This window comes from Streptomyces sp. NPDC048584 (assembly GCF_043199595.1).
Classification (GTDB): Bacteria; Actinomycetota; Actinomycetes; order Streptomycetales; family Streptomycetaceae; genus Streptomyces; species Streptomyces edwardsiae.
Window position 1 is genome coordinate 114455 of sequence record NZ_JBICWF010000004.1, and the last position, 56803, is coordinate 171257.

Here is a 56803-nt window from a genome sequence, read left to right on the forward strand (position 1 = left end):
GTCGGCATGCTGGGTCGCTTCGGTACCTCCGTCGCAGCCGCGGGAACGTCCGCACGCACGCTCGGCACCACTATGCGCGGAAGCGTGGGCCCCGGTGTCATGGGCCCTCAGATCACCACATGGCAGCGCATGGGCCTCGCCTACCAGGGCGCGGCAACACAGGGAAACCGCCTGTCCGGCGCCATGCGCGGAATCGGCGCGGCCAACCGCGTCGCCTCCCGAGCCATCGGCGGCATCACCTCTGCGCTCGGCGGGCCGCTCGGTATCGCGCTCATCGGCGTCACCATCGGTCTCGGCCTGCTTGCCTCACGGCAGGAAGAGGCCGCCCGCGCCACCCAGGCGCACCAGGAGCGGGTGAAGTCGCTGACGGACGCACTAGTCGCGTCCGGCGGTGCGATCGACGCCAACGTCCGCGCCCAGGCCGCGCAGCTCCTCCAAGACACGGAGCTCGCCGACGGCAAGGGCAAGCTGGTCGACAGTGTCCGCGAGGCAGGCATCAGCCTCGGCGATCTGACGAACGCGTACCTCGGGCAGGGTACGTCCCTCGGTGATCTGCAGAAGAAGCTCCAGGAGACAGCCGACGCGCACAAGGTGTGGGTCACCACCGCGACCGGCGCCGCACAAGCATGGGACGACGAGGGCCTCGCCGCGATCCGGGCCCGCGACGCCATCGGCACCGTGAAGGGCGAACTCGAGGACAGCCAGAAGAAGCACAAGGAACTCGCCAACGCCATCAACAATTCCGGCACCACCGGCACCGATGCGTACGGCTGGCTCCAGTCCGCCGTGACGACATTCAGCGACAAGACGAAATCCGCGGACGAACGTGTCGATGCCCTCAAACGGGCTCTGGACGCACTGAACGGCAACACCCAGAGCTTCCATGACGCTGAGGCACAGCTCAACGCCGTGATGCTGCAGATCGACGACACGATGAAGTCGAACATCGAGAAGGCCGACGGCTGGGGCAAGGCGTTGGTCGCCAACGACGGTCTGGTCAACACCACGACCAGGAACGGCCAGAACCTGAACGGTCAGCTCACGGAGCTGCGCGACGGCATGCTCGGAGTGGCGACCCGGGCGCAGGAAGCTGCGGAACAGGGCCTGATGCCCATGTCCACCGCGATGGACAAGAGCCAAGAGGCGATGGAGCGAGCCCGCGCGAAGGCCATCCAACTCGCCACGGACATGGGCATCCCGAAGGCTCAGGCCAAGGCACTCGCCGATCAGATGGGGTTCGTCCCGGACACCATCACCACCCTGGTCACCGCAACGGGCATCCCGGCGGCGACCGCCGAAATCCTCGCCCTGCGCGGCAAGCTGGAGAGCATTCCGCCGGGCAAGGGCATCCAGATCAAGGCACCCACCATCGAGGCCCGCACACAGCTCGAGGCCCTCGGCTTCACCGTGCAGCGAATCCCCGGCAGCAAGAACGTCTCAGTCACCGCCCCGACCGGCGGCGCGCGCGTGAACATCTCCGCCCTGGCCCAGGACATCGCCAACGCGCCGGACAAGAAGAAGGTCACCGTCCAGGCGATCATCAAGCAGGCCGCCGGCGACCTGAAGAACGTCCAGGAGAAGGTGGCGGGCCTGCCCAAGGGCAAGAGCATCGACGTCAAGGCGCCCACGAAGACCGCGCAACAGGCGTTGAAGGATCTCGGCTACAAGATCAAGACGGTCGACGGCTCCAACGGCAAGACGGTCCGGATCACCGCCCCGACGAAGACTCCGCTCGCGAACGTGCAATCCATCCAGCGGGCGATCAACGGCCTTACCGGCAAGACCATCAACGTCACGGTGCAGTACAGCGAGTCGGGCAAGCCGTCTGTTGTCAGGACGCACGCGGACGGCGGGATCGTCCACTACGCCAACGGTGGCATCCGCGCGGCCACCAACCGAATCAAGGCGTTCGCGGCCGGCGCCGAGCGGCACATCGCACAGATCGGAAGACCGGGCGAAATACGCATATGGAATGAACCAGAGACTCAGGGGGAGGCTTACCTCCCTTTGGCCCCCAGCAAGCGCAAGCGCAGCAAGGCCATCCTCGAGCGCGTTGCGGAGATGTTCGGCGGCCAGGTCGTGTACTTCGCGCAGGGCGCCCTTCGCCAGTACGCGAACGGCGCGGTGCGCTCCACCGCGGCGAGCGCGCCCCGTTCCCGGGCGACCGCTTCACCGGCCGCCGCGGCGCTCGTCGGCGGCGACCTCAACCTGACCATGACCGGCGCACCCATGACCCCGGGCGCGGCCCTGAGCGACGCTCTGTTCGAGCTGCGCCGTATCCGCCGAGGAGGCGCACATGCCACTCCGTGAGGGCGAATGGAACCTCTCCTACAGCGCCAACGGGGTCCACCCGGCGGCGAACTTCACCTTCGGCACGATCGAGTCCGGCTACTACCTGCTGGAGCCGTACGAGATTACCTACGCCGACGTCGACACCGGGGACACCCCCATGCCGCGCGAGGACGGGGCCCGGTTCGGCGAGGACTACCGCGGCCAAGCCACCGTCACCTTCGAGGTGGGCGTGGACACCGTCGACGACGCCGCGAACATGATCGGCCGCCACGCTGCCAACCTGGACGCGGTCTCGGTGATGGGGCAGGCCTGGGACGGCAAGGCGGTCCGCAAGCGGATAGCAACCCCGGCGGTGCTGCGCACCACCCAGGGCGGCCGGCCGCGCCGCTTCTACGGCCGCCCCCGCAAGTTCGCTCCCGCCGGGTCCAGGCTCACCCGCCAGGGGTACACGCCGGTCGTGGCCACTTTCGTGTGCGTCGATGACACCGCGTACGACGACACCGAGCAGACGCTCCGCGTTGACCTCAATCCGCCGCCGCACCGCGGGCTCGTCGGCCCGCTCGCTGAACCGCTGTCGATGACCGGGCAGGGGGCGACCAAGGTGCCCGGCGAGGTCGTCATCGGGGGGAAGGGCCCCACCTGGCCCGTCATCCGGTTCTACGGGCCGATCAGCAACCCGACGTGTGAGGTCGTCGGCAGTTGGAAGCTGTCGTTCAGCGGCCTGACGCTGACCGCGGGCCAGAACGTCACCATCGACCCGCGACCGTGGGCCCGGACCGTCCTTCGGAACAGCGGTGCGTCCGTCGCCGGCGACATCACCCGCGGCTCCCCGCGGCTGCAGGACCTCTTCCTGCCCGTGGGACGACACCACTTCATCCTCCGCGGCACCGACGCCACCGGCACGGCGTACATGACGATCACCTGGCGCGACGCCTTCCCCTACCTGTAACCCGGGGCGCCCCCGGCAGGGCGCGACGTTAAGGCCCGCCGGGGGTGAGCCTCCGCTGTCCACGAACAGCAGCGGAGGGAAGACAGTCATGCCGTGGGATTCAGTGCCCTGGTTCACCGAGGGCGGCGCCGAGCACAGTTCCGAGGTGGCCCGACTCCTGGCCTACGCGGCGTTCGCCGGCGCCGAGGGCATCATCGGCAACTCGGATCTGCAGGTGAAGGCCCTCAGCTCGCCAGGGTCCTCGGTGCAGGTCATGACGGGGGCGTGCGCCATCCTCAACCGCGCGGCCGGAGCGAAGTACCAGGCGTACGCCGCACGGCTCCCCAGCGCGGACACCGTGAACATCGCAGCCACCGGCGCATCGGCGCGCAGTGACCTGATCATCGCGCGCATCGAGAACCCCTACAGCTACGGCGAGACGTGGAACCAGCCCGCCAATCCGGCCGTCGGCCCGTACATCTTCACCCGGGTCATCTCTGGTGTCCCGAGTACGACGACCCGGGTCAAGCAGGTCCGCGCCGGTGACTCGGCAATCACCCTGGCCCGCATCGACATCCCCGCGAACACCACCGCGATCACCCAGGGCATGATCAAGGACCTTCGGGAGATGGCGAACCCTCGCCGGCGCCGGGTCGTTCGCGCCCTGCGAGGGACGTGGACCACTCCCGATGAGGTCGGGAACACGAAGTACCCGAGCTGGGAGGAGTTCCCCAACGGCGCCCGCTGGGACATCGAGGTCCCGGAGTGGGCCACCAGGGCGACCATCATGGCGACCTGGGCAGGTCTCGACCAGCGCAACGCCAAGGACTCGTACGGCCACCTCCGGGCTGTCCTGGGGTCCCAAGCCACGGCCATCACGAACTTCAACTGCGACTGGGTCGGCAGCGCCCAGCGGTTCACGTTCATCGGCGGGGGCGACATCAGCATCCCGGCCTCCATGCGCGGCAACGTCTACGACCTGGTGCTCCAGGGCTGCGGCGCAGAGAGCGGATACACCGGAGTGCTCGAAGCGGACGGCGGCGCCTCCGTCTTCGCGGACATCGAGTTTGTCGAGGACCCGACCGAGGACGCGGTCTGATGCAGGGGTGGCGGTTCATCGCTCAGCGCGCCCTCGGCGATGAGGTCATCGACTGGGAGGTGCCGTTCGCCCTGTCCTCGAACCCCAAGCGGGATCTGTCCGGGCCGGGGGCGATGACGGGGACCATCACTCCCGAGTACGCGCGCATGATCGGCTCGGACGGCAAGCCGATCCTGCAGGAGTGGGGCACCAAGCTGTATCTGGAGATCGACGGCGACATCCGGTGGGGCGGCATCATCACGAAGACGTCGTTCGACGGGCCCCAGTTCACCGTTGCTTGCGAGGGGTTCAGCAGCTACCCGCACGGCATCCCGTACGAGGGTTACATCATCTCCGGGAAGAAGATCACTCCCAAAGACCCGTACGCCGGTAAGGACAAGAACCATGACGGCTGGGTCGACGGCCAGAAGGGCAAGAAGAAGGTCCCCCCGCCGCCGAAGCCGTACGGCGGCCCCCGCATCGACGTCTTCGAGGGCTTCCGTCACATCTGGTGGCACGTCCAGAGCAGGCCCGGCGGCAACATCGGCGTCAAGGTCGACACCCACGATCTCGGGGAGCTGCTGGGCACCTCCAATGGTGAGGACCCGTGGGAACTCGCCTGGTGGGACAACCCCGACTGTGGCCAGGCCCTCGACACCCTGACCACGCAGACCCCGTTCGACTGGCTCGAGACGCACGAGTGGGCGAACTCGACCAGCAACACCATCACCCACCGCATCCGGCTGGGGAAGCCCCGCCTCGGCCGCAAGCGCACCGACCTGCGGTTCATGGACGGCGAGAACATCGCCGCCATTGCCAAGCCCGAGGGCATGGGCGACGACTACGCCAACGAGGCCATCGTCCTGGGCAAGGGCGAGGGCAAGAAGATGAAGCGGGCACAGGTCTACCGCCCGAGGACTGACGGGCGCCTGCGCCGGGTCGCCACCGTCACCGACAAGACCCTGGCCTCCGACAAGTCGCTGCGCACCCGCGGGGAGAAGGAACTCGCCGGCCGGACCGCGAACCTGCAGATCCCCGCCATCCAGATATGGGACCACCCGAACGCCCGCTTCGGATCGTGGTCCCTCGGCGACGACATCCGCGTCCAGGTGCACGTCCCGTGGGTCGGCGACATCGACGTGTGGCACCGCATCATCGGCGACGAGATCAGCGCGGACGGCCGCTGCACCCTCACCTTGAGGCGTTCAGACTCCTTCCACTACTGAGCACGCGACGTTAGCCATGGCCGCCATCCAGCATCCGCGGCCATGGCGAACTTCCTCGACGATCAGACCGATGCGAAGCGCCTGGCGCAGTTGCTCGATGACTACGACCGGCGCCTCAAGGCGCTGGAGCGCACCACCCAGGCCAGTTACACCTCCATCGAGGGCGGCTCCCTCGACATCTACGACGACGAGGGCGTCCTCAAGGGCAGCGTCGGCGTACAGCCCGATGGCGGCGTCGCCCTGGTCCCGGTTAACACCACCCCGCCCCCGACGCCGACCGCCCCGACTGTCGAGGCCGTACTCGCCGGCCTCCTCGTCGGCTGGGACGGGCTATGGGATGACGCCTACACCACCCCCACGGACTTCTCCCTCGTCCAGGTCCACGTCAGCACGACCGCGGAGTTCACGCCGGACCTGACCACGCACGTAGCCACGATCACGGCCCCGCTCGGTGGCACGGTGACGATCGCCATCGAGGGCTACGACACCGTGTGGGTGCGCCTGGTCGGCCAGAACACCGGCTCCCTCACCGGGTCCCCTTCCGTGGCCGTACAGGGCCAGCCCCGGCAGGCCGTGGAGCAGGACCTCATCGACGGCATGGTCACGGAGAAGAAGCTCGCCGAGAGCGCCGTGACCGCCGCGAAAATCGCGCTGGGAGCTGTCGGCACCACCGCGCTCGCCGACGGGGCAGTCCTCGAGGACAAGCTGGCCAAGGCCGCGGTCACGCTCGGAAAGATCGCCAACGGGGCCGTCACCATCAACGCCCTCGGCGGCGCCCTCAGCGACAGTGCGGCTCAGCGCTACGTCGACACGATGAACGACCCGGCGGCCTGGACGGTCACTGACAAGGGCACCGGGGCCACCTGGGAGTTTCTTACCGGTGTCGCCGATGCCCCGACCAGCCAGCGGGTGGGCCAGTCCACGGGCTACAACCGGCTGCAGGGCACCACGACCATCCCGTACGAGCCGGGGGTGCTGTACCGGCTGAGCGCCCGGGTGCGCCTCAAGGCCGGAACCAGCGACACGTTCTATGTCGGCATCGCCGGCATCGGCGCGGACGGCAGGACCCTCGTCAACCGCATGGGTGTCGCCGGAAGCCCGAACTCGCACTACTACGTCGCCGCCTCCGGACGGGCCATCACGCAGGCAGACGGCTGGGTCGCGGTCGTTGGATTCGTGAAGGACCGGGCCGCGACCGGCTCGGCCGGCCCCAACAACGACCCGCGGTCCCCGGGCCTGATGCACAACGACGTCCGGTTCATCGCGCCGTACGTGTGGCTCAACTACACCGGGCAGGGCGCAACGTCGACGAACGTCATGCAAGTCGACTGCGTGACGCTCGAGGCGCTCAAGACGGGCATCGTCGACTCCGTCAACATCACGGCCGGGGCCGTGAACACCGCGGCGCTTGCCGCGGACGCCGTGACCGCGGGGAAGGTCGCCGCGGACGCGATCAGCGCCCGGGAGCTGCAGGCGAATTCCGTCACCGCGCTGGAACTGGCGGCCGGGTCCGTCACCGCGAATGCCGTAGCGGCCGGAGCCATCACGACGGACAAGCTCACCGTCACGGGCGGATCGAACATCCTGCCCGACCCCAGTTTCGAGGGCGCGGTCACCGCCTCACTGATCCTCGGCCTCTCCTACGCCACGCAGGACAAGACCACGGGCAACGGCTCGGCCGCGTCCTTGAAGATCGACGGCCGGTCGGCCACGGCCTTGTACCGGGACGTTCCGCTGACGTTGATTCCTGCGTTGCCGGGGGATCAGTTCTACCTCGCCACGGACTACTTCGTATCCGCGGACTGGGTGGGCACCTCCCTCAACCTTCACGCGCGCTGGGAAGACGCCGCAGGGGCAATCGTCGGGTACGGCGTCGTCGGCACGACCGGCACGCCGGTACGGGAAGCGTGGGCGCGGATATCCGGCACTGTTACGGCGCCGGCCGGAACGGTCCGCGCTGCCATCCGTGTGCAGACCGCACTGACGACTGCGGGTGACACCTGGTACGACAACGCGGCGGTCCGTCCGGTGATCCCGGGGGTTCAGATCGCAGACGGCGGCATCACCGCGCCGAAGATCCTTGCGGGGGCGGTCACCACCGACAAGCTCCTCGCCCTGGCCGTGACCGCCGAAAAGATCGCGTCCTTGGCGATCACCACGGACAAGCTCAACGCGCTCGCCGTGACGGCCGACAAACTCGCGGTGAACTCCGTGACCGCTACCAAGATCGCGGCCGGAGTCATCGACGCCACTCACGTTAAGGCCGGGTCGCTCACTGCGGACCGGCTCGCGATTGGCGCGGACGGTGGCAACCTGATCGCCGACCCCTCCTTCGAGGGCGCCGTGAGTGTCCAACGCGTCTCCGGGAGGGCGGCGTGGACGCTCGTCGCCGGCGGCAACGGCACCGCGCAGGCACTGCGCCAGGATGCCACCAACACCGATGAGCTTCCGCTCGTCGGCCCGATCCCCGCCACGCCTGGTCAAAAGATGTACCTCGCCATCGACTACAACGCCTCCAGCGACTACGTGGGCGAACAGGTCCTCATCTATGCCGAGTGGCAGGACGCTTCTGGCACCGCCATCGACTGGGCCAACGTCACCACCGGCGCGGGCCCTGTCGTCCGGGGCGCATGGGCGCGAATCGCCGGGATCGGATCAGTCGTCGCTCCGTCCGGTACCGCGCGGGTAGTCGTCCGCCTCAAGTCGTTCCACTCCACGGCGGGCAGCGTGCTGTGGGACAACGCCGTTGCGCGCTTCGTGACCGCATCCGGCTACGCCGGAGCGCGAGCCGAGCTGTCGCCGCTCGGGTTGCAGTTGTACGACGAGGAGGGGGAAGAGGCCGTCGCGCTTCTGACCGGTCGCCCCAACTACCTGACCCTCAGCGCGGACGGCGTGCCGGTCGCCACGATCGACCAGGAGGGTAAGGCGGGGTTCCAGTCCCTGGCCATCGCTGAGGGCTTGACCGTGGGCGGTGACGACATCGCCTCGATCCTCGATCAGCGACCGCGCGGCATCGTCGCGTACGGCGTGCCCGCAACCACGGTGACATCGACTGGCACGGAGATCGGGTTGTTCGAGCTGCCCGCCACAATCGTGGCGGGGCGGATGTACCGCATCAAGTTCCACGCCACGGCCGACTTCGACACCGCCAGCGACGGCGAGGCCCGCGTGTATCTCCGTGACGGTGGTGCCTCCACACCCTCGATCAACTCGACACTGCGCCAGCACGTCGTCCTGACCCCGTCACACACCGGCCGGTACTGGACGGCGGAGTTGGAGCACATCGTTCCGGCGAGCGCGCTGGGCGCAGGCCTGCACCGGTTCCTGATCTCCTTCGAGAACACCGGCGGCACCACGGGGCAGACCTTCGAACTTGGCTTGCCGACGACGGGGCGCAGTTGCTACTTCATCGTCGAGGACATCGGCCCGGAGATCCCGAAGACAGGCGGCAACAACACCGGCGGCGGCACGGCAGCACCGCCCGTTATCCAGTACACCAAAACGTACTCCGCGACCTGGTCCGGGTCGTACGCGAGCCGCGGCTCGTACAACTCGTACTTCGGCAACTCCTGCTACCAGGGCTACTACAGCTCCACCAACGGGATGCAGGCGAGCCTGATCGGTTTCGCCTCCTCTCTGGGCACGGACCTGTCCGGCGCCACCATCCAGAAGGCGGAGGTCTACCTCTACTTCGATCACTGGTACAGCAACAGCGGCGGGAAGGCCGTGATCAAGGCGCACAAGCACACCTCCCGTCCGTCGACCTTCTCCTGCGACGCCGAGTCCAAGACCGTGACCTGGGCGAAGAACGAGGGCAAGTGGGTCGACATCACCTCCGTCTTCGACAGCACGACGTGGCGGGGCATTGCCCTGGACCCAAACACCTCCGGCCTGACGTACTACGGCCGCGCGCGCGGCTACGGCCAGACCAATCCCCCGAAGCTGCGCGTCACCTACACCAAGTGAGGAGGGTCCCGCCTTGCCTGCCCTGCCCCTGTCCCTGAACGCCATCTGCGGTCTCGCCTGCGAGCCGACGTTACTTCCCCGCGTTCGCATGGCCATCGCGATGGTTGCGCAGGAAGTGTTTGCCGAGCCCCCGGAGACGGCGGGGTACCCCATGCGCTGGAACCTGTCGAAGACCGTACTCAGCCCCACCGAGTCGCAGGCCTCGCAGATGATGGTCGGCATCGTCGCCTCGCCGCCCATGCTCGCCGCGGCCGCCGCTGCTGCCGCGGGCGGAGCTACGGACTCGGCGGCCATGGCCGCAGCCATCACGGATGACCAGATCCTCGACGCGATCCGAAGGGGCTGGAACGCCGTCGCCGGCGTCGGCCCCACGTACGCGCAGACGAGGCATGCCGAGCAGCAGGAGACGTAAGCGCCCGTCGGGGTGCAGCGTTCTGGGCCGCGGGGAGCCGCGGGCCTTCGGGCCCCGGCTCCCGCGCACCCCATCCGACTGACGATCTAGGAGGCGCCATGGAATGGCTTATCTCCCTGGCGCCTGTCCTCGGCCCCCTCTTCGGTATGACGGGCGTGCTGGGCGGGGCCTGGATGGTTCACCGCCGGGAGAACCGTAAGAACAAGAAGGACGCCCATACGGCGGAGGCGAACACCTACGTCGCTTCCGTCCAGACAGTCACGGACGGCTTTACGCAGCTCCTCGAACAGCAGCGGGCGACGAACGCCCAGACCCTTGAGCGGGTCGCCACTTTGGAGACCAAGCAGACCGCACTTGAGCGGAAGGTCGAGGTCCTGGAGGAGGAGCAGCGACAGTGGCGGCGCTGGAAGGCGGCCGCGGTTGAGTACATCCACCAGCTTCGCGACCTGGTCGCCAAGCTCTACGAGCGGCCCGTACCAGCCCCGCCCAGGGAGATCGCGGAAGACCTCGGCGACAGCCCCACCTCCTGAGCCCGCGACACAAAGCCGGGCCGCCCTCCAGAGTCCGCCCGTCACACAACCTCGTGAAGGGCAGGACCTCATGTCGCAGACGCTCGAATCCCTCTCCAACGGCGCCCAGGTGGGCGCCGTGCTGCCGCTCCTCACCGCGGTGGTGCAGAAGCCCGCCTGGTCGGCGAAGTACAAGAAGGTCGTGGCGGTCGTGGCCGCGCTCGTCGCCGGCGTCTTCGCCGTGGCAGCAGACGGCGGATGGGACCAGTTCCAGCACGGACAGCTCACGGCCGCGACCCTCCTCGGCGTCCTGGCGGCCTCGCAGACGAGCTACGACCTCGTCTGGAAGCCGAGCAAGCTCGCCCCGATGATCGAGGCCCTGACCACCAGGAAGACGGCTCAGCAGGCCGAATAGCGCCCAGGGCACCTGCCCGGCCCTTCGCCGGCGGGTACCATCAACTCTCGAGGTGGCCGTACCGCTGCCGCGACAACAGCGTTGAGATAGCCGTCAGGCGTCATTGGATTCTCGGACACCGCGGTGACCCTTCTCCAGGGACGCGCCTGACACCAGGCGTCGAGACCACCGGGTGCGTGCAGAGCACTCGGGGCCGGGGAGCACTGCTCAGCGATGAGCCGGCACACGCTGTCGCAAAGCTCGGTACGGCCACCTCTTGCTGCCCCGGCAGCGCCGAGAGCAGCGGGCCCAACCCGAGGAGGAACAGACCGCATGGCCGAAGCACAGGAGATCGAGGCGGAGATCAAACGCCTGTCAGGCATGTCTCCCGATGGCCTGATGAACGCGGTCGTCCAGTACGTCACCGGCGGGTCCAAGACCGGCGCCCCACGCGACGTCCAAGGCGCGGCACTGCTCTCCCCTCAGATGGCTCCGCGGACCCTCGATGCGCTGGAGCTGGCCCTCAAGCGGGTGCGCAGCTTCATGCCCCGCCAGGAGGGCGAGAGCAAGAACCAGCAGGCGGCCCGCATCGCTCCGTTCCGGGCAGCTCTCCAGGCGGCCACGCGTCCGTATGAGGACGTCGTCGACGACCTCGCGCACGAGGAGGCCAAACAGCTCGCCGCGCTCGACGACGAGACGTTCGCCCGTCGGTGGACAGCGTTCGTCCGCGACCAGCCGTTCACAGGACCGGTGCCGCGACGGGTGCAGGCTCTCGCCTTCCGCTCACCGAGAGTAGCGAGCAGGGCTGAGGCGATCTGCCGTCTGATGATGGAGGAACCGGCCCGGTTCCTGCCGCCGGCCGCGGCTGGCGAAAGCCGCAAGGCGCGCGATACCCGGGTCAAGGAGTTCCGCGACCGGGTCCTGACGGAAGCGCGCTTCCTGCGGTACGGCATCCAGTTCGCCGAGGCGCGCCACGGCCGGATGCCGAGCGAGCCGAACGTTCGATTGCGCGCGCTCCGTCTCCTCGGCCAGCAGCACCCCGAGGAGCTGTCGAGTCTCCTGCGCCAGGTCCGCGAGGAGCTGATGGAAGGGAAGAAGCAGGCGCGCCGAGACGCACGAGCGGTCCGCCGTGCCGCCGGGCAGAGCGCGCTCTAAGAGGCCCTAACAGAAGTTGTTGATCATGTGACTGTCGGGGTGGTTCCTCGTTGGTTTTGTCGTGGGGAAGAGGGAGTCGCGGCCTTGGATCGTCTCGGACGAACTCTGGTCGCTCATCGAGCCGTTGTTGCCCAAGCCGGGTCCGAAACTGGTCGAGGGCAGACCGCGGGTCCCGGACCGGCAGGCGCTGTGCGGGATCCTGTTCGTGCTGCACACCGGTATCCAGTGGGAGTACCTGCCCCAGGAGCTGGGCTTCGGTTCCGGCATGACGTGCTGGCGGCGCCTGGCAGCGTGGAACGAGGCTGGCGTGTGGGACGAACTACACCTGGTGCTGCTGAAGAAGCTGCGGGCCGCGAAGAAGCTGGACTGGTCGCGGGCGGTGATCGACTCCTCCCACGTCAGGGCGGCCCGGCGTGGCCCAAAAGCGGGCCCAGCCCGGTCGACCGCGCACGGCCGGGCAGCAAGCACCACGTCCTCACCGACGGCCAGGGCATCCCACTCGCAGTGTCCCTGACCGGCGGAAACCGCAACGACGTCACCCAGCTCCTGCCCCTGCTCGACAAGGTCCCCGCCGTGTCCGGCGTGGTCGGCCGGCCCCGGCGCAGACCCGATGCGCTCCTCGCCGACCGCGGCTACGACCACGACAAGTACCGGCGCCTGCTCTGGGCCCGAGGCATCCGCCCGGTCATCGCCGAGCGAGGCCAGCCACACGGCTCCGGCCTGGGCATCTTCCGCTACGTGGTCGAGCGGACGATCGCCTGGCTGCACGGCTTCCGCCGACTGCGCATCCGCTGGGAACGACGCGACGACATCCACGAAGCCTTCCTCGGACTCGCCACCTGCCTGATCACCCACCGCCACGTCCAACGCCTTTGTTAGGACCTCTAAGGGCGCGACACCGGCCGGGTCGTGGAAAGAGGGCGCGCCTGGGGCGCGCCCTTCGTCGTCTCCGGGCGCGCGCGATCGGCCCGGCCAGGCGCGCCACTGGCGCGCGCTCGAGGGGAACCGGCGCGCGCGCTCGATCAGTACCCCGCCGAGCGGCGCGGCCGGACCGCGCGGTCGACGGCGCGCTCGAGGACCCGCGCCCTGCTCGCCGCGCGCCTCCTGCGCTGGCCCGTTCACCCCGCGCCAGGCAGGCGCGCGCCACGCAGCCCACGGGGCGCGCCTCAATGAATTCGCAGGTCACAGGGCGCGCGCCATCGACTCGGAGGGGCGCGCCGTCCTGAGCGCGCCATACCGCGCGGCTACGCAGGCGTGGGCGCGCCGGTCGAGATCAAGCGCGCCGCGCCGCGCGAATCGGTGGGCGCGCTGCGCGCCGATCGGGGGCGCGCCCTTCCCCGGCGCGCGCCATCGCGCGAGTTCGCAGGCGCGCCAAGATCAGCGCGCGGCGCGCCCCACGGAGGCGCGCCAGGGTCCCGGTGGCGCGCCTCGGATTGCGCGGGCGCGCGGCGCGGGCGCGCCCCGGGAGGCGATCATGGGCGCGCCGGCCACCGATCGGAGGCGCGCCTGCAGGCGGTGGCAGGGCGCGCCGCGTCCCGTGAGGTGAGGTGAGGTGACGCGGGGAGGGAGACGCGCGAGAGCGGTGGGCGCGCCCCAGAGGCCCCGGGCCGCCGTCACCTCACGTCACCTCACTGCCCTGCGGGCGCGCTGTCGAAGTAGGGGGCGAACTTCTTCGCGAGACCAAGATCCGGCATCGGCGCGCGCCGGTAGACGTCGGCGAGGACGGGCTGGTCGTTCTCCTCCAGGAGCGCGATCACCTCGGCGCGTTGCCCCTGCACGAAGTCCCGGAGCTGAGCCAAACCCGGCTCTCCGTTCGCGTAGATCGGCTGGAGTAGGTCACGCCGAGTAGTGAACTTCAAGCGGGCCTGTACCTCGGCTTCATCGAGCAGAGCCTGGCGCGCGATCTCCATCGGGTCGTTCGGCTTCTTCCTCGGGGCGCGTCTGGCCGCGGGCCGGGCCGGGATGTCCTGCGGCTCCTCGGCCGCGCTGGTGTCCTCGGGTGTCTCAGCAGACGGCGGCTCCTCGGCCTGCGGGTCCGGCGGCGGAGGGGTGGCGCCTTCGGCCGGAGGCTCCTGCTCGGGCGTGGGCGGGACCGGCGCCGAGGACTCCGGCGGCGTCTCGCGGTGCTCACGCGCCTGGTCCTGCTCGACCGCGGCCGGCGGAGTGCTGGTCGTCTCTCCCTGCCCGTCGTCGGTGCCGGTCGTCTTTTCCTGCCCGTCGTCGGTGCCGGTCGTCTCTCCCCGCTGCTGGTCCCCCGCGCCCTGCTGGCGCTTCTCGGCCTGTGCCTTGATGTACGCGAGGGAGCGGGCGATCAGGGCGTCCGCGCTCATCTTCCCGAGCCGGGACTCGGTGGGGATCTGCTGAAGGGTGCGGATGCCCCACTCCTCGCGGATGCCCTGCAGGGCCATCTCGGGGTTGGTCGGGTCTTCCAGCGCCTTCTTGATGAGCGCGGCCGCCTTCGGGCCGGTCAGCTCGTTGTCCGCGGGGCTCTGCTGAGCACGCTGGGGCTGGGTGGGCTGCTGCTCGTCGAGGTAGGCCTCCGGGCGCGACTCGGTGACCTGGCGGTGTGTGGCCGCTTCCTCGAACCCCATACGGCGCAAAAGGGCGTCGATGCTGAAGTCCTCGAACCGGACGGTATCGCCGGGCTTCACGTCCCAGTGCAAGGTGCGCACTCCCGTCAGGTACGCATCACCGATGCCGCGCATCTCCACGATCGCGTCGACGGCGGCCGGGAGATTCTTCTCCGCCTTGATCTTCCGGGTCGTATTGCGGGTGGGCTTGTCGTTCTCGAAGGCCGTGACAACCTCCTGACGGGCGATCATCACCACGGGCCCGGCGTGGCGGCGGAGCATCCAAAGGATCTCGCCCCACCTGTCCTTGGCCCGGTTCCACAAGTCAGGGTCGACGACGACCGGATCGTCCAGGCTGGGTGCGCGGCGACGGCTCTCCTGCGCCTTGTTCACGGCTCGTCGCCGGGCGAACAGGGCCTGCTCGTCGCTGATCATGTCCCACAGGTTGGAGCCATTGTCGATGACGATCATGTTCGGCTTGCCCGCGACGCGTTGCGGCTGGTGCACGGCCCATCGGATGGCGTCGAGGATGTCCTGGTAACTGCCGTCATGCGGAACGATCTCGTAGTTGGCGCCGGGGACTCGACCGTAGTAGTCGGCTGTTCCCTCAGACCCGCCGATCTCGATCCAGAACGCGATGCCGATCAGGTCGGAGCCGGTACCACGGGCGGCCTCGTGGCTCTTGCCGCATTTCTCCGGACCGCACAGCACGATCATGGGCGGGTTGGGGAGACCGGTCGGCCGGCGGGACTTGCGTTCACGCAAGGGCGTGGTGATACCAGGCATCGGTGATCCTTCGTTCGGGACGCGCGGGTTGCTCTGCCCGCGCAGAATGAGACAGCGGAACCGCTAAGCTCTCACAGTCTCATTGCTGCACTATTCTACCCGTACGAAGGCCTGACTCAATGCCTGTTCAGCAGATCAGCGACAGGTTTTTCGAGGTCAGGGTCGTGATCCTCCCGATGCCGGGCGTACCAGGCGTCTAGGTCCTCTGCGCCTTCGCCCTCGGCATCGGCCTCGCCCTCGCCCTCGTGCGCGCTCCACTCGGCGACGGCGTCCGCGTATTCCCCCTCGACCGTCTTCGGGTCGCGACGGTTCAGCGCTTTGCTGATCTCCTGCCAGTCGGCGCCAGCCAGGGCTTCGCCGAGTACGACTCGGTCCACGTACTCGTTGACCATCTGTCGCAGTTCGCGTGCGCGCTGGATGCGCTCGGTGGAATTGACTGGCTCGGCTGTCGCGCCGACCGCCTGACGGGCCAGGTCGGAAAGGTCGCGGGCGGCACGGGCGGCGGCGATCCGGGCCAGGATCTCCGGTCTCATGAAGGGTCCGATCATGCAGGCGGCGGGCACCCCCGTGGAGGGTGCCCGCCGCGTTGGTGCGGGTGGGTGCAGCATGCCTTACGGCAGTGCTGCGGTCATCACGTCCTCGACCGTGAAGTTGTCGGGCAGGGTCTGGTTCAGGAGGTTGGCCGCGTACGTGGAGAGCAGGCGGCGGCGGACCTTGCGGCCGTTCTGCGCGGTCTGGCCCATCGCCCGTCCGATGGCGGAGCCGGTCAGGTCTCCGCTGTTGAAGCGGTCTATGTCGCGGGCCTGGATCGCATCCTTGATCATGTCGTACACCTGCGCCTCGGTGAGCGGGGTCGACGTCGCCGCCGGCGTCGGGGCGGGCGGCTGAGCAGAGGGTGCGGGCGCGGGGGATGGGGCTGAGGGCGGGGCCGCTGTGGGTGTGGGAACGGTGGCGGTCACCCTGCGGGGCGTCGTCTGCGCAGCCGGGACGGGCGCGAGCGGCTTGGCGCCCCCTGCCGCGGGAGCAGGCAGAGCAGCGAAGGGCTCGGTGGTCTCGATGCCGGCCGCGGCGAGCCCGTCCGGCGCGGTCTCGGCGAGGGGGATGCCATTGCGCGCCAGGCGCAGCGGCAGCAGTGCCTCGACCGGCGCCTTCCGACGCCACTTCCGGCCGAACCGTCCGCGGAGCTTGGCCTGGTAGACCAGGCGCTCCTGCTCCAGTTTGAGGACGGTGTCATACGACTCCTGCTCCCACAGATTCATGCGGCGCCACAGCACGAACGTGGGCCCCGGGGAGAGGAGCCAGCGCTTCCAGCGGACCTTGTCGAGGCGGCGGCGACGGCCGGTCGCGGCGCCGATGCGGACGGCGTAGACGTGTGCGGCGATCTCGGAAACGCCTACCCACAGCAGGGAGATCGCGCCGTGTGCGACCTTCGCCCACAGGGAGTTGCCCGCGGCGACGTTCAGGGCGCAGGTGATCAGGCTCAGCGCCCACGGCACGAACCGCACCCACGCCAGAGCCATGTCCATACGGATCAGGTAGAGGTTGGCCGCGGTGAACACGGGAATCGCCGAGTCGATGGACACGGGCAGAACCCATGGGTCATCGAAGCCCCAGGACACCGCTTTGAGTGAGACCGCCTCGAAGGACGCGTAGAAGCCCAGGGCGCCGACGCCGACGGCGAGCAGCGAGGTGAGGACGGCGCCGAAGCGCTCCCAGCGGGTGAGCGGCGGCACTCCGGACTCGGTGAGCGGCCTCGGCTGCTTCGCCCTGCCCTTACGGGCACGCAAAAACGGCAGATTCGACAAGACACCATCCCTTCGTTCGGGTCGCCCCGGCCGACGTATGCTCATAGCCGTCCGGGTCGATCAAACGATATAGCGTCTTTCCTTCGCACGCTCTGACGTAATTCACACCTCGTCAGTTTCGTCCCGTAAGGGGGCATTTCTCGGCGCGGTCACCAGTCGAGAGGCTTCGCCGGCTTCCGTCGGTCCGGTCCGTGGATCTTCACGAGGTGGGCGGAGGCTTCGAGCCGGGACAGAAGCCGCTCGCCGAGGATGTCCACCACACCCAAGCCGGGGTGCTCCTCCGACCGGCGGCTGCGCAGGTTTGTGGAGAACGCCGTGGCGCGGCCGGCCGCGAGCCGGGAGTCGATCAGGTCGATGGTCTCCTTGCGAGCGAACTCCGTGGCGGTCATGTCCATCTCGCCGCACAGCTCGTCGAGAATCAGCAGATCGCAGGTGACGAACCGCTCCCGCACCTGGTGCGCGGTCAGGTTGTGCGGAGCGGAGTCGGGACGGCGCCATGTCAGGTAGGTGGCGTGCTTCACGAACCGCACGACCAGGCCCTGCTCCGCGGCCTCGTTGCCGAGCGCGCACACTGCGGCCGTCTTTCCGCTGCCGATGTTCCCCGGCACGATCAGGTTCAGGACCTCCGGCCGCGCCTCGCGCTTCTTCGCCTCAACCAGTGAACTCATCCAGTTCCGCAAGGTGTTCGGCTTCTGGCCCGGGTCCAAGTGCTCGAAGCGGAAGTGCAGGTACTCGTCGTGCGCCGCGTCCGTCATGCTGTTCCTCCACAAGTTCCGCCGTGCGCGGGCCTGCGGAACGCTCACGTCTTCCCACAGTCCGTCTTCCGGCTCCGGCTGCGCAGGCACGCCGAGCTTGGACATGTCCGCCCCGCCGCGCTCCAGAACAGCCATCAGGTGCTCGCTGAGCGCGCCGAAGGAGTTCATCCCGCGGGCCGGTGCGGGGACCGCCGGGGCGTCCGTGGTGAGAGACATCAGGGTCACGCTCCTTACGGTCGTTCGACGATGCCGAACGTGGCGTCGTCATGGTCGTCATCAGCGGGTGTGCTGGGCGGCGGGCCGTTGGTGGCTCCCGGGATGATCGACGTGCTGTCGCCCGGACCGCCCCACGTCGCGGCGTCGTTGTACGGGACGCGGCCGCCAGCGTTCCGGGGCTGGATGTGGTTGGCGACGATGCCGAGGGCGTCCTGCCACTGCTGTGCGCTGGGCCAGTGCTTCGCGGCGCGGATAAGGGCCTTGCCGCACTGATTCTTGGTGTAGCCCTTCTCCAGGGCGTTGCGGACCTGCTTGCGCATGCCGAGGTATCCGCGCTTGTCCCCGACGTACGGGCCGTACCGCTTCTCCGCGTCCGCCCACCACCACTTGGCGACCTCCTCGGCGTCCGCGTCGAGGAGGGCTTTCTCCGCTGCCTTCTGGGCGGCCGCTTCCTTCGGCTCCTCGGCTGAAGCCTTGGGCGTCGCCTTCTTCGCCGGAGCCTTCTTGGCGGCCGCGGGCTTGGCAACCTGGGAGGGCTTCGGTGCCGGGGAGGCCGGCGTCTGCGGCTCCTCGGCGGGCGTCTCCTCCTCGAGCTCGTCGTCGAGGTCGGGCTCGGCGCCCGCGGCCTCGGTGGTGAACCCATCGGTGCCGAACGAGCCGTCGGGGTAGTGCACTTGGAAAGAGCCGTCCTCCTGCTCAACCACCGGGACGGTCAGGTTCTCACCGAAGGTGACGTAGTCCTTGGCCCATTGCTCGACGCGGAACTCGGAGATGGCGGTACCCATGGCGTTCTGGCCGTTGCGGAACCGGCGGCGCTCCAGGCGGTAATGGCCGCGGCGCGCCAACTCGTGCAGCGCTTTGCGGACGGCGTCCCGTCCTTCCCGGCCCTCTCCCTTAGAGAGCTGTTCGGACTTCACCTGCCAGTCCTCGCTCTGATCCAGGAGGTACGTCAGGATTCCCAGGGCGCGATAGCTCATGGCGGTGTCGCGAACCGTCTGGGAGTCGACGTGGACGTAGGGGCGTCGGTTGATCCGGACGCCGTTACGACTGGTCAAGCGGCTCACGGAGTGGCCTCGGTGGCGTTGTCGTCGACGAGGCGGGCGTACGTGCGCCACGTCGGTCTGCCAGTGCCGCCCCTCTCGTAGCGCCGGTCGTGCTCAATGAGGCCGGCCGCGCGCAGTTCGCTGATAGGCAGGCGGATCTGGTGGGAAGTCATCTCGAGCTGTTCAGCGACGGAGGAGAGCGGGACCCACCCTCGTTCCATGTCTACCGCGAGCACGTAGAGGATGCGGAACGCGCGGTCAGATATGCCGCTGGCAAGTGCCGGTTTCATCACGTCAGTGGGCGTGGCCATCGTTGTTCCTCAGGAGGGAAGCGGGGCCCGACCGCCGGGGGCTGGGCCCGGGGCGGTCAGTGCTGGGCGTCCTCGGCGGTGGGCCGTGGTCCGGCCATCAGCTCTGGCTTCTCCTTGAGGAGGTCGTTCAAGGCCCCCTCCTGATAGAGGCGCATCAGCCGCTTCTTGCCGACCTCGCCCTGCTCCCACGTCCACGTCAGGTTCCCCGTGGGGTCCCCGCCCTTCTCGTACTTGAGGCCCCGCACCACTTCGCCGTTGCGGGTGTCGATGATCTGTCCCGTGTCCTCGTCGTACTTGGCGTACGTGAGCAGGGACGCTTCCCATGTGGGGTTCCGGCGGATGATGACCTCTATGCCGCCGTGGCTGTCGGCGTACTCGTTGAGTGCCGCTTCGTTGTCCTCGTCGACGACGACCTTCGGCTGCGCCAGGTTGACTTTGTAGCGGCCGATCACGTCGTCACCGACTCGGATGATGAGGTCCGACTGTCCGCCCTCGACGTACCCCTTGATCAACGGGACCTTCGGCGCGTCCACCACCGGCTTGACGACCTTCTTCTGATGGTCGTTCAACAGGCGGGCAAGGGCGCCGATCAGGCCGACGTCCGAAAGACGAGGCTCGGCTGGCTGGTCGGCCTGCGGGTCCTCCACGGCGTCGTTCACCATTGCGGTGTTCCTTCCTTCCCCGGACGCCAAGGCCCAGGGGTTTGGGACTGTCCCGGGCGGGGTGTTCCGGGGCGTCGTATGGAGGTACGACGACCGCCGATTTTTGTTACACCTAGGCCCAGGTAGCTGGGTCGCTCTCCCAGCCGCTTCGGATAGTACAGCAATGAGACTCGCGTGTGTAGACGCGACGTTAGAGGCGCGTCTTCTTACGTTTCCCCACGGCCCTACTGCTCCCGGCGACGTCACCGGAAGCGGTGGAGCCCCGGCGCCGCCCCATCCGGAACGAGGGCAGCACCGGCCCGGCGACGGGCGGGGACCGGCCATGACGGCATCGTCCTGCTTGCGAGGCAGGGCGCCACGGTAGAAGTCCGCGGGCTCGCAGCCCCCGCCCATCGCCGGCACCGACGCATGGGAGAGGACCAACCAGCCGTGACCGAGACGATCGCCAGGCCGCCGCGCTACATCGCCTACGTGCCGCTCACCGACTTGACGCCGGCACCGCGGAACCCCAAGCGGCACGAGCTGGAACTCCTCATCGACGCCATCCGCATGCACGGCCTGGTCGAAGTCCCCGTCGCCGACGAGCGCACCCAGTACGTCCTCCACGGCCACGGCCGCCGCGAGGCCCTGATCGAGATGCAGAGCCGTGGGATGCCCCTGCCCGGCGGCGTCGCCCTGGACGAGGACGGCGGATGGCTCGTCCCCCTGCTGCGCGGCTGGTCCTCCCGATCCGACGCGGAAGCTGAGGCCCTGGCTATCAAGCTCAACCGCCTCCCGGGCGAAGGTGGATGGGACCCCCGCGAGTTCGCCGCGGTCCTCGAGGACCTGGCGACCGGCGACGCGGAGCTGTTCGACTCCCTGGCCATCCCCCACGACGAGATCGACAAGCTCCTCGGCCAGGTCGACCCCGAGACCCTGCCCGGCGGCATCCGCGAGGACGAACCGCCCACACTCCACCTGCCCGACGACGGCGAGCGGGATGGTGGCCTCAGTCCCGACGACGACGGCCGCGCCGCGCACACGGCCTGCCCCGCCTGCGGCCACCTGTTCAACAGCGGCCGCTGAACCCGCCGCGAGGTCCCCCATGTCCACCCGACGCAAGGCCCGCCGGCCACAGAGCCGCGGCGGCCGCCCGCGCCTGCTCTCCGACGAGGTCGAGGCGCGCCTCGTCAATGCCTCTCGAACGGGCATCGCCGTCGAGCTGGCCGCCGAGATGGCCGGGATCTCCCGTACCAGCTTCCTGCGCTGGATGGCGCTCGGCCGTGCCGAGATCGAGGCCCGCGAGTCAGGGGAGGAACCCGACGAGGAGGCGGAGGAGTACGCCGCCCTGTACGAGAAGGTCCGCACTGCACGCGCCCACGCGGCCGCGCGTGCCATGGCGAACATCCGCAGGGTCGCGGACGGCGGGATTGTCACCAAGACCACCACCCGACAGTTCCGGGACTCCGTCACTGGCGAGATCGTCACAGAGACCGTCGAGGACCGCACCGCGCCGGACTGGCGCGCGGACGCCTGGTACCTCGAGCGCCAGCACCGTGAGCACTACGGCAAGGACGCGATCGTCGCGGTCGAGATCACCGGCCTGGGCGACATCCCGTCCGGCGCGGACGACCAGGCCGTCGACATGGCCGCGCTCGCCGAGCGCCTGAACCACAGCCTGTTCTCTGTCCAGTACCCGCCTGAACTCGAGGACGGATCCGTCGTCGACGCCGAGGTCCTGGACGAGTAGACGGACGCCTGTCAGCGGTCACCTGTTGAATGCCGGACATGGACATCGTTGAGGGCAGCATCGCGGCAGTCGCCGCAGCGTTCAGTGGCTGGGCGGCGTGGAGCGCGATGAAAGCTGCGAAGTCGTCGGACCGGAACTCGCAGACGGCCAACCGGACAGCCGAGCTGGCCTACCAAACGGCCGAATCGGTCGCCCAGATCGAACGGAACCGCTGGCACCAGGACCTGACGCCGCAAATCTCCTTCCGGATCGATGACGAGAGGGGGTGGCCTGACCTGATGGTGCGGTACACGGCGCCGTCAGGAATCAGCCGACTGGACTCGGTGGAGCTGCGCGTACGCGACGACCGCAACCGCGAGGAGGACCCGGTCCTCGCGGGCAGCCTGACCCCGGAGGAACGGCGGGCAACGATCTGGGGCCCCTACCGCTTCCGAATCTACGACCGCAGCACCGAGGCCGAAGGCATTGGCCGAATTCCTGAGCCCTTCTCGCTTGCTCGAGGCGATGTTCAGCGCCTGACCCTGGAAGCGACTTTCCCGCACTCGCACTACGGCGGAGGCTCCACCGAGTGGGAGCACCACTACGCGGGCGAACCCCTCCGGTTGTGGATCGTCTGCCGCGCGGAGGGCCACAAACCGTGGGAGCTGACCGTCGACGTGCCGGAGCAGACCGCCGAGTACGGGGCGTGGACCCTGGCCCAATAGCCAGCACGCGACGCTAACCAGGCGCGCCATGCACGGTGCCCTCCACCTGATCACCCAGTGGAGGGCACTACCCCATGACCGTCAGCATCATCTCCCGTACAACCTGGGGCGCGAAGCCCTGGAACGGCACCCCGGCCACCGTTTCCCTGACGAAGCGAAGCGAGTTCTTCGTCCACTACGACGGCGGCGCCCATATCACCCGCACCGGCTACGCGATCATGCGCGCCATCGAGGCCGAGCACCTCGGCAACGGGTGGAGCGGTGTGGGCTACAACTTCGTCGTTGACCAGGCCGGGAACATCTTCGAGGGCCGCGGCTGGACGCTCCAGGGCGCCCACTGCCCCAACCACAACACCACCGGCATCGGCGTCCAGATCGCCATCGGCGGCGACCAGGAGCCCAGCATCAAGGCCCTGGCTGCGTGCCGTGCGCTGTACGAGGAGGCGTGCAAGAAGACCGGCCGCGCGCTGGTCAAGAAGGGCCACCGGGACGGGTTCGCTACCGCCTGCCCCGGCACCAAGTTGTACGCGTGGGTGAAGGCGGGCATGCCGGCCGGGGACTACGCGCCCGCCCCGAACCCGGGCGGCTCCCTCCCCAGCGGCGGCACCGAGGTCTCCCGCGCCCAGGTCACCATCAACGGCCTGGTCTACGGCTACGGCGCCAAGGGCGACCACGTCACCAAGGTCGGCCAGGCCCTGGAGAAGCGAGGGTTCGGCAAGCACTACACGTCGGGCCCCGGCCCCACCTGGACGGACGCGGACACCAAGAACTACCAGGAGTTCCAGAAGTCGTTGGGCTACAGCGGCGCGGCCGCGGACGGTGTCCCCGGCGAGGCCTCCCTCAAGGAGCTGCTGGGCATCCTGCCCGGCAAGGTCACCGCGAAGCCCGCGCCGCCGTTCCCCGGCGTCGACAAGTTCGGCCCCGGCAAGAGCAATGCGTCCGTCACCCTGCTCGGGCAGCAGCTCGTTCGAAAGGGCTACGGCAAGCACTACACCTCCGGCCCCGGACCGAAGTGGGGCGAGGCGGACCGACTGAACGTCCGCGACTTCCAGCTCGCCCACAAGGAGCTGGCGGGCGACGCCGACGGGATTCCCGGGCCGAAGACCTGGAAGCTCCTGTTCTCCTGACCGTTCCGTCCCGGCCGGGCCGCACCAGCGGGCCGGCCCCGTCCCTGAAAGGCCCTGTGAGTGGCAGGCGAAACCGTCATCACAGTCATCGGCAATCTGGTCGACGACCCCGAACTTCGCTTCACTCCCTCCGGCGCCGCCGTCGCGAAGTTCCGCGTCGCCTCAACTCCCCGCACCTTCGACCGGCAGACCAACGAGTGGAAGGATGGCGAGAGCCTCTTCCTGACCTGTGCTGTGTGGCGCCAGGCTGCCGAGAACGCCGCCGAATCCCTGCAGCGCGGTATGCGCGTCATCGTTCAGGGGCGCCTCAAGCAGCGGTCCTACGAGGACCGTGAGGGCGTCAAGCGCACTGTGTTCGAGCTGGACGTCGAGGAGGTCGGCGCGAGCCTGCGCAACGCCACGGCGAAGGTCACCAAGACCGGAGGCAGCGCGCAGCGTCCGGCGGCCGCGGCGCATGGGCGGCCCGCTGCCGATGACCCGTGGGCAGGCCCAGCGCCCGACGATCCGCCGTTCTGACCGACACGCACTCGAGGGGCCCAGGGCTGATATCCGGGGCCCCTCGGGCTTGTTCAGGCTGCGGCGACGGTCCAGGCGGAGTCCAGGATTAACAGGTCGCCGTCGTCGGCCTGGTCCGTGGTGTCCGCGGGCGGAGTTGCTGCCTGCCCGGGAGGCACGGCGCCTTCTGTAGGCGTTTCGACAGGGGCGGGCGTGTCCTCGACGGGAGCGGCCGGCGTCTCCGCGGGCGCCGGGGTTTCCTCGACCGGGATGGTCGGCGTCTCGTCGGCCGGAGCTGGGATCTCCTCGACGGGAGCGGTCGGCGTCTCCTCCACCGGGTCGGTGGCCGGTGGGTCCGACGACTCCGGGACCGTGGGGATCGTCTCTGCGGGAGGCTCGCTCGGCGTCGTGTCCCCGGTGGACGGCTCCGTCGGGTCCGTCGGGGTGCTCGGCTCCGTCGACGGGGTGGCGGTCGTGGGAGCTGGCGACGTCGTAGTCGGCTGTGTCCCTTCTGTGCTCTCAGTCGGTGTGGAATCCGGGCGGCCGTCCACCACAGGCCCAACCGGGGGCTCCATGTCCGGAGTGTGCACAGGCACGGACACCACCGGCGGCTGATCAAGACCCGCAGCGATCGCCGCGATATCGTCGCCGCCCGTGACCCACGGGGCAGTGGTTTGGACACCGAGCACTGACTGCGCGGCCAGGAGAACAGATTCATCGACCGGTGCGCTGTTCGGCGCGTACAGGATGGTCTCCACGTCCTGTCTGTCCAGCCCCAACGTGCCGAGGGTGAGAGCTGCCAGACGAGGCGGGAGCGGCGCCGCCAAGCCCGACGCGTTCGCTTTCGCCGACGGGTCGACTTCCGTGTCTTGGATCAAGTCCGTGTACTCCGACAACCGCCCCTTGTCTGTGCCCCAGAGCACGTACCGGCCGGATCGCGAGAGATTGGGGTACAGCTCGGTCGTACCGTCTTGCCGGACCCACGTCTCCGCATAGTCCTTGTCTGCGAAGATCCTCAGCCCTATGCGCTCTGAGCCGTACGAGAAGGTGAAGATCGTGCTGTCCGGTCCGATGGCCGCCTTGCTTGCCATCACCATGCCGTCAGCGTCCGTGCACTCTGCTTCGAGATTGGCGATCGGCTTGCAGTCGATCTGGCCAGCATTGGAGAAGTCCAGAAACTCCGGGCCGATGAACGGCTTCACCGAGGACTGCCCGGCCGAAGCACCAGAAGGACTCGGCGACGAGTCCGGTGAACTCGCTGAGGTTCCTGCTGGGCTACCGGCGGTGAGGTAGCCCAGCGCCCAACTGCCTGCGAGCGCAGGCACCAACGCTGCAGCAACAACCCACCGCCTCGCTCGGCCGCGCAGGCGTCCGGGCTGGAGGGGCTCGTCGGGCGTGGGGGTGATGTCGAGTGGTGGAGCTGACTTGACGGTTTCCAACAGTTCACCGAAGTCCTTGAACTCCGGGTGCTCACGGACCATGCGTTCGACCTGCTCCACTGGGAGATCAGGCAATGCAGAACGCACCTGCCGTACGGCTGAGTCGAAGCTCTGAGGCTTCAAGAAGAGGAGGCGTTCACCTCCCAGGTTGACAAGGCCCAGGTCGGTGAGATCTGCGTCGTCCTCGTCCTCGGGGGTCAGGATGTGGATTCGGACGGGAGGCTGTGACTCGGTCACGACTGACCCCAGGTGCCGCGGCCCCCCGAAATTGCGTTGCTCAACTCTGGCGGTCTCTTTCCTTGCTGTTCAAGATGCTGGCGATGCGGGCGCGCGTCTTCTCGGCACGCTCGGGCGTGATGTCTTCGATGTCGGTGAGGATGAGCTGACCGCCATCAGGCAGTTCAATCTCCTCACGATGGAGCTCCGGCTCGTCCAGGCCGTCTCCTGATCCGGCGTCCTCCCGTATCTCCTGCGGGTTCTGGACGCGTGCGAATTCTCGGAGCATCGCTTCCCTGGTGGCGCGCACCCTCGAAGGGCTACGTCGATTGCCGGGCCGCAACGCTCGCGCGGCGGCCAGCATCTGGCGGGTCTCCTCATCGTGAGGGGTGGGCCCGCCTTCCAGCGCCCGCTCCAAGCGCTCGCTCTGGTCAGCGCGTCGCGACATGCGCCCTCGCCTCTCGTGTCTCTACCCGTGTTCCGACAACTCTTTTTCTGCCCCCGGCTGCGGTCAGCAGCTCCTCCATCAGCTGGGAGGAAGACTCGCCCTCCGGCATCACCTCGGCAAGTTTGCGCAGGGCCCGCACCGTAAGGGTACGGACAGCGCCGTCCGTCTTCCCCATGATCTCCGCAGTCTGCCCAGGGGTAAGCCCGTCGAAGAAGCGCAGGATCAGGACCTCACGCTGCACGGGACGCAGTTTGTGCATGCGCGCGGCAACGGCCTGAGCCAGTGCACGCCGTTCGGCGTGTTCTTCCGGGCTCTGGTCGAAGCGCGGCCGGTCGAGTTCAAGGTGGTCGGCGTACAGCACCTCCGCGGGGCGCCGCTGCACCGAGCGTAGGTAGTCCAGCGCGGTATTCTTCGTGATTGTGCGCAGCCAGGCCAACAGGCTTGTACCCGAGCGGTACTTGCCAATGTTCTGCGCGACCTTCAGCCACACTTCCTGGCACAGGTCTTCCGCGACGTGCCCGTCCCGGATGTACCGCCGCACCCAGTGGTACACGGTGTCATTGAGTTCGTCGTACAACGCCGCCATGGCGTCGGCCCCGTCTTCTCCGCCTGCTGCGGCGCGTCCGACCAGAGCCTCCAGAATGTCGGTCACGGCGTGATATCCCCCCAAGCCGGTGCTGCGTTTATCAGCTACAGCGCCACACTCGGGCACACCCCCATGGTCTCCCCACCAACGGACGATCACGTTCCGAGGCGGCGCTGATGCAGCATAACCAATCTTTTGCGAACCGCATCGAACAGGCCTGCGATGAGTCGGGACGCTCAAGCACCCGGTGCGGGCGTGCACCGAGGGAGCAACTTGGCGGGCTGATCCGTCGACAAACCCTTGTCAGGGCACGCCCAAGACCGCTGCTGAGGTCGACAACATCCGAGAGGCTCAGCCGACGATCCAACCGACGCCATCCAAGGCGGACGCCACCCCGCAGCGACCTCACCGTGCGGCTGGCGCGTTGGGATTCCCACGGGTGTAACAGATTCCGCTGATCGACGTACTTACCGGTGCCGGGCCGAACGGAACCGGCTCCATCCGGCCGGAACGGTTTGCCGGGGGACACCCACGAGTGGACGAGGACGACTATGGCCCGCGGCGGTTCCAACGTATTGCTGAGCTTCGAGACGATTGCCGAGCGGATGGAACTCACAAAGCGCACGGTGCTCGACAACTACCGGAGTTGGGATATCCCCGTCGTGCGCATCAGTGATCGGATACTCCGCGTCCGGGAGCGCGATTTCGAGGCATGGCTCGACGCCCGTACGGAGTGAAATCCCCAGCGCCGCGCGGGCGCTATTGCCACGAATAGAAGGGGCACAACCAACCGTTCCGCCTCCCGCTCGACGGCTTGACCGGCCATGGCTACGCCTGCGTACAGTCCGACTCCCCTGGCCAGGGAGTCACCCGAGAACCAACCAAGATCGCGAGAGGCGTCCCGTGGCACGCAAGCCCACTGTGTATAAGCGGTGCGATTGCTCCGACCAGAACAGGCCCAAGAAAGGCGGATGCGGCCATAGCTGGTCTTACAACCGCACGACCGACGCGGGTAACCGCACACGGGCAACGATTCCCGACTCCGTCGGGCTGACCCAGGCCCAAGCGCAGGCCATTCTCGACGGAATGACTCCAGGCGTGGCGCCCGAGCCCGTCGAAACGAACCTCACCTTCAAACAGTGGTCGGCCGACTGGCTCAGTAGGCGCCGCGCCAAGGAGATCAGCGTCCAGGGCTACGAGTCAGCCGTCCGCGTGCACCTCAATCCCCGCTGGGGTAGGCAACGCCTACGGACCATCAAGAAGGCCCAGGTCGAAGCCTGGGTTCAGGAGATGGAGGCCAACAAGCGCATCGCCAACTCCACGGCGGATGGCCACTGGAAGGTCTTCAAGATGATCCTCAAGGATGCCCTCCAGAACGGAAAGATCGCCTCGAACCCCACTTACGAGGTCGATGGGCCCTACGTAGAAGCGTCGACCTCGTACGTCTTCAGCGCGGACGAGTGCTGGGCGATCTACGACGAGTTCCCCAAGCACTACCGCCCCATCCCCATGCTCGGTTTCGCCTGCGGCCTTCGGCAGGGGGAGGCGCTCGCTGTGTGCGACGACGTCATCGACACCGACGGAAAACTACTCACCGTTCGTCGACAGGTACTCAGGACCAAGGAGAGTGGCTACAGCCCCACCCTCGTGGACCGCCTCAAGACGAGCCCGCGCCTCAACACGAAGAATGTGCCGATCCCTCCGTACCTCCAGGACGTTTTGGACGAGTACATGGAGTGGCGCCCGCCGCGCCCAACAGCGAACGTCCTGTGGGAGCACAAGAAGACGATCACCGAATGTAAACGCGGCTCGGTACAGGCACTCTTCTGGACGCGGCGCGGGAACCTCGTCTGCCGGAACCACTTCAACGACGACGCGTGGAAGCCCACGCTGCTGAAGCTGGGCATCAAGGACGAGGAGGGAAACCTTCCGACCTTCCATGACCTCCGGCACACCTTCATCTCCACGTGCCTTCAGAACGGGATCCCCGAGCACACTGTGGCCGCGTGGGTGGGCGACACCGTCGAGGAGCTGCGCCGTACGTATAGCCACCTCCTGAGGGACCATGCCGATACCCACGGCGCGATAGCCGCCGGCCTGACCGCACGGCCGAAGCCGACCCTCGTACGCGCCGCGGCGTGACGATCTGACCGTTGTACTCGCTGCCCTCTCGCAGACGCAGCGGCGAACCCCAGCGGGGCTGAGGCCGACACCGGCCTCAGCCCCGCTGCCGCTTTCCCAGCCTCTGCACCTCCGCCTCCACGCTGCGCCGCCGGCATTGTCGTGCGCCCGGTAGTCGAGTGGTGCGGCCCGGCTCGCTGGCAGTCGGCGGGAAGCGCCCCCGTGAGCAGGGTTGTCAAAGAGGTACTGGCTGAGCGGGACTCCATACCCTGCTCAAGCATCGCGGCGGGACCGCCGGGTAGCCCAGGAGAAAGCTGTTTGCCGCAGGTCAGGCCCTGCCGTCGCCGGTCCGGGGTCCCGTGCCCCCGTGGCTACATTCATGGCTACGTACGTAGCCGCGCGACCCCGTTTGAACCGGTGCGGAACGGGGTTTGATCAAGCCCCCTGATTCGACAAAAAAGTGCCCCTGACCTGCAAGGCAGCCGGTCAGAGGCACTTAGCGGCAGACGAGTCGGGCTGTACGCCGGGTTCTGTTCCCGGGCTTCCTCGCGGAAGTCCCGGGCGACGGCCATCCATCTAGGGCCGGCGTTGCCGCCGGCCTCGTGCGGTCTACCCGCGGACTCGGGCGGGCAGCCCTCGAACATCCGCGCAGAGACGCCTTCTCCTACGAGGAGGCGTCTCCTCTTGACCTTGCTCCGGGTGGGGTTTACCTAGCTGCCCAGGTCGCCCTGGGCACTGGTGGTCTCTTACACCACCGTTTCACCCTTACCCGGCGCCGAAGCACCGGGCGGTCTGTTTTCTGTGGCACTGTCCCGCGGGTCACCCCGGGTGGCCGTTAGCCATCACCCTGCCCTGTGGAGCCCGGACGTTCCTCGGGAAGTCCCGTGAGGGACTCCACGCGGCCGCCCGCCCGGCTCGTCTGCCGTGCCGACCATGGTACCGGGCGCGAGCGGGGCTTCGGTGCGGCGGCCGTCGCCAGGACCGAGCCGGTGAGGATCAGGGCGAAGGCGGCCAGGACCGGGGCGGTCAGGGGTTCGTCCAGGAAGAGGGCGCCTGCCGCCACCGCGATCGCCGGGTTGACGTACGTGATGACGGAGGCGCGGATCGGGCCCGCCTCCCTGATCAGCTCCAGGAACGCCACGAACGCCACCGCCGTACAGACGACGCCCAGCGCGGCCAGGGCGGCGAGGGCCTCGGTGGAGGGCAGGGCGGCGGGGCGGGTCACGATCGCCGCGGGGGCGTAGACCAGGGCGGCGAGGGCGAGGCAGGGGGTGATGAGGTGCAGCGTCGGGACCTGCTTCAGATAGCGGTCGGCTATCAGGGGGGCCGTGGCGTAGCCGACGACCGTGACCAGGACCTCCGCCAGGGAGAACGCGTCGCCGCCGGTCAGGTGCGGGACCGTGAGGACGCCGACACCGCCGAGGCCGAGGGCGAGGCCGGTGATCCTGCGGGTGCTCAGCGAGTCGGCGGTGCCGAAGAAGCGGGAAAGCAGGACGCCGACGATCGGGACGCCCGCGATCAGCAGGCCCGCCGTGGAGCTGGACAGATGGCGTTCGGCGTCGGTGAGGGTGTACCAGGGGCCGATGATCTCGATCACCGCGAACGCCAGCATCGGCTTCCAGTGCGTGCGCAGGTTCCGGGCGAGGCCGGCCTGGCGCAGGGCGAAGGGGAGCAGGAGGGCGGCGCCGATCGCGCAGCGCGCGAACACCACCGCCGACGGGGACACCTCGTCCACCGCCACCTTGATCATCAGATAGGGGATGCCCCAGACCACTCCCATCAGGGAGAAGAGGAGCCAGCCGCGTGCAGTCATGCGGTGAGTGTGCGGCCGTTCAGCGGCGGGAGTCTTGAACGCTGTTGCGGTACGCCGCCGGGGTCACCCCGAGGACGCGGCGGAACCAGCGGGTCAGATGGGCCTGGTCGGCGAAGCCGACGAGCGCGGCCGCCTCGGCGGGGCGCAGGCCGGCTTCCAGGAGGGCGCGGGCCCTGGTGACCCGGTACTGGGCGAGCCAGGCGTACGGGGGCAACCCCATCGTCGTACGGAAGGCGCGGAGCAGTTGGTAGCGGGAGAGGCCGAGGTCGGCGGCGAGGGCGGCGAGGGAGGGCGGTTCGAGGAGCTGGTCGGCGAGACGGTCGCGTACGGCGAGGGCGACGGCGGTGGGCACGGCCTTGTCGTCCGCGCGGGCGGTGGAGTGGCGGCGGGCGAGCGTGGTGAGCAGCCAGGGGATACGGGACTCCGCCTCCAGGGGGTCCGGGAAGGAGCTGACGTCCGTGTGGGCGCGGCGCAGGGCGACGGCGAGTTCGGGGTCGTCTATGACGGGGTCGCGGAAGTGCGGGAGGGCGGCGCCGAGGGTGCCGTCGGCGAGGAGGGCGGGGGCGGCGTAGAGGGCACGGTAGGAGTAGCCCTCGGGAGCGGCGGGGCCGCCGGTGTGCATCTCGCCGGGTTCCAGGACAACGATCGAGCCCGGCCCGGAGATGATCCGGCCGCCCCGGTAGGCGATGGTCTCCAGCCCGCCGACGGTGACCCCGACCGTGAACTCGTCGTGCGCGTGCGGCGCGTACTCGTGCCGGTTGAACCGGGCGGTGAGCAGATCGAGCGCGGGCCCGCACCGCCCCAGCCGCGCCCTGGTCCAACGAGCCTGTTCCCGTACATCCGCCACCTCGCACCCCCGAGCAGTAGGGGATCAGAGGAAGTCGGCGGTGTCCAGGTCGAAGGCGAAGGGGGCGGGGAGGGCGATCGGTTTGCCGAAGGGGCGAGTGCACCGCTCGCGGTACTCGTCCTCCTCAGGGTCGCTGAACAGCGTGAGCGAAGAGACTTCGCGGTCGACGAGGAGGTAGAGGGGGATGCGTCCTCGGGCGTAGCAGCGGCGTTTGGTCTCGCGGTCGGCCTGAGGCTTGGTGGACGTCACCTCCACCACCATGGCGACACCGGCACACGGCATCCACGGATCGGCTCCCCGGAAGAGCTCCGAGTCCTGGGGCACAAGCGTGCCGTCCGGGATCACGTGGTCCGGTGGGCAGGAGGGCGCGCCCTTCAGCCGCAGACCCTTGTGGCCGGAGAAGGCCATGGCCGTTCGGGAACGGGTGTACATCTGGCGCGAGATCCAGCCGAGACAGTGCTCATGCGATCCATCGGGCGGCGGCGTGAGGAAGAGCTCTCCCTCGATGAGTTCCGCCCGGAACCCCTCGGGGGCGTCGAGGACGGCGAACCAGTCCAGCAGCAGGCTCTCGGTGATCGGATCGTAGGTGATCACGGTGCGGCTCCTCGCTTTCGGTCGCTCGCCAGACTTGCGTACGGGGGGCTCGCCCGGTGCGCAAGCCGGTGCTGTTCGCTCGACCGTGTTCGCTTGACCCTGTCGTAGCGGCAACGTTTCTACTGGGGGTATGCGGATCGGAGAGCTTGCCCGTGCTGTCGGGGTCACCACTCGGGCCGTGCGGCATTACCACCAGTCGGGGTTGCTGCCGGAGCCGGTGCGGCTGGGGAACGGGTATCGGGACTACGGGTTGCGGCATGCCGTCGTGCTGGCGCGGATCAGGCGGCTGACCGAGCTGGGGCTGGGGCTCACCGAGGTGCGGGACGTGCTCGCGGACGAGGCGGGGAAGGACCTCGTCGAGGTGCTGACCGAGCTGGACGAGGATCTGGCACGGCAGGAGGCCGCGATCCGGGAGCGGCGGGCGCGGCTGCGGGCCCTGCTGGAGACGGAGGGCGGGCTGACCGCCGAGGGGCCGGTGTCGCCGGAGCTGGCCGCGTTGTTCCGGGACACCGCCCAGCTGTCCGGCTCCCCCATGGCCGTCAGGGACCGCGAGATGCTCGCGCTGATCGAGACCGCCACGCCGCCCGGGGAACGGGAGCGGCTGATGGGGCTGCTCGGCGGGGTCGTGGACGCGCCCGGCGGCATGGAGCGGGTGCGGGACCTGTACGAGCGGCTCGACGCGCTCGCCGACGCCGAGCCGGACGATCCGCGGGTGGAGGAGACGGCGCGGGCGCTCGTCGCCTCCGTTCCCGAGGGGATGGTTCCGGAGGGAGCCGTGGCAGGGGAGGCCGCCGGTTTTCTGCGGGCCCTCTACGCCGACTTTCCGCCGGCCCAGGCCGAGGTGATCCGCCGCATGATGCGGATCATCACCGAGGAGGGGTCATGAGGGGCGTACGGATGGCGGGCGCGGTGGCGGGGCACGAGCTGCGGCTGATGATGAGCCTGTGGCTGTGGGTGGCCCGGCGGCGGCACGGTGTCGGCGGCGGGACGGCGTTCGGGTACGCGCGCGGCGAGGCGGCCATGATGTACGGGCTCGCGTTCGTGTGCGTGGTCGAGACGGTGGCGCTGTCCGTACTGCTGGCCGGCTGGCCGGCGGTGCACGCGGTGGTGCTCGTCCTGGACGTGTACACCGTGGTGTTCGTCGTCGCGCTGCACGCCGCGTCCGTCGTACGGCCGCATGTGGTCGGGGACGGTGTGCTGCGGGTGCGCCGGGCCGTGCACGTCGATCTGCGGATACCGGTGGAGCGGATCGCCTCCGTCCGGCGGGAGCTGCGGATGACGCACGACGCGGCGGAGGGGGAGCTCGATCTCGCCGTCGGGTCGCAGACGACCGTCACGGTCGAGCTCGACGGGTCCCTCACCCATGTCACCCTCCTCGGGCGTCCCCGCGAGATCCGCGTGGTCCGCTTCCACGCGGACGACGCCGACGGGCTCGTACGCGCGCTGGCCAGGGCGCCTTCCGCCGGTGGCCACGTCTGACGTGCCGGCCCACGCCGTACCCTGACTTCGAGCTCGACCGAAGGAGTACGTGTGCTTGTCCTGCTGCCGCCGTCCGAGGGCAAGGCCGCTTCCGGCCGCGGTGCCCCGCTGAAGCCCGAGTCGCTGTCGCTGCCGGGGCTGGCCGCGGCGCGCGAGGCGGCGCTCGCCGAGCTGGTGGACCTGTGCACCGGCGACGAGGACAAGGCGCGTGAGGTGCTCGGGCTGAGCGAGGGACTGCGGAGCGAGATCGCGAAGAACGCGGAGCTGGGGAGCGCCGGGGCGCGGCCCGCCGGGGAGATCTACACCGGGGTGCTGTACGACGCCCTGGACCTGGCCTCCCTCGACGCGGCGGCGAAGCGGCGGGCGGCGACGTCGCTGCTGGTGTTCTCCGGGCTGTGGGGCGCCGTGCGGGTCACCGACCGGATTCCGTCCTACCGGCTGTCGATGGGCGTGAGGCTGCCGGGGCTCGGCGCGCTGAGCGGGCACTGGCGTGCGCCGATGGCGGAGGTGCTGCCCGAGGCGGCGGGCAGCGGGCTGGTCCTCGACCTGCGGTCGGCGGCGTACGCGGCGGCCTGGAGGCCGAAGGGCGAGGTCGCGGGGCGGACGGCGACCGTACGGGTGCTGCACGCGCCGACGCGGAAGGTGGTCAGCCACTTCAACAAGGCGACCAAGGGGCGGATCGTACGGAGCCTGCTGACGGCCGGTGCCGTACCGAAGGACCCCGCCGGGCTGGTGGAGGCGCTGCGGGACCTCGGTTACGCGGTGGAGGCCACGGCACCGGGCCAGGCGGGCGCCGCCTGGGCGCTGGACGTGCTGGTCGACGAAGTCCACTGATCGCATTCTCTTGTTGCACCCTGTTGTTGCACCCTGCGCAATGGGCTTTGCGCGGTGCGCACCGGTGTGGGCAGGATGACGGCATGAGCTCTCCGCTGCCCTCCTCCGTGTTGGATCTCGCCCCCGTCGTGCCGGTCGTCGTCGTCGAGGACGCCGCCGACGCCGTACCGCTGGCGCGTGCGCTGGTGGCCGGGGGGCTGCCCGCGATCGAGGTGACGCTGCGGACGCCGGCCGCGCTCGACGCGATCTCGGCGATCGCCGCCGAGGTGCCGGACGCGGTGGTCGGGGCGGGGACGGTGATCACGCCGGAACAGGCGGACGAGGCGGTGGCGGCCGGGGCGCGGTTCCTGGTCAGCCCCGGGTGGACGGACGTACTGCTGGAGGCGCTGCGGGCGTCCGGGGTGCCGTTCCTGCCGGGGGTGTCGACCACCTCGGAGGTGGTGGCGCTGCTCGAGCGGGGGGTACGGGAGATGAAGTTCTTCCCGGCACAGGCGGCGGGCGGGACGGCGTATCTGAAGTCGCTCGCCGGGCCGCTTCCGCAGGCCCGCTTCTGTCCGACCGGGGGCATCGGGATCGACTCCGCGCCGGAGTATCTGGCGCTGCCCAACGTGGCGTGCGTCGGCGGGAGTTGGATGCTTCCGGCGGACGCGGTGGCCGCGCGGGACTGGGAGCGGATCGAGGGGCTGGCGCGTACGGCGGCGGGGCTCAGCGCAGGTGCGAGGTCTCGTTGAACAGGCGGACGCTGGCGTTGCCGTCGGCGTAGTACGCCACGGCGGAGAGCGAGGCCGCGGAGAGTTCCATCCGGAACAGGGACTCGGGCGGGGCGCCCAGGGCGAGGCGTATCAGGGTCTTGATCGGTGTCACGTGCGTGACGAGCAGGACCGTACGTCCCGCGTACGCGGCGGTCAGCCGGTCCCTGGTCGTGGCGATCCGGGTGGCGGTGGCCGCGAAACTCTCGCCGCCGCCGGTGGGTTCGGCGTCCGGGGAGGACAGCCAGGCACTCAGATCGTCGGGGTACCGCTCGCGGACCTCGCCGAAGGTGAGGCCCTCCCACACGCCGAAGTCCGTCTCGCGCAGCCCGTCGTCCACGGTCACGTCGAGCCCGAGCCGGGCGGCGACGATACGGGCGGTCTCGCGCGTACGGGCGAGCGGCGAGGCGACGACGGCCTCCACGGTCCCCCGCCGGGCGAGGAACTCCCCGGCCCGCTCGGCCTGTTCCCGCCCGATCCCGGAGAGGGAAGGATCACTGCCACCGCTTCCGGAGAACCGCTTCTGCGGGGTCAGGGGCGTCTCCCCGTGCCGCAACAGCACGAAGGTCGCGGGCGGCCCCATGTCGGGAGCCGCCCACCCGGCAACGGGGGTGGCGACGGCCTGCGCGGCCCGGAGATCGGCGTCGGCTTTGCCGCGGGTGCGGTCGGGTGGACGTACGTCACCGGCCCGCACGTCGGCCGCACGCGCCCCGCCGCCGGCCTCCGGAGCGACAGCGGCGGCAGGCCGCGAGGGTTCGGCCGCCGTCCCGGGGTCGACACCAGCACCCGCCGCAACCGTGACGTCCCCGGCGGCGCGTCCCGTGCCAGCGCCCGGCGCGGGAGCCGCGTCAGCCGCCGTGCGCTCCCCGGCGGCACGCGGCGAGGGTTCGGCCACCGTCCCGGGGTCGGTACCAGCACCCGCCGCGCGCGCGTCCGCGGCAAGGCTGACGTCATCGGCCGCGCGTCCCGTGCCAGCGCCCGGTGCCACAGCCGCGTCAGCCGCCGTGCGCTGCCCGGTGGCAGGCCGCGAGGGGTTCGTTGTCGTGGGGGGCTCGTCAGCGGCGGGGGGCGGGGGCGAGGCCAAGGCGGCGCGGGCCCTGGCCGCGCCCGCCTTCGCGTCGCCGGGCGGGCCCGACGGTTCGGGTGTCAGCGGGCGGGCCGCCGGGGTGTCCAGGGAGGCACGGGACGCCGACGGCGTCCACCGTTCGCCGCGCTTGCCCGCGTCCATCGCCTCGTTGGCCAGGCGGTCGGCGTGTTTGTTCTCCGCCCGGGGGATCCACTCGTACGTGACCTGGCCCCGGGGGAAGACCCCCGACGCCTCCGCCGCCAGCGGCTTCATCGCCGGGTGCTTGATCTTCCAGCGGCCCGACATCTGCTCGATGACCAGCTTGGAGTCCATCCGGACGTGGACCCTGGCCCCCGGGTCCAGTGCGTGCGCGGCACGCAGGCCGGCCAGCAGGCCCCGGTACTCCGCGACGTTGTTCGTGGCGACGCCGAGGTACTCGGCCGCCTCCGCCAGGGTCTCCCCCGTCGCCCCGTCGCTCACCACGGCGCCGTAGCCCGCGGGTCCCGGGTTGCCCCGCGACCCGCCGTCCGCCTCGACGATGAACTCCCGCACCGCCCGGACTCCCTACAGGCCGGACTCGGACGTCCGCACCAGGATGCGGCGGCAGTTCTCACAGCGCACCACCGTGTCGGGGGCCGCCTTGCGGATCTCGCTCAGCTCGGTGATGGCGAGCTCCTGGCGGCAGCCCTGGCAGGTACGGGCGTACAGCTTCGCCGCGCCGATGCCGCCCTGCTGCTCGCGCAGCTTCTCGTACAGGCTCAGCAGCGGCGCGGGCACGGAACCGGAGACGACCCCGCGCTCCTTCGTCACCGAGGCCGTCTCGCCGTCGATCTTCTCGAGGGCGGCATCGCGGCGCGCGGTCGCGTCATCGATCTTCCCCTGGACGGAGCCGACCCGCTCGGTCAGTTCGGCCACCCGCTCCTGCGCGGACTCGCGGCGCTCCATGACCTCGAGGACGACGTCCTCCAGGTCGCCCTGCCGCTTGGCGAGGGAGGCGATCTCGCGCTGGAGGTTCTCCAGGTCCTTCGGCGAGGAGACCGCGCCGGAGTCGAGGCGCTTCTGGTCGCGGACGGCACGCTGGCGCACCTGGTCCACGTCCTGCTCCGCCTTGGTCTGCTCGCGGGCGCAGTCGCTCTCCTCGGTCTGCGCGGCGACCAGCAGGTCCCGCAGCTGGGTGAGGTCCCGGGTCAGCGACTCGATCTCGGCGTGCTCGGGCAGCGACCTCCGCTTGTGGGCGAGCTGCTGCAGGCGGACATCGAGGTCCTGGACGTCCAGGAGGCGGATCTGGTCGGCGGGCGCGGCGTTCAGTTGGGGGCTCCAGATGTGTCGGTGGTGGCGGGAGACGCCGCGTGGGCGGTCCAGGGGTCGGTGACCGTCTTCGAGACGTGGACCCGCAGGTCCCAGCCGTGACGGTCGGAGATCTCGTCGAGCTGGGCCGCGGCCAGTTCGCACCAGGGCCACTCGGTGGCCCAGTGCGCCGCGTCGAGCAGCGCGAGGGGACTGTGGGCGCGGGCCTCCAAGGCCGGGTGGTGGCGCAGGTCCGCGGTGAGGAAGGCGTCGGCCGAGGCCGCCCGTACATGGTCGAACAGGCTGTCGCCGGAACCGCCGCTGACGGCGACCGTCCGTACGAGCGCGTCGGGGTCGCCGGCCACGCGGATGCCCTGCGCGGTCGCGGGGAGGCGCTCGGCGGCGCGGGCGGCGAGTTCGCGGACGGTCAGCGGATGGTCCAGCTCGCACACGCGGCCGAGCCCCCGACGCCCGTCCGGGTCGGTGGGGTCCGGCACGAGGGGCCGTACGACCCGGAGGCCCAGCGCGCCGGCGAGGGCGTCGGAGACTCCCGGGTCCGCGGAGTCGGCGTTGGTGTGGGCGACGTGCAGCGCGATGTCGTTCTTGATGAGCGTGTGCACCACGCGGCCCTTGAAGGTGGACGCCGCGACCGTGGTCGTACCGCGCAGATAGAGCGGATGGTGGGTGACCAGCAGGTCCGCGCCCAGGGTCACCGCCTCGTCGACGATCTCCCGCACCGGGTCCACGGCGAACAGGACCCGCGTGACCTCCTGGCCGGGATCGCCCACGACGGTGCCGACCGCGTCCCAGGACTCGGCCCGCTCGGCGGGCCACAGATTCTCCAGCGCGGCGATGACTTCAGACAGACGGGGCACGCCTGCAAGGCTACCTGGCCGTCTCGTACGGCAGTACCGGCGCCGGGGAGCACACGCGCCTCCCCTCCCTCAGCAGAATCGTTCCTGGAGTACCCGTACGTGTGAAGTGCGGGCCCACCGCTCCGCCGCCTGCGCGTGCGCGACCTACGTTCATCACCGGAGGTGACCGAACGATGACGGTCTGTGCCATCGAACCTGTGACGGGACACGAGGACGGAGCCGGACGGGCGGGCGGCGGGGCGGCCTGCGCCATTACCGCCGACGGCGCCTACGCCGCACGCCTCACCCGCGCCGGCGACTCCCTCTTCCCGGAGCGCTGGACGCTCGACGGCCCCGAGCCCTACGCGGTGCCGCTGCCCGGCAACCAGCCCGAGGAACCCGGCACCGAGGTGCAGCCCCTGAGCGACGGGCGGGTCCTCATCCACCGGCCGATGGCCGCACGGCACGCGTTCTCCCTGCTGTACCCGACCGGCCCCGGCACCGGTGAGCTGCCGCTGGGCACGGTCGAGTGCCCGGACGAGGACACCCGGCTGCGGCTGCTGCCGCCCTCGCCGGGCGGCCGGCGGGCGTACGCGCTCGCGGTGGGCCGGCGGTCGACCGCGGTGTGGCTGGTCGCGGGCGGCCCGCCCGGGCCGCAGCAGGTCGCGGAGGTGCCGGGGCACTGCTCGGGCGGGGCATGGCTGGACCGGGACGGGCGGATGCTCGCCCTGGACCGGGAGGCGGGCGGGCGCACCAAGGCGGTCGTGGTGGACCTGGAGCGCGGCGGCGAGATGTCCCCGCTGCTGCAGATCGCCCCCGACAGCGACGACCGGGTGCTGCTCGCCGACCCCGACAGCGGACTGCTGCTGGTGGGCTCGGACGCGCCGTCGCCCGGGCGGGAGCGGCTGGGCTGGGGGGTGCTGGGCAGCACGCTGCCGGTGCGGTTCCCGGAGTGCCTGCGGCCCACGGACCGCGTGGTCACGCCGTTCGCGATCCAGCCGGGTCAGATGCTGACACCGGAGCAGTGCGCGGTGGCACTGCGGGTCGACGGCCCGGCCGGGAGCTGGGTCGGGGTGTGGCGGCCCGCGGAGCGGAAGGTGCACCACTTCCCGGCACCGGCGGGGTGGCTGGCCGGTACGGGGCTGTGGACGGCGGACGGGGTGCTGCGGCTGCCGTACGCCACGGGAGCCGTGCCGTGCGGGGTGGCCGGGCTGCGGGCGCCGGGGCAGGAGCGGCGGCGGGCGGGGCTGGACGTGCGGGCGGCTTCGGGGGCGGGTGAGCCCGAGGGGGGCGGGGCGTCCGGTGCGCTGCCCTCGGCCGAGGGGCCGCTCTCCCTGCACTTCGGGCACGGCGGTTTCCCTCGTCCCGTGCCCTTGCAGCAGGCGCCTCTGGGGCGGCTTGTAACGAAGTAGTGGCGGTCGGCGTGGTCGCCTGGATGCGGGCGGTGGGGGGCCGGTTAGACTCACCCGGCTGTAGGAAAGATCATGTTTACGGGGTGAATTCCTTCCGATGAACGACGTCATCACGAACGAGCCGCAGTCCGCCGAGAGCGGGCAGGCCACTGCCGGACACGGCAAGCACCGGGGGTCGGTCTCCACGCGGGACGCGGAAGCGTCTCCGCGCGGGCGGCACCGCAGGCCGGAACAGGCGGGCGAGTACAGGGAGTCGGCTGCCTGACGTCACGTCAGGCGCGGTTCCTCTTCATGAGCCGGGCTCCGGTCGTCCTCTGCGACGACCGGGGTCCGGCTCAGTCGTGTTCGACCGTGGTGGCGGAGAGGACGGGGGCGTCGTCACGGTCCGCGGCGCCCACCGTCACGTGGACGGTGCGGGGGTCGTGGCGCCACATCCTGATGCGGAGCGTCTCGCCCGGGTGGGCGATTCCGGCGAACCGGGTGGTGTAGGAGCGGACCCGGGTGACGTCGCCGTCGAGGAGGGTGTCCACGACCGCTTCGAGGGTCATGCCGTAGGTGCACAGGCCGTGCAGGACGGGGCGGTCGAAACCGGCGCGGACGGCGAAGTCGTGGTCGGTGTGGAGGGGGTTGTCGTCGCCGGAGAGGCGGTAGAGGAGGGCCTGGTCCTCGCGGGTGGGGCGGTCGAGGGTGTGGTCGGGGGGTGTGGTGGGGGGCTCTTGCCGTGCGGACGGGCCCCGGTCTCCGCCCCAGCCGCCCTCGCCGCGTACGTAGATGTGTGCCTCGTCCGTCCACAGGGGGCCGTGGGTGTCGGCGGCCTCGGTGCGCATGACGAGGACGGCGGCTTTGGCCTTGTCGTGTACGGCGGTGATGCGGGCGGTGGTGGTGGCGGTGCCGGCGGGCGGGAGCGGGCGGCGGTGCAGGGTGAGGGACTGGGCGCCGTGCAGGACGTGGGCGAGGTCGACGTCGATGCCGGGGAGGGTGAGGGCGCGGGTGACGCCGGGGGCGTGGGGGCCGGCGGTGGTGGCGAAGGTGGGGACGGGGTGGGGGTGGTCGGGGCGGGCGCCGATGCCGCGGTGATAGACCCGGACGTCTTCGTCCGTCCAGGCGATGTCACCGACCAGCGGGGCTGCGGTGAGTGCTGTGCGGGGGTCGATGGGCATGGGGCTCCTGTCATCGGGGCGGGTGCCTCTCCGGCAGTCTGCCGGGCACCAACGCTCACGACTCCGCGTCGCCGCCACCCGTCCGCGCGCAGGCGTGTCGCACTCCGCCGATCCGCGGACAGGCGCGCCGCATTCCGCCGATCCGCGCGCAGGCATGTCGCGTCGCCGCCGCCCGTCCGCGCGCAGGCATGCCGCGTTCCGCCGATCCGCGCGCAGGCGCGCCGCATTCCGCCGATCCGCGCGCAGGCATGCCACACTCCGCCGATCCGCGGGCAGGCGTGCCGCAGGGCGGCACGGGTGGGCGCGACGGCACCCCGTGAGCGCCGGGCCGCGCGACTCCCCCCGCTCAGCCGTCACCCCGGGCAACTGCTGGACGGGGGTGGGAGTGCGCTCGCCCCGCTGGAAGGGGGTGCCGCTGCGCCCACCCTCCCCCATCGCCCCAGGGGCACGACTGCCCGCCGCTGCGCGGGTTGCGCGGGTGCGGGTACGGCCAAGGGATGGTCAAGGAATTGTTAGGGGGGCGAAGCATTGGAATAGTTGCCTTGGTTTACGGGGTTCGAGATGCACGTATCCCGAAACAGCCCGCCCCCGGAGGCAGCCTTCATGACGCAGACGACACCCGACCGCCCCCACGGCAGACCGGGCGGGACCGCCGTGGTCCCCGTGCTCGCCTTCGCGGGCATCGTCGTCGCGGTGATGCAGACCCTGCTGGTGCCGGTCATCAAGGACCTGCCGCGACTCCTCGACACCGCCCCCTCCGACGCCACCTGGGTCCTCACCTCCACCCTCCTGTCCGGCGCGGTCGCCACCCCGATCATGGGCCGCCTCGGCGACCTCCACGGCAAGCGCCGCATGCTGGTCCTCAGCCTCGCGATCATGGTCGTCGGCGCGCTGATCAGCGCGTTCACCAACGACCTGCTCCTGATGATCACCGGCCGCACCCTCCAGGGCGTGGCGATGGGCGCCATCCCCCTCGGCATCGGCCTGATGCGCGACATGCTGCCCCGCGAGCGCCTCGGCTCGGCGATGGCCCTGATGAGCTCCTCCATAGGCGTCGGCGGCGGCCTCGCCCTGCCCGCCGCCGCCCTGGTCGCCCAGCACTCCGACTGGCACTCCCTCTACTACGGCGCCGCCGGCCTCGGCGTCATAGCCATCGCGCTCACCCTGACCGTCGTACCGGAGTCCCCCGTACGCGCCAAGGGCACCTTCGACCTGCCGGGCGCGATCGGCCTGTCCGCCGGGCTGGTGCTGTTCCTGCTCCCCGTCTCCAAGGGCAGCGACTGGGGCTGGACCTCCGGCACCACGCTCGGCCTGCTCGGCGCGGCGGTCGTCGTCCTGCTCCTGTGGGGCCTGATGGAGCTGCGCGTGGCCGCGCCCCTGGTCGACCTGCGCACCACCGCCCGCCGCGAGGTCCTGCTCACCAACCTCGCGTCGATCATGATCGGTGTCTCCTTCTTCGTCGTCTCCCTGGTCCTCCCCCAGCTGCTCCAGCTGCCGCCGGGGCACGGGCTCGGCCAGTCGATGGTCGTCGCGGGCCTGTGCGTGGCCCCGCTGGGCCTGACGATGATGTTCACCGCCCCCGTCTACGCCCGTCTCTCCGCCCGGTACGGCCCGAAGACCACCCTCATCCTCGGCATGCTGATCATCGCGGCCGGTTACGGCGGCGGCCTCGGCCTGATGGACGCCGTCTGGCAGACCGTCGTCACCTCGGTGATCCTCGGCGCGGGCATCGGCCTCGCCTACTCCTCCCTCCCCGCGCTGATCATCGGAGCGGTGCCCGCCTCGGAGACGGGCGCGGCGAACGGCCTCAACACGCTGATGCGTTCCATCGGTACGTCGGTGTCGAGCGCCGTCATCGGCATGGTGCTGGCGAACACGGCGGACACCGTGGGCGGGGCGGAGCTCCCCACCCCGCACGGCTTCCGGATCTCGTTCCTGATCGCGACGGCCGCGGTGGCCGTCGGCCTCGTCCTGGCCCTGTTCCTGCCCGGCCGGCGCCCCTCGGAGCACCCGCGGCTGCGGGCCGGCAGTGAGGAGGACGCCAACCTGGAGCGCGCGGAGGCCGTGCTGAGCGGGCGCGGTTTCCGGGGCCGGGTGCTGGACGCGGCCGGTGCGCCGGTGGCCCGCGCCAGGGTCACCCTGATCGACCGGCACGGCCGCCGGGCGGGTGCCACCGTCTCCGCCGGCGACGGCACGTACGCCCTCGCCGTCCCGGCGCGGGGGCCGTACGTCCTGGCCGCCCGCGCCACCGGCCACGCCCCGCTCGCCTCCCCGGCCCTGCACGACGGCGGGGAACGGCAGATCGGCCTGGACCTGTCCCTGCCGGGCGAGACGGTCACCGCCTGACCCCGTTACCCCGTGGTACCCCCTGTCGGCCGGCCCGGCGGGGGTACGGCAGCATGGGGTCCGTGCAGACACGTACGGCCTCGCAAGAGACGACTCCCGCGCCCGCGATCCTGGCCGCCTTCGAGGCGGCGAAGGGCTTCATGCCCGTGGACGAGGGCCTGGCCCTGTACGCGGCGGCGAGTGAGGCCGGCCGGCTGGGGCTGCCGCTGCTGGAGATCGGCAGCTACTGCGGCCGCTCCACGATCCTGCTCGCCGACGCGGCCCGCGCGGCCGGTGTCACCGCGCTCACCGTGGACCACCACCGCGGCAGCGAGGAGCAGCAGCCTGGCTGGGACTACCACGACCCGGAGACGGTCGACCCCGAACTGGGGGTGATGGACACGCTCCCCGCCTTCCGCCGCACCCTGCACCGGGCGGGCCTGGAGGACCATGTGGTCGCCCTGGTCGGCCGCTCCCCGCGCGTCGCCGCCCTGTGGGGGACCCCGATCGCGTTCGTCTTCGTCGACGGCGGCCACACCGACGAGCACGCCACCGCCGACTACGAGGGCTGGGCCCCGCATCTCGCCGAGGGCGGCCTCCTCGTCATCCACGACGTCTTCCCGGACCCGGTGGACGAGTTCACCGGCCAGGCCCCCTACCGCGTCTACCTCCGCGCGCTCGCCTCCGGCGCCTTCACGGAGGTCTCGGCGAAGGGTTCGCTGCGGGTGCTGCGGCGGACGGGTCCTGGGCTCTGAGCCCTCGACGTTAGGGTGGCTGCGTGTCGTACACAGGTCCCGGATTCGAACCGCCCCAGCCCCGACGGTCCCGGCGCGGGCCCCTGACCGTGGCGCTGGCCGCGCTGGTGCCCGGGGCGCTGCTCGGCTGGGCGGTGTACGCCGCCGTGGGCGGGTCCGGGGACGGCGAGGCGGCCGGGACCCCCACCGCCTCCGCCACCGCCTCACCCCGTACGTCGGCGGCGGCACCCTCCGGGAGCGCCGGGGACGGGAAGCCGACCGCCTCCTCCACGGCCAAGCCCCCCGCCGCGGCCGGGACGCTCGAGGGCAAGGTCGTCGTCATCGATCCGGGGCACAATCCGACCAACTTCGAGCACACCGCCGAGATCAACCGCCAGGTCGACATCGGCACGAACCGCAAGGAGTGCGACACCACCGGCACGTCCACCAACGACGGTTACGCCGAGGCCGAGTTCACCCTGGACGTCGCGCACCGGATGCGCGCCCTGCTCGAGAAGCGGGGCGCCACCGTGAAGTTGACGCAGGACGAGGACCGGCCGTTCGGGCCGTGCGTGGACGAGCGGGCGCGGATCGGCAACAAGGCGGGGGCCGACGCCGTCGTCTCGATCCACGCGGACGGCTCGGGCACCGGCAACCGCGGTTTCCACGTCATCCTTCCCGGCGCCGTCGACGCCGGGGGCGCGGACACCCGCGCCATCGTCGAACCGTCCGCCGATCTCGGCGCCCGTATCGCGGGCGACTTCGTCCGGGTGACGGGCAGCGCGCCCTCCAACTACATCGGCGGCGGTACCGGTCTCGTCACGCGTAAGGACCTGGGCGGTCTCAATCTGTCAACGGTTCCCAAGGTGTTCATCGAGTGCGGCAACATGCGCGATAGCAAGGACGCGGCACTGCTGACCAGCGGTGCCTGGCGGCAGAAAGCGGCGCAAGGGATTTCCGACGGAATCGTGAGTTTCCTGCGCGGGTAGGGATCAGCGCGTTGATCCGGGCGGACAGCCCCATCTCGCGGACGGTAGTGTTTTCCGGACGATGAGGGGCCACCCCCGCGCTTCACACCGGGGCCTTCGGGCGACATGGTGACAGCGACGCCTCTTCCGACGACGAGACGACCTACCGACCTGCGAAGGACCTGAAGTGAATATCCGCTCCCTCACTCGAGGCGACGGCGTGGTGATCGGAGCAGCGGTGTTGCTGTTCATCGCGTCGTTCCTCGACCTCTACTCCGCCGACGGCGCACCCGACAGCCTCGACTTCCCCAGCCTGTGGGCCAGCGGGCCGGTTCTGCTCGGAGTGGTGCTGGCGGGCATCATCGGCGCCGCGCTCATCGTCATCACCCGTGGTCTGCCCCAGGTGCCGAAGGTCGCGGGGCTCGACCTGGGCCAGTTCGGCATCGCCTTCACGGTGTTCGCCGCCTGGAGCGCGCTGGGCAACATCTTCGACGTGGCCGGCGGTGCCGACAACTTCGAGGGCAGCGGTGACGGCCCCGACGCCGGTACGGGGCTGATCCTGGCCCTCGTCGCCACGCTGATCATGGCCGCCGCCGCGGTGGCGACCCCCCTGGTCCCCGCCCTCAAGGCCGCCCTCCTCCCGCCCGCCGGTCCCGCGGCCCCGCAGCCGTACGGCGCGCAGCCGCCCGCCGGTTACGGCTACCCGGGTGCGCAGCAGCCCGCCGCGTTCGGCGGTCAGCCGGCGCCGGGGCAGCAGCCGTTCCCGGGCGGCCAGCCGGCCGCGCCCCCGGCCGGGGACTTCTCGCCGTTCTGGTTCGCCGTGCCGGTGCCCCGGCCGCTGTTCCCGGAGGACGGCTCGTCCACGCCGATCGCCGAACTGGCCCCGGGTACCTGGTACCTGGCGGTCGAGCAGCGCGGTCCGTCGCTCGTCGCGCAGACCCAGGACGGCCGTCGCGGCGTCCTTCAGGACACCTCGGGCATCCAGCGCGGCTGACCGCGCACGGCCCCGGCCCTTCGTCACGGCCCCTCGCCCCCGCGGGCGGGGGGCCGTTGTCGTACCGCCGGACGCGGTCCGGCCCGTCCGGAGGCGGTGCCCCGACGGGCACCCGGGTCCGTCGGGGCAGCCGGGGAGGGCCGTCCGGCCCCGGTCAGCGCACGCGCAGGATGCCGTGCGCACCGCGTTCCGCGTCGCTCATGATGTGCGTGACGAACGGGTAGTCGCCGGCCTCGGGCAGGGTCAGCTCGACGAACCCGCCCGACGCGGGGGCGAGATCGAGGATCTGCGCGCCGCCGTGTTCCGCGCCGCCCGGCCGCAGATCGTAGGCGCCCTCGCGGAACACGGTGTCGAACTGGCCGCCCACGACGTGGAAGGCGCTCGGCATGTTCGGTCCGGCCGTCAGCACCCAGATCCGTACGCGTTCGCCGGTCCTCGCCGTCAGCGGGTCGTGGTCGTACTGGTTGGCGTAGCCGTTGAAGGCGACCATGTCGGGCTCCTTGGCGTTCACCTTCGCGGGGTCGGCGGTGCCGTTCTGCTCGCCGAGGTAGAACTCCGACTGCACCAGCAGGTATTCGCGGTCCACGCCCGGCAGGCCGGGCGGGTCGACGACGACGGCGCCGAACATGCCGTTGGCGATGTGCAGGGACATCGGCATGGTCGAGCAGTGGTACATCCACACCCCGCTGCGGGTGGCCTTGAAGCGGTACGTCAGTGACTCGCCGGGCCGGATGGTGCGCATCGGCTCGTCCGGCGCGAGCGATCCGGCGTGGAAGTCGACGGAGTGGCCGATGGTGCCGTCGTTGACGAGGGTGATCTCGAAGGTGTCGCCGACCCGGCCGCGCAGTACGGGGCCGGGGGCCGTTCCGTCGAAGGTCCACAGCGTCTGCCGTACGCCGGGGGCGACTTCGGCCCCGGCCTCCTTCACGGTGAGGGTGCGCTGGTGCACCCGGCCCTCGGCGGACGGCAGTCGGGCGTCTCGGGCGGTGAAGCCGTCGGCGGGTGCGGCCATCGGGTCGAAGGCGTCGGCGGCGGAGCCGCCCGTACCCTCGGACCCGGTGGCGTGGTGGTCGTGCGCGGTCGCGTCGTCCCGTGGGTCGTCCCGCGGGGCGGCCGCGGTGCCGGCGCCGGTGACCCGTACGCCGAAGACCATGCCCATCTGCCGGTGCCCGACCACCGAGCACCAGCCCTCCAGGTCCCGGCCGACGACGCCCGCGTCCAGCGTGGCCCGCTTCCCGGGGGCGATGCGGTCGGTGCGGGCGCCGGTCTCCAGGACCAGGTCATGGGTGTCGGTGCCGGTGTTGTGCAGCTCGACCACCAGCCGGTCACCGTCGGGCACGTCGACGGAGGCCGGGGAGAAGCGCATGTTCCGTACCGTCACCTCGACCGTGGTCGTACGGCCGGTGGGCGTGACCTCGCCGCCGTCCGCGTTCGTGGCGGCGGACCGTTCCAGGATCGGCAGCGACCGGACGTCCGCCGCGCCGCCGCCCGCGACGGCCAGCATCACCACGGCGAGCCCGAGGGCCACGCCGCCGAGGACGCGGTGCGGGCGCGCCTCGGCGGGTTCCGGCCCGGCCGTCCCCCCGCGGCGGCCGCGCAGGCCCCGTACGACCGTGAGCAGCAGCAGGACGAGGAAGTACAGCAGCGTCACCAGCAGCAGGACGGAGCAGACCACCCGGACCACGGACGGCACCGGCAGGACGCAGAGCAGCAGCGCGGCGTTGGTGACGGTCAGCCGGGCGGGCCAGGCCCGTTCGAGTCCGGCGGTGGCGGCGCGTACGGCGGTGGGGCCGCCGCCGAGGACCACGGGGACGAGGAAACCGAGCGCGCCGAGCAGTACCTGGGCGATCCAGCCGGCGGCGAGCGGTGCGGTGAGCAGCGAGGTGCGCTCCCCCACCGTGATCCAGGACGTCGTGGTGAGGAGGATGCCGGCCAGGAGCAGCAGGGACCCGGCGAGCCAGAGGCTGCCCGCGGCCACCGACCAGGCGGCGAAGGACCGCGGGGTCTTCGCGCGGGCCTCGCGTACCCAGGGGACGCCGGCGACCACGAGCCCGGCGGCGTAGGCGACGACGCCGGGGGCGGCCAGCGGCGGGGGGCCGAGCAGGGCGGCGGCGACGGCCGCGCCGAGGCCGGCGAGCAGGACCGGGAGGGCGCGGCGTCCGGCCCGTTCCGCGCCGTCCGCGACGCGGGTGCGCAGCATCGTCGGCCACAGCGTGATCAGCGTTCCGGCGACGGTGAGGCCGACCCAGCCGAGCAGGTTGATCATCTCGTGGGCGAGCAGCAGGCGTTCGGGCAGGTCACCGCCGAGGGTGCCGCGGGCCATGACGACGCCCAGCGCGGCACCGGCGGGGAGCAGTGCGGCGGCGGCTGTGTAGTAGCGCACGGTCATGGTGAACCGGCCGGGCAGCGCCCGCCTCGACAGCCGTACGAGCCATACGGCGTGGGCGGTGACGGCGGCCGCGACGAGGCCCGCGCCGACGAGGACCACGGGCCACCGGCCGGTGTACATGCCGCCGATGACGGCGACGGCACCGGCGTTCAGACAGACCAGCCGCAACGCGGCGGGGGCACCCCGGTTCGCCTCCGGGAGCCGCAGTACGGACGCGGCGAAGTGACCCGACCAGATGACGACGGCGTTGGTGACCGCGCCGAGCAGCAGGGTGTGGACGAGCAGCCAGAAGGCGTGCGGCAGGAAGTGGTGGGCGCTCCCGACCACGGCGAACAGCGCGAGCCAGGCCACCACGATCGCGTTCACGCCCAGATGCCACAGCGCGCGCGGGGAGCGTCCCGGCGGCTTCGGGGCGGGGCCGCTCGCGGTGGGGGAGGACAGCTGCGTGGTCACCGGGTGTTCCTCGGGTCGGCGGGGGCGGGGTCGGGGGAACGGCGTCGCGTGGCCGCCACGGAGGCGGTCGCCGCCGTCAGGAGGAAGAGCAGTACGGCGGTGATGTTGAGCACCCCGCCGAGCTGCCACGCGCCCCGGATCTCCCGCAGGTCCCCGACGATGACGCGCAGGGCGAGGGAGCCGTGCAGCAGCCAGGCGGCCAGTGCGAGGCCGGGGTGGTAGGGCAGCGGGCGGCGCAGTACGGCGGGCAGGATGACGGGGGCGTGCGCCATGATCATCGACATCACGAAGCCGAGGAAGACGGCGTGCACGACGGCGTCGTACCGGCTCCCCTCGGCCACCGGGCCGCCCAGCAGCCACAGTGCTCCGGCGAGGCCGAGCCACGCGTATCCGGCGAGCAGGCAGGCGGCGGAGAAGCGGGGCAGGCCCGTGGAGCGCAGCAGCCGGCGGGCGACGTCGTGCACGACGAGCCAGGCGACCAGCGCGAGCAGGGCGGCGCCGAGCAGCAGGGTGCCCGTGGCCGGCCACATCAGGGTGGCGACGACACCGGTGGCGACGGCGCCGACGCAGGCCAGGAAGGCGGGTTCGGCGCGGGGTGCGAGGAGGGCCACCCGGGCGAGTTCCAGCCGCTCGCCCGCGATGGTCAGCACGAGGAACGCGGCCAGCCAGGGCAGCAGCCGCGGCACGTCGAGCCCGCCCAGCCACAGCAGCGCCGCCCCGAGCCCCGACACGGCCCCGGCGGCCTGCGCGACGAGGGCCGCACTCGGCTGCCGCCGCCAGAAGCGCGTGTACAGGGCGACGAGTACGGCGGTCCCGGCGACCAGCAGCAGCCGGGGAACGGCGGGATCGAGGGGGCTGAGCAGCAGCAGGCCCCCGGCGCCGAGCGCTGCGGGGGCCAGTTGGGGCCAACGCCCGCCGAGGGCGACGGCCCGTTCCAGTGCCACGAGCGTCCCGACGAACCCGAGGACCAGGAGGACGCCGTGCACCTGCGGGAGGCGGTCACCGGTGACGGGGGCGGGCAGCCCGAGCAGCAGCAGGGCGGCATCGAGCCCGGCGAGCAGACAGACGCCGGCGGCCAGCAGCAGGGGCGCGCGGCGGGCGCCCGCACGGCGGGCGGCATCGACGGTCACCGGGCCTCCCCCGGCCCGGCGCCGCGCGGATCAGCGCCGTGCGGATCAGCGCCCTGCGGATCAGCGCCCTGCGGCCCGGGGGCGTCCGGCCCAAGAACATCCGACCCAAAAGCATCCGACCTGAGGGCGTCCGACCCGGAAGCATCCGACCTGAGGGCGTCCGGCCCAGGAGCGTCCGACCCGGAAGCATCCGACCTGAGGGCGTCCGGCCCAGGAGCGTCCGACCCGGAAGCATCCGACCTGAGGGCATCCGACCCGGAAGCGTCCGACCTGAGGGCGTCCGGCCCAGGAACATCCGACCCGGAAGCGTCCGACCTGAAGGCGTCCGACCCGGAAGCGTCCGACCTGAAGGCGTCCGGCCCGGAAGCGTCCGACCTGGGGGCGTCCGGCCCGGGGGCGTCCCACCCGGGAACATCCGCCCCCGTGTTCTCCATCTCGGCGGTGCCGAGATGGAGGAGGCAGGCGTCCGGGGTGGCGAAGGGGAGGAGTTCGATGTTCTGGGGGGTTTTGCCCAAGGAGTTCAGGGCCGCTCGGGCCAGGCCCTCGTGGACGCCGCAGATGACGCCGGGGTGTTCGCGGGCGGTCTCCACGAACGGGCAGCGTGGCAGGCGGACCCGGCGTGACTCCGGGTCCGCCTCGGGGGCGAAGCCGATCTCCCCGAGGAGGTCCAGAAGGCGTTCGCGGGCCTCCCGGGGGTCCGGGGCGGCCTCCCGGCCGGAGGTCAGGACGCGCCCCCACTCCTCGCCCGCCGCGAGCGCGTCCCCGCGCGGGTCCGCGCTGGTACGGGCGATCCGCGCGGCGAGTACGGCGGCCAGTCCCGCGTACTCCCGCGCGGGCGACTCCTGCGGTGAGCGGGCCCGGTAGCGCCACGCCGGGCGGCCGCGTCCGGCGGGCGCGGACCGCTCCCGTACCGCCAGGCCGTCGTCCACCAGGGCGTCCAGATGCTCACGGACGGTGTTGACGTGCAGCGCGCACACCTTGGCGAGCGCGCCGGCGGTCACGGGGGCGGCCTGGCCGCGCAGGTACTGCAGGACACCGCGCCGCTGCCGGGACAGCGGCACCCGGTTCGATCCGCTGCCGGGGAGCGGGCCGTTATTTTCCACGGTCATGTCCGTACTATATTGCAGGCAAGGCCCTGAACCGACCGGGGACGGGCTGTCGACCGCTGGGAGGACGTCCCCTCATGAGCACTCTGACCATCGCCACGGACCCCGAGGACGCGACCGCCGCCGATGCCGTGGAGGCGCATCACACACAGCTGGCCGGTGAGCTGGCCGGGCGGGTCACCATGCTGGTGACGGCGGCGGAGAAGGACCCGGCCACGGCCGACGGGATCCGCTCGGGACTGGTCGCCTTCTGCGACCGGGACCTGCTGCCGCACGCCACCGCCGAGGAGAGCACCCTCTACCCCGTCGCCCGCGAACTGCCCGGCGCCCGGCTCCTCGTCGACGGCATGCTCGCCGAGCACCGCAGGATCGGCGCGCTCGTCGACGCGTTGCGCGCGGCCGGTCCCGCGGCGCGGACGGCCGCGGACGCGCGGGCGCTGCAGGTGCTGTTCGAGGAGCATGTGGAGAAGGAGAACGGCCTGATCCTGCCGCTGCTCGCCGGCGCCCCGGACGTCTCACTGGCCGGACTGCTGGGCGGTATGCACGAACTGCTCGGCGGCGGCGAGGACGGGGAGGCCGCGTCCGGTGAGGGCGGCGGCTGCGGCGGCACCTGCGGCTGCGGCGGGTCGGACGACACCGACGTGCCCGAACTCGACGTCCGGGAGGTCCCGCACTCCCTGCGGCACGCCACGGTCTTCGGCGCGCTCGCGGCCGTACCGGCCGGGCAGGCCATGGTGCTCGTTGCACCGCACGACCCGCTGCCGCTGCTGCGGCAGATCGAGGACCGGCACCCCGGTGCCTTCTCGGTGGAGTACCAGGAGCGCGGCCCAAAGGCGTGGCGCCTGCTGCTCACCCACCGCTGAACTTCCCGGCGGATCCCGGACGTTACGGGTTTCAACCGGGCGTCCGGGGCCAGACGGAAAGCATGTCCCCTCGATATCGCTCCAACTACACCTCTGCGGGGACGGTCGTCGCGGTGATCGCGGACATCATGGCCGTCATCCTCGGACTGTGGATTCTGATGTATCTGCTGGACGCCAACCGGGCCAACGACCTGGTGCAGTTCGTCCACAATGCGGCCAACTGGCTGGCAGGCTGGTCGCGTGACCTGTTCACCTTCGACGAGGCGTGGGCGCGGGTGGTCTTCGGCTACGGGCTCGCCGCGGTCGTCTATCTGTTCATCGGCCACGCCGTGGCAGGGCGGCTGCGCCGCCACTGAGTCCCGGCGGGTGCGGGGTAGTTCGTGGTTCCCCGCGCTCCTTTGCGTAGGCCCAGTGGACCCACCCAAAGGGGCGCGGGGAACTGCGCGACCAGCCCCCGACTACCTGCACCCACCGGCTCAGGCGAGGGCGCAGCAGTCCGGGTCCAGCCCCCTGGGCAGGTGCTCGCCGCCGAAGACCGCGCAGGTCGCCTCGTGGCCGCCGAGCGCGGCGACCGCCAGCAGCAGTGAGCCGGCCGTCCAACTCGTCAGCTCGCGCGGCCAGACGGCGTCGTCGTCGAAGACGTAGCCCGTCCAGTACAGGCCGGTCCCCGGATCGCGCAGATGCTGGATGGACTGGAGCACCTCCAGCGCACGGTCGGACTCGCCCATCGCCCAGAGCGCCAGGGCGAGTTCGGCCGACTCCCCGCCGGTCACCCAGGGGTTGGGCACCACACAGCGCACCCCGAGTCCGGGGACCACGAACCGGTCCCAGCCCTCCTCGATACGGGCCTTGGCCTCCGCGCCGGTGAGCGCGCCGCCGAGCACCGGGTAGTACCAGTCCATCGAGTAACGGTCCTTGTCGAGGAACCGCTCCGGGTGGTGCCGGATCGCGTGCCGCAGCGCGCCCACCGCCAACTCCCAGTCCGGCTGCGGCTCTTCGCGCTGGTCGGCGATGGCGAGCGCGCAGCGCAGCGCATGGTGGACGGAGGAGGAGCCGGTGAGCAGCGCGTCCCCGGTGGGCGTGCCGTCGTCGTCGCGCCGCCAGCCGATCTGCCCGCCGGCCTGCTGCAGCCGCAGGACGAACTCCACCGCCGCGTAGACGACCGGCCACATGCGGTCCAGGAACGTGTCGTCGCCGGTGGAGAGGTAGTGGTGCCAGACGCCTACGGCGATGTAGGCGACGAAGTTGGTCTCCCGGCCCCGGTCGGTGACGTCGAGCGGGTCGCCGTCGGCGTAGGCGGCGTACCAGGAGCCGTCCGTCAACTGGTGCCGGGCCAGCCACAGATAGGCCCGCTCGGCCGCCTCGTGCTCGCCCGCCGAGTCCAGCGCCATCGCGGCCTCGACGTGGTCCCACGGGTCGAGGTGGTGCCCCCGGAACCACGGGATCGCCCCGTCGCTGCGCTGCACGGCGAGAATGCCGGCGACGGTCGCGGCGGCCTCACCGGCCGTGAACACCCCGGGCAGGACGAGGTGTTCGGTCCGGGGTGTGGTCACGTGGCATCCGCCTCGGCGCGCGGGAGGTGGGGCTTGGTCGCGTACGCCACGAAGCTCTTGCCGATCAGCGGGTTCAGCGCCTGCTCGGCCACCCGGGTGGCCAGCGGCTTCTTCATGATGTCCCAGACCAGCAGCTTGTGGTAGGCCCGGACCGGCAGGGCCTTGTCGTTGTCCACGCCGAACGCGCACTTCAGCCACCAGTACGGCGAGTGCAGCGCGTGCGCGTGATGGCTGCCGTACGGGCGCAGGCCCGCCCCGCGGATCTTGGCGAGGAGTTCGTCCGCCCTGTAGATGCGGATGTGGCCGCCCTCGACCTCGTGGTAAGCGTCGGACAGGGTCCAGCACACCTTCTCCGGGCCGTAGCGCGGGACGGTGATGGCGATCCGGCCACCGGGCTTGAGCACGCGCACCATCTCGGCGAGGACGCCCTTGTCGTCGGGGATGTGCTCCATCACCTCGGAGATGATGACGACGTCGAAGGACTCGTCGGGGAAGGGCAGGGCGAGGGCGTCGCCCTCCATGGCGGTGGCGGTGGCCCCGGCGGGCGCCTCCCCGGCCTCCTTCATCGCCGCGAACCACTTGGCGACCTCGCGGATCTCCTCGCCGTTCTGGTCCAGCGCCACGACCTGCGCACCGCGCCGGTAACACTCGAACGCGTGCCGCCCGGCCCCGCATCCGAGGTCCAGAACACGGTCACCCGGCGCGAGCGGGAACCGGGAGAAGTCGACGGTCAGCACGTGGCCCTGCTTTCACAATCGGAACGGTCGGAGGAATCGGCCGCACCCACGGACCCGGCGGTCGGGAGCACGGCCGCGGGGCGGTCGGAGGCCGCGGAACGGTCGACGGCGTCGGCACGACCGCCGGCCCGCGCCGCACGACCGGCGACCTGAGCCGTCGGGCGGCCGGACGCCTCGGACACGGAACGGTCCGTGACCCCGGCACCGGCGCGATCGCCCACCCCCGACGCCGCGCGCCCGGACGCCTCGTGCGCCACCCGGCCGACGCCTTCCGGCACGGAGCGGCCAGAGACCTGGGCCGCCGGGCGGTCGTCCGTGTCGGACGGTGCGGCGTCCGCGCCCTGTGGCCCGGGGCCGCGCGAAGGCGTGGCCGCGGGCCGGGCGGCGCCGGTGTCAGCGCCCCGGCGGGCGGTCCCGGTGTCGTGGCCCGGTGCGGAGCCGGCTCGCGCCATCGCCTCCCGGTAATGCGCCACCGTGCCCTCCGCCGCGCGCGCCCAGGTGAAGTGGCGCAGGACGCGGTCGCGGCCGGCCGCGCCCAGGCGGGTGCGGAGGTCCGGGTCGGTGAGGAGGCGGGTCAGGGCCGAGGCCAGGGCGGACGGGTCGCCGGGGGGTACGGCGAGGCATGTCTCGCCGTCGCGGCCCGCGACCTCGGGGATCGCGCCGCCGGTCGTCGCGACCAGCGGGGTGCCCGTCGCCATGGCCTCGGCGGCCGGCAGCGAGAACCCCTCGTACAGCGACGGCACGCACGCGACCTGCGCCGACCGCACCAGGTCGACCAGTTCGGCGTCCGAGATGCCCTTGACGAACTCGACGGCGCCCTCGAGGCCGTAGCGCTCCATCGCCTGCGCGACCGGCCCCTCCACGGGCCGCTTGCCGACCACGACGAGGTGCGCGTCGGGCTGCTCCGCCCGCACCTTCGCCAGCGCCTCGACGAGGAAGACCAGCCCCTTCAGCGGCACGTCCGCGCTGGACGTGGTCACGATCCGGCCCGGTACGACCGGCACCGACGGATCGGGGGAGAACAGGCCGGTGTCGGCGCCGATATGGACGACGTGGACCCGGTCCCGCCGTACGCCGAGATCGGCGACGATCTCCTGCCGGGAGCTGCCGGAGACGGTGAGCACGGACGGCAGCCGGCGGGCCACCCGCTTCTGCATGCGCGTGAACGCGTACCAGCGCCGCACCGAGTACCGCCGCTGCCAGCTCTCGGCGGCGTCCAGTTCCAGCCGCCGGTCGACGGTGATGGGGTGATGGACCGTCGTCACCAGCGGGGCGCCGAGGTCGCCGAGGAGGCCGTAGCCGAGGGTCTGGTTGTCGTGGACGACGTCGAAGTCACCGCGGCGGGCGCGCAGATGGCGGCGGGCGCGCAGGGAGAACGTCAGCGGCTCGGGGAAGCCGCCGGTCCACATCGTGCCGACCTCCAGCGCGTCGATCCAGTCCCGGTACTCGCCGCGGCCGGGCGTACGGAAGGGGTCGGGCTGGCGGTAGAGGTCGAGGCTCGGCAGTTCGGTGAGGGCGGGGCCCTCGCGGTCCTCGCCCTCGACCACGTCCAGGACCGGATACGGCTGCGCGCCGATGACCTCGACACGATGTCCGAGGCGGGCGAGTTCGCGGGAGAGGTGGCGGACGTACACGCCCTGGCCGCCGCAGAACGGGTTTCCCTTGTAGGTGAGGAGTGCGATGCGGAGCGGTCGCAAGCCGTCGGATGCGGGCCCCTGCGAGGGCCCGGCCTGACTGGCCTCAGCGGTCACTCTGGGCCCCCTTCTCCCTGCACGGTCCCGCGACATTACGCCGGGAGCTGATCTAGAACAAGTTTCAGAGTTGATCGTTCGGAGGATCCGAATCTACCGGCAGGTAGGGGTACTGGCAGCAGTGGATCAGGTGATTCACGCCACGACGGACGGCATGCCATGCTGTCCGATCATCCACCCTCACCGACTGTCACGGACGGGACCGATGCCCTCGGAAGCCGGCACCACGCGCACCACCGGCCCGGCCTCACCGCTCACCGAGCGTCAGGAGGCACGCCGGCGCCGCATCCTGCGGGCGTCCGCGCAACTGGCCGGCCGGGGCGGCTTCGACGCGGTGCAGATGCGCGAGGTCGCGGAGTCCTCACAGGTGGCGCTCGGCACGCTGTACCGGTACTTCCCCTCCAAGATCCACCTGCTGGTCGCCACCATGCAGGACCAGCTGGAGACGCTGCACGGCACGCTCCGCAAGAGGCCCCCGGCCGGTGACACCCCGGCCGAGCGGGTCGCGGAGACCCTGATGCGGGCCTTCCGCGCACTCCAGCGCGAGCCGCATCTCGCCGACGCGATGGTGCGGGCCCTGACCTTCGCGGACCGCAGCGTGAGCCCGGAGGTCGACCAGGTCTCCCGGCAGACCACGCTGATCATCCTGGACGCCATGGAGCTCACCGACCCCACCCCCGAGCAGCTCGCGGCCGTCCGGGTCATCGAGCACACCTGGCACTCGGCCCTGAT

At 70.9% G+C, this 56803-nt stretch carries 52 protein-coding genes, 1 other RNA gene and 1 pseudogene (2 of these 54 cut by a window edge); 30 read left to right on the forward strand and 24 right to left on the reverse strand.

The window, feature by feature from the left end:
* The 10 genes from ACGFR9_RS10905 to ACGFR9_RS10950 form a co-directional block, all read left to right on the forward strand.
* Positions 1–2310, forward strand: partial view of a hypothetical protein gene (locus ACGFR9_RS10905; protein ID WP_393205521.1) — the 3' portion only. It extends 1737 nt beyond the left edge of the window; the window shows 2310 of its 4047 coding nt (coding positions 1738–4047); the start codon falls outside the window, past its left edge; the stop codon is at positions 2308–2310.
* Positions 2297–3241, forward strand: coding sequence for a hypothetical protein (locus ACGFR9_RS10910; RefSeq protein WP_393205523.1), 945 nt, complete (start codon positions 2297–2299; stop codon positions 3239–3241). Before ACGFR9_RS10905 ends, ACGFR9_RS10910 begins: the two co-directional genes overlap by 14 nt.
* Positions 3242–3329: 88 nt before the next feature.
* Positions 3330–4319, forward strand: a complete 990-nt coding sequence (locus ACGFR9_RS10915) for a hypothetical protein (protein ID WP_393205526.1) — start codon at positions 3330–3332, stop codon at positions 4317–4319.
* Positions 4319–5524 (forward strand): hypothetical protein, encoded by a 1206-nt coding sequence (locus ACGFR9_RS10920; RefSeq protein ID WP_393205529.1) that lies wholly within the window; start codon positions 4319–4321, stop codon positions 5522–5524. The genes ACGFR9_RS10915 and ACGFR9_RS10920 overlap by 1 nt, the downstream gene beginning before the upstream one ends.
* Positions 5525–5566: 42 nt before the next feature.
* Entirely contained in the window at positions 5567–9490 is a 3924-nt protein-coding gene (locus tag ACGFR9_RS10925; protein ID WP_393205531.1) for a hypothetical protein, read from the forward strand.
* Positions 9491–9590: 100 nt separating this feature from the next.
* A complete protein-coding gene (locus ACGFR9_RS10930) occupies positions 9591–9902 on the forward strand; it encodes a hypothetical protein (protein WP_393205534.1) in 312 nt (103 codons plus the stop codon).
* Positions 9903–10000: 98 nt separating this feature from the next.
* Entirely contained in the window at positions 10001–10432 is a 432-nt protein-coding gene (locus ACGFR9_RS10935; RefSeq protein ID WP_319646738.1) for a hypothetical protein, read from the forward strand.
* 70 nt (positions 10433–10502) lie between these two features.
* The gene (locus ACGFR9_RS10940) at positions 10503–10826 is read left to right on the forward strand and encodes a hypothetical protein (RefSeq protein ID WP_280843930.1); all 324 of its coding nucleotides are present in this window, start codon (positions 10503–10505) and stop codon (positions 10824–10826) included.
* Positions 10827–11138: 312 nt separating this feature from the next.
* Positions 11139–11960 (forward strand): hypothetical protein, encoded by an 822-nt coding sequence (locus ACGFR9_RS10945; protein ID WP_393205538.1) that lies wholly within the window; start codon positions 11139–11141, stop codon positions 11958–11960.
* 88 nt (positions 11961–12048) lie between these two features.
* A protein-coding gene (locus tag ACGFR9_RS10950; protein ID WP_393206300.1) for an IS5 family transposase occupies positions 12049–12839 on the forward strand; the annotation gives its coding sequence in 2 pieces (ribosomal slippage) (positions 12049–12379 and positions 12379–12839; 792 coding nt in all).
* A gap of 749 nt (positions 12840–13588) precedes the next feature.
* On the opposite strand, the gene ACGFR9_RS10955 is transcribed toward ACGFR9_RS10950, so the two are convergent.
* The 7 genes from ACGFR9_RS10955 to ACGFR9_RS10985 all read right to left on the reverse strand — a co-directional run bounded on the left by ACGFR9_RS10955 (position 13589) and on the right by ACGFR9_RS10985 (position 20108).
* On the reverse strand, positions 13589–15316 hold the full coding sequence (locus tag ACGFR9_RS10955; RefSeq protein ID WP_393205541.1) for a hypothetical protein: 1728 nt from the start codon (positions 15314–15316) through the stop codon (positions 13589–13591).
* Between the two features lie 116 nt (positions 15317–15432).
* On the reverse strand, positions 15433–15849 hold the full coding sequence (locus ACGFR9_RS10960; RefSeq protein WP_393205544.1) for a hypothetical protein: 417 nt from the start codon (positions 15847–15849) through the stop codon (positions 15433–15435).
* Positions 15850–15927: 78 nt separating this feature from the next.
* The gene (locus ACGFR9_RS10965; RefSeq protein WP_393205547.1) at positions 15928–17121 is read right to left on the reverse strand and encodes a DUF2637 domain-containing protein; all 1194 of its coding nucleotides are present in this window, start codon (positions 17119–17121) and stop codon (positions 15928–15930) included.
* A gap of 149 nt (positions 17122–17270) precedes the next feature.
* The gene (locus ACGFR9_RS10970; protein ID WP_393205550.1) at positions 17271–18092 is read right to left on the reverse strand and encodes an ATP-binding protein; all 822 of its coding nucleotides are present in this window, start codon (positions 18090–18092) and stop codon (positions 17271–17273) included.
* 14 nt (positions 18093–18106) lie between these two features.
* Positions 18107–19147: a hypothetical protein gene (locus tag ACGFR9_RS10975; RefSeq protein WP_393205553.1), complete on the reverse strand. Its 1041-nt coding sequence runs from the start codon at positions 19145–19147 to the stop codon at positions 18107–18109.
* Positions 19148–19152: 5 nt separating this feature from the next.
* Positions 19153–19446, reverse strand: a complete 294-nt coding sequence (locus ACGFR9_RS10980) for a hypothetical protein (RefSeq protein ID WP_319646746.1) — start codon at positions 19444–19446, stop codon at positions 19153–19155.
* A gap of 56 nt (positions 19447–19502) precedes the next feature.
* Entirely contained in the window at positions 19503–20108 is a 606-nt protein-coding gene (locus ACGFR9_RS10985; RefSeq protein WP_280843938.1) for a hypothetical protein, read from the reverse strand.
* A 429-nt stretch (positions 20109–20537) separates the two neighbouring features.
* On the opposite strand from ACGFR9_RS10985, the gene ACGFR9_RS10990 reads away from it, so the two are divergent.
* The 5 genes from ACGFR9_RS10990 (at position 20538) to ACGFR9_RS11010 (ending at position 24184) form a co-directional block, all read left to right on the forward strand.
* Positions 20538–21173, forward strand: a complete 636-nt coding sequence (locus ACGFR9_RS10990) for a ParB N-terminal domain-containing protein (protein WP_393205557.1) — start codon at positions 20538–20540, stop codon at positions 21171–21173.
* A gap of 19 nt (positions 21174–21192) precedes the next feature.
* Positions 21193–21837, forward strand: a complete 645-nt coding sequence (locus ACGFR9_RS10995) for a hypothetical protein (RefSeq protein ID WP_280843940.1) — start codon at positions 21193–21195, stop codon at positions 21835–21837.
* Positions 21838–21875: 38 nt separating this feature from the next.
* Positions 21876–22541 carry a hypothetical protein gene (locus ACGFR9_RS11000; RefSeq protein WP_393205560.1) on the forward strand — a complete coding sequence of 222 codons (666 nt, stop codon included), beginning with the start codon at positions 21876–21878 and terminating at the stop codon, positions 22539–22541.
* Between the two features lie 74 nt (positions 22542–22615).
* Complete coding sequence (locus ACGFR9_RS11005) at positions 22616–23668, forward strand: peptidoglycan-binding protein (protein WP_393205563.1); 1053 nt, start codon at positions 22616–22618, stop codon at positions 23666–23668.
* Between the two features lie 60 nt (positions 23669–23728).
* The gene (locus ACGFR9_RS11010) at positions 23729–24184 is read left to right on the forward strand and encodes a single-stranded DNA-binding protein (protein ID WP_393205566.1); all 456 of its coding nucleotides are present in this window, start codon (positions 23729–23731) and stop codon (positions 24182–24184) included.
* A 53-nt stretch (positions 24185–24237) separates the two neighbouring features.
* Here ACGFR9_RS11010 and ACGFR9_RS11015 read toward each other — a convergent pair whose 3' ends face one another.
* The 3 genes from ACGFR9_RS11015 to ACGFR9_RS11025 all read right to left on the reverse strand — a co-directional run bounded on the left by ACGFR9_RS11015 (position 24238) and on the right by ACGFR9_RS11025 (position 26918).
* Positions 24238–25839: a hypothetical protein gene (locus ACGFR9_RS11015; protein ID WP_393205569.1), complete on the reverse strand. Its 1602-nt coding sequence runs from the start codon at positions 25837–25839 to the stop codon at positions 24238–24240.
* A gap of 40 nt (positions 25840–25879) precedes the next feature.
* A complete protein-coding gene (locus ACGFR9_RS11020) occupies positions 25880–26182 on the reverse strand; it encodes a hypothetical protein (protein ID WP_319646752.1) in 303 nt (100 codons plus the stop codon).
* Positions 26183–26249: 67 nt separating this feature from the next.
* The gene (locus ACGFR9_RS11025; RefSeq protein ID WP_393205572.1) at positions 26250–26918 is read right to left on the reverse strand and encodes an RNA polymerase sigma factor; all 669 of its coding nucleotides are present in this window, start codon (positions 26916–26918) and stop codon (positions 26250–26252) included.
* 485 nt (positions 26919–27403) lie between these two features.
* Between ACGFR9_RS11025 and ACGFR9_RS11030 the strand changes: the two genes are divergently transcribed.
* Positions 27404–27589, forward strand: a complete 186-nt coding sequence (locus ACGFR9_RS11030; protein ID WP_095753128.1) for a DNA-binding protein — start codon at positions 27404–27406, stop codon at positions 27587–27589.
* Between the two features lie 361 nt (positions 27590–27950).
* On the forward strand, positions 27951–28994 hold the full coding sequence (locus ACGFR9_RS11035; protein WP_358278873.1) for a tyrosine-type recombinase/integrase: 1044 nt from the start codon (positions 27951–27953) through the stop codon (positions 28992–28994).
* A gap of 482 nt (positions 28995–29476) precedes the next feature.
* On the opposite strand, the gene rnpB is transcribed toward ACGFR9_RS11035, so the two are convergent.
* The 4 genes and pseudogenes from rnpB to ACGFR9_RS11055 form a co-directional block, all read right to left on the reverse strand.
* An RNA gene (gene rnpB, locus ACGFR9_RS11040) (RNase P RNA component class A) lies at positions 29477–29891 on the reverse strand.
* A gap of 115 nt (positions 29892–30006) precedes the next feature.
* A pseudogene (locus ACGFR9_RS11045) lies at positions 30007–30786 on the reverse strand (DMT family transporter); the annotation flags it as partial.
* 19 nt (positions 30787–30805) lie between these two features.
* Positions 30806–31633 (reverse strand): AraC family transcriptional regulator, encoded by an 828-nt coding sequence (locus ACGFR9_RS11050; RefSeq protein WP_393205576.1) that lies wholly within the window; start codon positions 31631–31633, stop codon positions 30806–30808.
* Positions 31634–31657: 24 nt separating this feature from the next.
* Positions 31658–32224 carry a Uma2 family endonuclease gene (locus ACGFR9_RS11055; RefSeq protein WP_393206303.1) on the reverse strand — a complete coding sequence of 189 codons (567 nt, stop codon included), beginning with the start codon at positions 32222–32224 and terminating at the stop codon, positions 31658–31660.
* Positions 32225–32357: 133 nt separating this feature from the next.
* Here ACGFR9_RS11055 and ACGFR9_RS11060 point away from each other — a divergent pair, with 133 nt between their 5' ends.
* The 4 genes from ACGFR9_RS11060 to eda all read left to right on the forward strand — a co-directional run bounded on the left by ACGFR9_RS11060 (position 32358) and on the right by eda (position 35271).
* Positions 32358–33113 carry a MerR family transcriptional regulator gene (locus ACGFR9_RS11060; RefSeq protein WP_393205579.1) on the forward strand — a complete coding sequence of 252 codons (756 nt, stop codon included), beginning with the start codon at positions 32358–32360 and terminating at the stop codon, positions 33111–33113.
* Positions 33110–33706: a hypothetical protein gene (locus ACGFR9_RS11065; RefSeq protein ID WP_393205582.1), complete on the forward strand. Its 597-nt coding sequence runs from the start codon at positions 33110–33112 to the stop codon at positions 33704–33706. The genes ACGFR9_RS11060 and ACGFR9_RS11065 overlap by 4 nt, the downstream gene beginning before the upstream one ends.
* 51 nt (positions 33707–33757) lie before the next feature.
* The gene (gene yaaA, locus ACGFR9_RS11070) at positions 33758–34540 is read left to right on the forward strand and encodes a peroxide stress protein YaaA (protein WP_393205585.1); all 783 of its coding nucleotides are present in this window, start codon (positions 33758–33760) and stop codon (positions 34538–34540) included.
* A gap of 83 nt (positions 34541–34623) precedes the next feature.
* Positions 34624–35271, forward strand: coding sequence for a bifunctional 4-hydroxy-2-oxoglutarate aldolase/2-dehydro-3-deoxy-phosphogluconate aldolase (eda, locus tag ACGFR9_RS11075; protein ID WP_393205588.1), 648 nt, complete (start codon positions 34624–34626; stop codon positions 35269–35271).
* Here the strand turns inward: eda and ACGFR9_RS11080 are convergent.
* The 3 genes from ACGFR9_RS11080 to ACGFR9_RS11090 are packed head-to-tail and all read right to left on the reverse strand — an operon-like array spanning position 35246 to position 38517.
* Positions 35246–36907 carry a bifunctional RNase H/acid phosphatase gene (locus ACGFR9_RS11080; RefSeq protein ID WP_393205590.1) on the reverse strand — a complete coding sequence of 554 codons (1662 nt, stop codon included), beginning with the start codon at positions 36905–36907 and terminating at the stop codon, positions 35246–35248. The two genes, eda and ACGFR9_RS11080, sit on opposite strands and share 26 nt — an antisense overlap.
* A gap of 12 nt (positions 36908–36919) precedes the next feature.
* The gene (locus tag ACGFR9_RS11085; RefSeq protein ID WP_393206306.1) at positions 36920–37663 is read right to left on the reverse strand and encodes a zinc ribbon domain-containing protein; all 744 of its coding nucleotides are present in this window, start codon (positions 37661–37663) and stop codon (positions 36920–36922) included.
* Entirely contained in the window at positions 37660–38517 is an 858-nt protein-coding gene (locus tag ACGFR9_RS11090) for a Nif3-like dinuclear metal center hexameric protein (RefSeq protein WP_393205593.1), read from the reverse strand. The genes ACGFR9_RS11085 and ACGFR9_RS11090 overlap by 4 nt, the downstream gene beginning before the upstream one ends.
* Before the next feature lie 173 nt (positions 38518–38690).
* Between ACGFR9_RS11090 and ACGFR9_RS11095 the strand changes: the two genes are divergently transcribed.
* Together ACGFR9_RS11095 and ACGFR9_RS11100 are read left to right on the forward strand one after the other, a co-directional pair.
* Positions 38691–39908 carry a hypothetical protein gene (locus tag ACGFR9_RS11095; protein ID WP_393205596.1) on the forward strand — a complete coding sequence of 406 codons (1218 nt, stop codon included), beginning with the start codon at positions 38691–38693 and terminating at the stop codon, positions 39906–39908.
* A gap of 97 nt (positions 39909–40005) precedes the next feature.
* Entirely contained in the window at positions 40006–40173 is a 168-nt protein-coding gene (locus tag ACGFR9_RS11100) for a hypothetical protein (protein ID WP_393205599.1), read from the forward strand.
* 70 nt (positions 40174–40243) lie between these two features.
* Here ACGFR9_RS11100 and ACGFR9_RS11105 read toward each other — a convergent pair whose 3' ends face one another.
* A complete protein-coding gene (locus ACGFR9_RS11105) occupies positions 40244–41068 on the reverse strand; it encodes a MaoC/PaaZ C-terminal domain-containing protein (RefSeq protein WP_393205602.1) in 825 nt (274 codons plus the stop codon).
* A gap of 603 nt (positions 41069–41671) precedes the next feature.
* On the opposite strand from ACGFR9_RS11105, the gene ACGFR9_RS11110 reads away from it, so the two are divergent.
* The 4 genes from ACGFR9_RS11110 (at position 41672) to ACGFR9_RS11125 (ending at position 46089) form a co-directional block, all read left to right on the forward strand.
* Complete coding sequence (locus ACGFR9_RS11110) at positions 41672–43414, forward strand: MFS transporter (protein ID WP_393205604.1); 1743 nt, start codon at positions 41672–41674, stop codon at positions 43412–43414.
* Positions 43415–43467: 53 nt separating this feature from the next.
* Positions 43468–44148, forward strand: a complete 681-nt coding sequence (locus ACGFR9_RS11115) for a class I SAM-dependent methyltransferase (protein WP_393205607.1) — start codon at positions 43468–43470, stop codon at positions 44146–44148.
* A 23-nt stretch (positions 44149–44171) separates the two neighbouring features.
* On the forward strand, positions 44172–45116 hold the full coding sequence (locus ACGFR9_RS11120) for an N-acetylmuramoyl-L-alanine amidase (RefSeq protein ID WP_393205609.1): 945 nt from the start codon (positions 44172–44174) through the stop codon (positions 45114–45116).
* A gap of 166 nt (positions 45117–45282) precedes the next feature.
* On the forward strand, positions 45283–46089 hold the full coding sequence (locus tag ACGFR9_RS11125) for a hypothetical protein (protein ID WP_393205612.1): 807 nt from the start codon (positions 45283–45285) through the stop codon (positions 46087–46089).
* A gap of 154 nt (positions 46090–46243) precedes the next feature.
* On the opposite strand, the gene ACGFR9_RS11130 is transcribed toward ACGFR9_RS11125, so the two are convergent.
* From ACGFR9_RS11130 to ACGFR9_RS11140, 3 genes are read right to left on the reverse strand one after another with little or no spacing between them, the layout of a single operon-like run.
* Complete coding sequence (locus tag ACGFR9_RS11130; RefSeq protein WP_393205615.1) at positions 46244–48931, reverse strand: multicopper oxidase domain-containing protein; 2688 nt, start codon at positions 48929–48931, stop codon at positions 46244–46246.
* Complete coding sequence (locus ACGFR9_RS11135; RefSeq protein ID WP_393205618.1) at positions 48928–50061, reverse strand: hypothetical protein; 1134 nt, start codon at positions 50059–50061, stop codon at positions 48928–48930. The genes ACGFR9_RS11130 and ACGFR9_RS11135 overlap by 4 nt, the downstream gene beginning before the upstream one ends.
* Positions 50058–51170, reverse strand: coding sequence for a helix-turn-helix transcriptional regulator (locus ACGFR9_RS11140; protein WP_393205621.1), 1113 nt, complete (start codon positions 51168–51170; stop codon positions 50058–50060). The genes ACGFR9_RS11135 and ACGFR9_RS11140 overlap by 4 nt, the downstream gene beginning before the upstream one ends.
* Before the next feature lie 74 nt (positions 51171–51244).
* Here ACGFR9_RS11140 and ACGFR9_RS11145 point away from each other — a divergent pair, with 74 nt between their 5' ends.
* Positions 51245–52030 carry a DUF2249 domain-containing protein gene (locus ACGFR9_RS11145; protein ID WP_393205624.1) on the forward strand — a complete coding sequence of 262 codons (786 nt, stop codon included), beginning with the start codon at positions 51245–51247 and terminating at the stop codon, positions 52028–52030.
* 62 nt (positions 52031–52092) lie between these two features.
* The gene (locus ACGFR9_RS11150; RefSeq protein ID WP_393205627.1) at positions 52093–52386 is read left to right on the forward strand and encodes a hypothetical protein; all 294 of its coding nucleotides are present in this window, start codon (positions 52093–52095) and stop codon (positions 52384–52386) included.
* 120 nt (positions 52387–52506) lie between these two features.
* On the opposite strand, the gene ACGFR9_RS11155 is transcribed toward ACGFR9_RS11150, so the two are convergent.
* Genes ACGFR9_RS11155 through ACGFR9_RS11165 form a run of 3 tightly spaced genes read right to left on the reverse strand, consistent with a single transcriptional unit; the run spans position 52507 to position 56071 of the window.
* Positions 52507–53583 (reverse strand): prenyltransferase, encoded by a 1077-nt coding sequence (locus tag ACGFR9_RS11155; protein ID WP_393205630.1) that lies wholly within the window; start codon positions 53581–53583, stop codon positions 52507–52509.
* Positions 53580–54320: a methyltransferase domain-containing protein gene (locus ACGFR9_RS11160; RefSeq protein ID WP_393205633.1), complete on the reverse strand. Its 741-nt coding sequence runs from the start codon at positions 54318–54320 to the stop codon at positions 53580–53582. The genes ACGFR9_RS11155 and ACGFR9_RS11160 overlap by 4 nt, the downstream gene beginning before the upstream one ends.
* Complete coding sequence (locus tag ACGFR9_RS11165; RefSeq protein WP_393205636.1) at positions 54314–56071, reverse strand: glycosyltransferase family 4 protein; 1758 nt, start codon at positions 56069–56071, stop codon at positions 54314–54316. Before ACGFR9_RS11165 ends, ACGFR9_RS11160 begins: the two co-directional genes overlap by 7 nt.
* A 205-nt stretch (positions 56072–56276) precedes the next feature.
* Here ACGFR9_RS11165 and ACGFR9_RS11170 point away from each other — a divergent pair, with 205 nt between their 5' ends.
* A protein-coding gene (locus tag ACGFR9_RS11170) for a TetR family transcriptional regulator (protein ID WP_393205639.1) crosses the window boundary here: on the forward strand, positions 56277–56803 show its 5' portion. Its footprint extends 97 nt past the window's final position; only the first 527 of its 624 coding nucleotides appear in the window; it begins with the start codon at positions 56277–56279; its stop codon lies off the right edge, out of view.

Bases quoted from the DNA above. Each gene is read 5' to 3' on its own strand.
- ACGFR9_RS10970 (WP_393205550.1), bottom strand. From the start codon at position 18,092: ATGTCTCTCACCACGGACGCCCCGGCGGTCCCCGCACCGGCCCGCGGG.
- eda (WP_393205588.1), top strand. From the start codon at position 34,624: ATGAGCTCTCCGCTGCCCTCCTCCGTGTTGGATCTCGCCCCCGTCGTG.
- ACGFR9_RS11110 (WP_393205604.1), top strand. From the start codon at position 41,672: ATGACGCAGACGACACCCGACCGCCCCCACGGCAGACCGGGCGGGACC.
- ACGFR9_RS10930 (WP_393205534.1), top strand. From the start codon at position 9,591: ATGGTTGCGCAGGAAGTGTTTGCCGAGCCCCCGGAGACGGCGGGGTAC.
- ACGFR9_RS10960 (WP_393205544.1), bottom strand. From the start codon at position 15,849: ATGAGACCGGAGATCCTGGCCCGGATCGCCGCCGCCCGTGCCGCCCGC.
- ACGFR9_RS11150 (WP_393205627.1), top strand. From the start codon at position 52,093: ATGTCCCCTCGATATCGCTCCAACTACACCTCTGCGGGGACGGTCGTC.
- ACGFR9_RS10935 (WP_319646738.1), top strand. From the start codon at position 10,001: ATGGAATGGCTTATCTCCCTGGCGCCTGTCCTCGGCCCCCTCTTCGGT.
- ACGFR9_RS10940 (WP_280843930.1), top strand. From the start codon at position 10,503: ATGTCGCAGACGCTCGAATCCCTCTCCAACGGCGCCCAGGTGGGCGCC.
- ACGFR9_RS11115 (WP_393205607.1), top strand. From the start codon at position 43,468: ATGGGGTCCGTGCAGACACGTACGGCCTCGCAAGAGACGACTCCCGCG.
- ACGFR9_RS10910 (WP_393205523.1), top strand. From the start codon at position 2,297: ATGCCACTCCGTGAGGGCGAATGGAACCTCTCCTACAGCGCCAACGGG.
- ACGFR9_RS10925 (WP_393205531.1), top strand. From the start codon at position 5,567: ATGGCGAACTTCCTCGACGATCAGACCGATGCGAAGCGCCTGGCGCAG.
- ACGFR9_RS11105 (WP_393205602.1), bottom strand. From the start codon at position 41,068: ATGCCCATCGACCCCCGCACAGCACTCACCGCAGCCCCGCTGGTCGGT.
- ACGFR9_RS10985 (WP_280843938.1), bottom strand. From the start codon at position 20,108: ATGGTGAACGACGCCGTGGAGGACCCGCAGGCCGACCAGCCAGCCGAG.
- ACGFR9_RS10945 (WP_393205538.1), top strand. From the start codon at position 11,139: ATGGCCGAAGCACAGGAGATCGAGGCGGAGATCAAACGCCTGTCAGGC.
- ACGFR9_RS10995 (WP_280843940.1), top strand. From the start codon at position 21,193: ATGTCCACCCGACGCAAGGCCCGCCGGCCACAGAGCCGCGGCGGCCGC.
- ACGFR9_RS11140 (WP_393205621.1), bottom strand. From the start codon at position 51,170: ATGACCGTGGAAAATAACGGCCCGCTCCCCGGCAGCGGATCGAACCGG.
- ACGFR9_RS11060 (WP_393205579.1), top strand. From the start codon at position 32,358: ATGCGGATCGGAGAGCTTGCCCGTGCTGTCGGGGTCACCACTCGGGCC.
- ACGFR9_RS11065 (WP_393205582.1), top strand. From the start codon at position 33,110: ATGAGGGGCGTACGGATGGCGGGCGCGGTGGCGGGGCACGAGCTGCGG.
- ACGFR9_RS11100 (WP_393205599.1), top strand. From the start codon at position 40,006: ATGAACGACGTCATCACGAACGAGCCGCAGTCCGCCGAGAGCGGGCAG.
- ACGFR9_RS10980 (WP_319646746.1), bottom strand. From the start codon at position 19,446: ATGGCCACGCCCACTGACGTGATGAAACCGGCACTTGCCAGCGGCATA.
- ACGFR9_RS11020 (WP_319646752.1), bottom strand. From the start codon at position 26,182: ATGCTGGCCGCCGCGCGAGCGTTGCGGCCCGGCAATCGACGTAGCCCT.
- ACGFR9_RS11095 (WP_393205596.1), top strand. From the start codon at position 38,691: ATGACGGTCTGTGCCATCGAACCTGTGACGGGACACGAGGACGGAGCC.
- ACGFR9_RS10915 (WP_393205526.1), top strand. From the start codon at position 3,330: ATGCCGTGGGATTCAGTGCCCTGGTTCACCGAGGGCGGCGCCGAGCAC.
- ACGFR9_RS10955 (WP_393205541.1), bottom strand. From the start codon at position 15,316: ATGCCTGGTATCACCACGCCCTTGCGTGAACGCAAGTCCCGCCGGCCG.
- ACGFR9_RS11005 (WP_393205563.1), top strand. From the start codon at position 22,616: ATGACCGTCAGCATCATCTCCCGTACAACCTGGGGCGCGAAGCCCTGG.
- ACGFR9_RS11030 (WP_095753128.1), top strand. From the start codon at position 27,404: ATGGCCCGCGGCGGTTCCAACGTATTGCTGAGCTTCGAGACGATTGCC.
- ACGFR9_RS11000 (WP_393205560.1), top strand. From the start codon at position 21,876: ATGGACATCGTTGAGGGCAGCATCGCGGCAGTCGCCGCAGCGTTCAGT.
- ACGFR9_RS11145 (WP_393205624.1), top strand. From the start codon at position 51,245: ATGAGCACTCTGACCATCGCCACGGACCCCGAGGACGCGACCGCCGCC.
- ACGFR9_RS10920 (WP_393205529.1), top strand. From the start codon at position 4,319: ATGCAGGGGTGGCGGTTCATCGCTCAGCGCGCCCTCGGCGATGAGGTC.